The following is a 57,671-nucleotide window of genomic DNA, read 5'->3' on the forward strand; positions in this document are numbered from 1 at the left end:
GCATGTCCCGTAAAGGGACGCCCGCTGATAATGCCTCCATCGAATCGTTTCATTCCTCGCTAAAGTCTGAAACGTTCTATCTTAACAGCATTGATCGAACTACAACCAACATTGTAGAACGCACTGTCAAAGAATACATTTATTATTATAACAACATTCGTATTCAAACGAAACTAAACAACCAATCACCGATCAACTATCGGCAATTGGCTGTATAAAGGTGTTTTGATCCCTGTCTCAAAAACGGGGGTCAGTCCCNCACTGTCAAAGAATACATTTATTATTAAACAACATTCGTATTCAAACGAAACTAAACAACCAATCACCGATCAACTATCGGCAATTGGCTGTATAAAGGTGTTTTGATCCCTGTCTCAAAAACGGGGGTCAGTCCCGATGCCTGTGCTTTTTTATTTGCCTTCATGTGTAGACATTTTTTGAGATTGAAAGGTCTCAATGATTTGAATGGCGTCGATAATCTTTTCTTTAGCATAGTCTCCAATCAAACAAAAGGTTTCATCTTTACGTGCAGCATGGTTTGCCACTGTAAATGCCGCCTCGTCCAGCTGAGTTGTAATACCAAGATCGCGCATATTTTTAGGTAATCCGAGTGTTTGGTAGAGTTCAAGTAATTCCTCTACCTCGGACATTCGGTTTTCTGCGGCAAGCTGGACAAGGATGCCATAAGCCACTTTTTGTCCATGTAACACATGATGCGTTTCTTCAATAAATGTCAATCCATTATGAACGGCATGGGCTCCTGCCATTCTTCCATAACGCCCCCCATAGCCTCCGACTGTTCCGGCTAACATAATAATCGTATCTGTCACATCTGCAAATGCTTGTGAAAGCTGACCTGTTTTTAAGCTGTTGACCGCTTCTTCACTATGAGAAAGAAGAATGTCTCGTACATATACCGCCTGCTTTAGTGCAGCATGCACCATGAGCGGCAAGGCATTTTTTGTGTTACGAATAATCGCTTCCGCTTCATACCATTTTGCCAGCGTATCACCAATTCCGCTTTGAAGGTAGGGAAGAGGAGAGGAAAGCAAAAAAGTATGATCAATTACAGTGAGGTAGCTTGATCGTTTATGATAATCGACTCTCATGAAATTGCCCTTATCATCATAAATGACGCTGAGTGGTGTAGAGGCAGCACATGTGCCGGGAATCGTTGGTACCATGATAACTTCGATTTGAAGAGCATCTGCAACTGATTTTGCGGTATCTAAAATCGTACCGCCTCCGATACCGATAATCACATCTGACCCGTTAAGCTCTTCTGCGATCCATGTGACCGCATTGGGTGAACTGTATCCTTTGTGCTGAATGACAGGCCACTCGGGCGGCAGCTTTGTGTATTGTGAAAAAGCTTGGTATGAATCATATCCTGTCACCACAGCAGGTGACTGAAAAGCAGATACAAGGGAATCTAGTTCATGATATATTCCCTTTTGAGAAATAAATTGGTTAGGACCGCTTCTGACAATATCTTCTGGCTGGATCATGATCATTGCTCCTTTACTACATCATATCATTCATAAATCATCTCATTTAACAGAAAGTTCTGTCAAATAAATATGAGAAGAAAGGCCCTTCCGTTTTATGGAATTGAGCCGCCGACATTGCCTTTAGGTATGTATTTCCTGTATGATAAAGAATGGTATGTTTTGATTAAATTTAAGAGGTGTTTATATAGATGGAAAAACAATACCGCGTTTTACTTTACTATCAATATGTCCCCATTGAGGACCCAGAGACGTTTACAGCAGAGCATTTAGCATTCTGTAAGGAGCTTGGTTTGTTAGGCCGTATCCTTGTATCAGCAGAAGGCTTGAACGGAACGGTTTCTGGAACCATTGAGCAAACGGACAAGTACATGCAAGCGTTAAAAGAAGATCCGCGCTTTGCGTCTATGCCGATCAAAATTGACGAAGCAGATGGACATGCGTTTAAGAAAATGCACGTCCGCCACCGGAAGGAACTCGTGAACCTCAGCCTTGAGGATGACGTGAATCCGTTAGAATTAACGGGGAAACATCTTAGCCCGGTCGAATTTTACGAGCAAATGCAATCACCTGATACGGTTGTGATTGATGCACGTAATGATTACGAGTTTGATGTTGGTCACTTTAGAGGGGCAGTCCGTCCTGATATTGAGACATTCCGTGAATTACCTGAGTGGATTCGTGACAATAAAGAGATTCTTGAAGGGAAAAAAATCCTGACTTATTGCACAGGCGGTGTACGCTGTGAGAAATTCTCAGGCTGGTTAAAGCGTGAAGGCTTTGAAGATGTCTCTCAGCTTGACGGCGGAATTGTTACTTACGGAAAAGACCCAGAAGTGCAAGGGAAGCTATGGGACGGTCAATGCTATGTGTTTGATAATCGCTTAACAGTACCAGTGAATCAAACAGAGCATGTGGTTGTCGGAAAAGATTTCTTCACTGGTGAGCCTTGCGAGCGTTATGTGAACTGTGCGAACCCTGCATGTAACCGTAAGATGATTGCCACTGAAGAGAGTGAGCGTAAATATATGCGCAGCTGCAGTCATGAATGCCGCACAAGCGAACGGAACCTGTATGTGAAACAACACAATTTATCTGAAGAAGAAGTACAAGAAAGACTAGCTGTCATTGAAAAAGAACAAGCGATTTCACAAGGATAGAGGGAATCCCCTCTATCCTTTTTTTCTATACATGACGGGGATTAGAAGATAGAGGAAGTCATTTCCTCTATCTTTTTTGTTTTGTTTTTTTCAAAATAAGGGTAAAGGTAGTTATTCAGTCTAATAGATTGAACAGGTGAAAAAGCGCTTTCTTTTGAAATAAGCATGTTCGACTATTTCAGAAAATGAAGAATTGAGAGATAATATAACAGGCGAAAAAATGAACAAAGGTAAAAGTTCAATAGAAGAAATATTTGCCAGTGAAATGAAAAGTGAGCTGCTTTGAAAGAAAGACGCTTACTTGACACATGCTCTGTATTTTAATCGAAAGGTGTTATGAACATGAATCATTTGCATCGTAGGATGGGAACTTTCGCTTTAATGATGGTAGGTCTTGGCTCAATCATTGGTTCAGGATGGCTCTTCGGTGCTTGGCGTGCAGCTCAAATCGCCGGTCCTGCTGCTATTTTATCCTGGTTGATTGGGATGGTTGTGATTTTATTTATCGCTTTGTCTTATAGTGAACTCGGATCGATGTTTCCTGAGGCAGGCGGAATGGTCAAATATACGCAATATTCACACGGATCTTTTATTGGGTTTATTGCAGCTTGGGCGAACTGGATCGCCATTGTCTCCGTGATACCAGTTGAGGCGGTTGCTTCCGTCCAGTACATGAGCTCTTGGCCTTGGGAGTGGGCAAAGTGGACATCTCATTTGGTCACCAAAGGGGTATTGACGACAGAAGGTCTTATGGTTGCCAGTGTACTTCTTGTGATTTACTTTCTGCTTAATTATTGGACAGTTGGGTTATTTTCAAAAGCAAATACATTCATTACCGTGTTTAAAATTGTCATTCCAGGATTAACAATTGGTGCGCTCTTATTCGTAGGTTTTCATAGTGAGAATTTTACTTCTGGAACAAGTATTGCCCCTAACGGCTGGGCGAGTGTGCTGACAGCTGTTGCGACATCTGGGATTGTGTTTGCCTTCAATGGCTTCCAAAGCCCGATTAATATGGCCGGTGAGGCAAAAAATCCAGGCCGGTCGATTCCAATTGCCATTGTCGGATCGATTTTCATTGCAACTGTGATTTATGTCCTTTTACAAGTCGCCTTTATCGGTGCTGTTGATCCATCTATGATTGTGAACGGATGGGGTCATTTGAATTTCAACTCGCCATTTGCGGACCTTGCCATTGCGCTTGGGATTAACTGGCTTGTTCTGATTTTATATGCGGATGCGTTTGTGTCACCTTCTGGTACAGGAATTACGTATACCGCAACGACGTCTCGTATGATTTATGGAATGGAAAAAAACAAATACATGCCAAGTGTGCTTGGCCGTCTGCACCCTATTTACGGCGTGCCTCGTCCAGCAATGTTTTTTAACTTAGCCGTATCGTTTATCTTTCTGTTTTTATTTAGAGGCTGGGGTGTACTTGCAGAAATTATCTCTGTCGCTACACTCATTTCTTATTTGACTGGACCAGTGACCGTCATGACGCTGAGAAAGACAGGGACAGATTTATATCGTCCGCTTCGAATAAAAGGACTCAGCATCATTGCTCCTCTCGGTTTTGTCTTTGCCTCATTGACGCTGTATTGGGCAAGATGGCCGTTAACAGGTCAGGTGCTGTTCATTATTCTCATCGGTCTACCTATCTATTTTTACTATCAAGCAAAAGCGAAGTGGAAAGGCTTCGGCCGCAACTTTAAGGCGGGTGCTTGGATGGTGGTGTACCTGCTTGTCATGATGACGATTTCCTGCCTTGGCAGTGACAAATTCGGCGGTTATAACATCATTCATTATGGCTGGGACATGGCACTGATTACAGTGGTAGCTCTGCTATTTTATATGTGGGCACTCAAAAGTGGATATGAAACTGAGTTTTTAGAGGATGCGAAAAAAATCAATGATGAGCTGCGTGCTTCTCAGAAAGAAGCTGCAGCAACCAAAGAATAAAGAAACGGCTGCCTGAACACTCGGGGCAGCCGTTTTTATTTGGATGAAAGGTGCATCACATGCCGTTTCAGCCAAGTGGTGACGCCGCGCAAAACGGCTGCTGTGACAAGTGAAATGAGCACATATCTCCAAAGCTGGCCTAAGCCTTGTCCACTCAGCCAGAACACGATGCCTAAAATGATGAGGGTGAACATGAGCAAGAATAAAAATGATGCAGACCAGAAAAAAGCTTTCACAGAAGGTCACCTCCTCAGGAGTATTGTATGCAGGCTGATGCACGATCAGACCAGCAATGAAGAGGTTGACTATTGATGAGAACTATTGCTAAAGTCAGATAAAAATATCAAGTGATTTGACAATTGTGTTAAGATGAGAGCATATTTTGAGTAAAGTTGTTGGTCATAGACGGAGGTGTTTGGAAATGCAGATTCAAAAGGTTCTAAACAATAATGTCATTAGTGTCATAGATGAACATGGAAAAGAAATCGTTGTCATGGGCAGAGGCATCGCTTTCCAGCGACGTCCCGGGGACCCGGTGGACGAAGCGTTGATTGATAAAGTCTTCCGCCTGGAGGATCATTCCGTTCACGAGCGGATGAAAATGCTGCTTCAAGAGGTTCCGTATGATGTGGTCAAGGTGACCGAGGAAATGATCCAATATGCACATACAAAGCTGAACCGAAGATTAAACGAAAGTCTGCATGTATCGCTGGCAGACCATATTCATTACGCCATCGAACGGCTGAAGAAAAATCATCTGATTGAGAATTCGCTTATTTGGGAGATTAAACGCTTATACAAAGATGAATTTCTTGTGGCAAAGGACTGTCTTGAGATGATTGAAGAGCGTCTTCATATTGAATTGCCGGAGGATGAAGCAGGCTTTATTGCGATGCATATCATTAACGCAGAGCTCAATGAGGATATGAATACGACGGTCAATATCACAAAGGAAGTCAATGCCATTCTCACCATTGTGAAATATCATCTCAACATGGAATTTGATGAAGACTCGCTTAACTTTTACCGTTTTCTCACGCATTTGCGCTTTTTCGTCCAGCGTCTGATTAACGAAACACTGCTTGTCAGCGAAGATCAGGACTTATATCAGCTGATCAAAGTGAAATATCCGAAAGCATACGATTGCGCAAAGAAAATCGCAGAATATGTCTATCAAACCTATCACCGGGATCTCACATCAGAGGAGATGCTGTATCTATCCATTCATTTGAATCGACTGATCAAACGAGAAAAATAAAGATAGATTTTAAAAGAAAGCGTTGACATGAGAAAAGGTGAGTGGTACTATTTGCTCATAAACATAAAAGAATACGGTTTCACAATGATCGTCTTAGAGGATTGTGACTGTTCGGCAGGCAAAACCTAAACGTTCACTGAAAAAGCGCAACAGCAAGCTGCGACTATTTTTGGTGCCCGTTTAGGTTTTTATTTTGCCCAAAAACGTATTTTTTTGAAAAAAAGGGGGTTTTTGCATGAGTTATCGTCAATTAGCAGAAGACATTATTAAACACATTGGTACAGAGAAAAACGTCCATTCATTGGTGCATTGCGCCACAAGGCTTCGTTTCACCTTAAATGACAGATCAAAAGCAGATAAAGCGGCCATTGAAAAATTAAATGGCGTCGTTACTGTTATGGAAAGCGGCGGCCAATTTCAAGTGGTCATTGGCAATACCGTACCAGAGGTTTATCGAGAAATTGGAGAGTTTACGAATCTATTAGAGGATTCCGCTGCTTCATCTGCAAAATCAGGTGAAGAGAGCACAAGCCTTTTCGGGAAATTCGTCGACATTGTATCGGGGATTTTCACACCACTTCTCGGTGTCATGGCGGGTGCAGGTATTTTAAAAGGTCTATTAGGCATCTGTATCAACGCGAAATGGTTATCTCCTGAAGATACATCGTATCAAATTTTATTTGCTGCGTCAGACAGCTTGTTCTACTTCTTGCCATTATTGCTCGCATTCACTTCTGCTAGGAAGTTTAAAGCGAATCCGTTTGTCGCTGTGACGATAGCAGGTGCACTGATTTACCCAACCATTCAAGAATTGTCAAAAGGCGGCGGAGATGTGACATTCTTCGGGATTCCAGTCGTCTTAATGTCTTATACATCTACGGTCATCCCAATCATTTTGGCAGTGTTTGTCATGGGATATATCGAACGTTTCTTTAACAAAGTTATTCATGAAAGTGTCAAAAACTTTATTACTCCACTGATTTTGCTTGTCACGGTTGTTCCGCTGACACTCATCGTATTCGGACCATTTGGTGTGTATGCAGGGAATGGCATTGCAGCTGTTTTGCTGAAAGTATTCTCCTTTAGTCCTACACTTGCAGGTGCTTTAATTGCGATGGCTTGGCAGATTCTTGTCATCTTCGGTATCCACTGGGGACTTGTGCCAGTGATTTTAAATAATATCGCAGTCCATGGGAAAGATCATATCAAGCCGGCCACTGCGCCAGCTGTATTTTCACAAGCCGGTGCTTCCATCGGTGTTATGCTGAAAACAAAGAATAAAAAACTGAAATCACTGGCTGGATCAACAGCAGTTTCTGCTGTGTTTGGGATCACAGAGCCAGCTGTATACGGGGTCACACTTCGTTTGAAAAAACCATTTATTGCAGCCGTTATCTCTGCTGGGGTCGGCGGTGCGATTATCGGTTATTCACAAAGTATTGCAATTGCGTCAGGCCTTCCAAGTTTACTGACACTGCCGATTTTCTACGGTCAAGGATTTACAGGGTTCATCATCGGTATCTCGGTCTCGTTCGTCCTTTCGATCATCCTAACCTATTTGATTGGATTTAAAGATCCAGTAGATGAAGATGAAACGCCAGCAGCCGCTTCTGCACCGGTAATTGAAAACGAACATGGGGTCAAAGCAGCTCATGTGAAAAGTCCTTTAAAGGGCGAGGTCATCAAGCTGGAGGAAGTGCAGGATAAAGCATTCTCATCTGGTGCATTAGGAAAGGGCGCAGCCATCATTCCATCAGAAGGAAAGCTGTTTGCACCAGTATCAGGAGTTGTGACAACGGTGTTCCCAACTGGACATGCGTATGGTCTAACCTCAGAAAGCGGAGCAGAGGTACTCATTCACATCGGATTGGATACCGTACAATTAGGCGGAAAGCATTTTACCCCGAAGGTTGTTCAGGGGCAAACTATCACAGAAGGCGAACTGCTTGCTGAGTTTGACATAGAAGCCATCCAAGCTTCAGGCCTGTCAGTCACAACACCCGTTATTATTACCAATTCAGGTGAGTTTAGCGATATCATTGAAACAGAAGAGAAACAAATCACACCAGGCCAATCATTTTTACATCTAGTTTAATCAAAAGGAGGAAGAAATCATGAGATATTCAACACTAGCATCATTTCCAAAAGACTTTTTCTGGGGCGGATCTACTTCCGCCTATCAGGTAGAGGGTGCGTGGAACGAGGATGGCAAGGGGCCTTCTGTCATTGACATGAGAGCAAGTTATCCTGAAGGGACAACGGATTTTAAAGTGGCAAGCGATCACTATCACCGTTATAAAGAGGATGTGAAGATGTTTGCGGAAATGGGCTTGAAGGCTTATCGCTTTTCCATTGCGTGGACACGGATCATTCCAGATGGAGATGGGGAGATCAATCAAAAGGGGATTGAATTCTATCATTCACTCATCGATGAATTGCGCCGCTATGGCATTGAACCAATCGTGACAATGTATCATTTTGATCTGCCTCATGCGCTTCAAGTAAAGGGCGGGTGGTCTAACCGCGGGACAGTGGATGCGTTTGAACGCTATGCAGAGGTGCTATTCAAGGAGTATGGTCAGAAGGTAAACTATTGGCTGACCATTAATGAACAAAACATGATGATCTTACATGGATCAGCGCTAGGTACACTTGATCCAAATTTAGAAAATCCGAAAAAAGAACTGTATCAGCAGAATCATCATATGCTTGTTGCACAGGCAAAAGCCATGACGCTTTGTCATCAAATGCTGCCTGAAGCGAAAATTGGACCAGCGCCAAACATTGCGCTCATTTATCCGGCTTCTCCAAAGCCTGAAGATGTGCTTGCTGCGGCGAATTACAATGCGATCCGCAACTGGCTTTATCTTGATATGGCGGTGTTCGGCCGTTATAACAACCTGGCTTGGGCGTACATGAAAGAAAAAGACATTCTTCCTGTCATCGAAGAGGGAGATATGGATATTTTGAAAAGCGCGAAGCCAGACTTCATTGCCTTTAACTACTACACCTCACAAACAGTTGAAGCGAGTAAAGGAGATGGCAACGACGAATTTGCACGCGGCGGAGATCAGCATTTGAAATCAGGTGAAGATGGCGTCTACAAAGGCGGCAACAACCCATTCTTAAGTAAAAATGCGTTTGGCTGGGAGATTGACCCTGTCGGCTTCCGTTCAACGATGCGGGAGATTTATGACCGCTATCAGCTGCCGCTTATTATCACGGAAAATGGATTGGGTGCATTCGACAAGTTAGAAGAAGATGGATCAATTCAGGATGATTATCGAATTGATTATTTAGAAAAACATATCGAACAAATCAAGTGGGCGATCACAGACGGCGTCGAGGTATTCGGATACTGCCCGTGGTCAGCCATCGACTTAATCAGCACACACCAAGGATGCTCCAAGCGCTACGGGTTCATCTACGTCAATCGCGACGAATTTGACCTAAAAGACCTCAAAAGAATTCGCAAAAAGAGCTCTTATTGGTATGAAACCTTGATTCAGCAAAATGGAGACAACATCGGGAAATAACGATAAAAAAGCCAATCACCTTATGAGCGGGTGGTTGGCTTTTTTTCGTTCACTTTATTGGCAAGATCATATTGTTCGAGTTGTTCTAAAAGGATAGTCTGATCTTAACAGCCTAATAAACTGCTTTCTTTGCGTATTTCTTGCCTCCTCGGATGCTGTCCGAACCAGTCGGGGAAATCTTCCCCGAACTTCATAAGTTAACGAATTCTACCACAGAAATTTTCACCAAAACGAAGTTCTAAAAAATAAAAAAATGATTGCGGACACCGCAAACAAAAAAGGAATTTTCTTAAATCTATCTTAAATCCATTGATACACTCATTTTGATTTGATAACCTTTATTTGGGATTTAATACAAAAGGAGGAATGTGAACAAAATGTTCAAAAAAACACTTTTAACCCTAATTACCCTAGCTCTAGTCATATCAATATGGACTCCATTTTCATCGGAAGCATCAGCAGAAACACACTTTATCAATTCACAAGAATTAGAAACGTTAGTAACACCAACAGTTCTACAAAATGAACAAGCTACCAAAGAATTAGACGAACTTGAAATGAAAATGGGAGAATACATAGAAAACCTTCCATTTACAGAAAAAGAATTTGAAAACATGTCAGAGTCAGAACAATATAAAGTGATAGATCAATATTTCAACAATGAAGAATTTTTAGCTCTAGAAAACCGAATGAAACAACTTGATTCCAAAAGTAGTCAGAGTGAAATCACAACACAAGCACTACCAATATTTTTCGTACCAATCGCAATGACCGTAGGAAGAGTTGCTTTGTGGGCCATAAGATCAAAAGGCGCAAAAGTTGCACTGAAGTATTTGAAGAACAGAATAAAAGGTTTTGGGAAGAACTATCATATCGATTGGTATGTAAAAAATAGAAAAGGAAAAGTCGAGAGTCTCGTAAAAGTGTTCCATAAAAAAGGAAAAAAGAAAATACGAGTATTTGCAGTTGATAACGGAGTCATACCACTAAAACCAGGATCATCAAACTGGTACTGGCATTTTCATGTAGCTCCAAAAATTCAAATACACCATGCTCTTAGAGCATCAGTACCAAGTAAACACAAAGCTGTAAAAGGTAGAACAATACTCCACTAAAAAAGAAAAGCCCTTTTATAAGGGCTTTTCTTTTTTAGCATCGTAATCTTTAATAATTTCAATTGGATCAATTGCATCATCATCTTGTACATATTGCTCTACATAAGGAGTCATCAACTTCTCAAATTGATTTTCATCGTCTACTAAAGCAATACAAGTTTCATATCCTTCAAAATCAGATGGGTATAAATTTGCAACAGCACTACCAGTTTTTAAAGCCTGATCTATCGCATTTTTTAATTCCAATAAACCCTTCCTGTTTCCTAAAATCAATGCTTCTCTATGATGAGTTTCTTGAGCATATATATTACACATCTCTAAAACATCATCATCATCAACTTGAATAGACATACAAAAATCACCTCCGAAGTAAAATTTAGTTAATTATATAATTATTGATGCCAACATGCCAAGACCTCAAACGTCTCATTGGCTACTTAATCCTCATCCTGTTCCATTGCCGCAATTCATTTTTTAGTTTCTTGAGTTTTTCTTATGGCCTCTAACAGCTTTTTATCTCTTTCAAGCAGACGGCTTTGTATGTATTCTTGCTGTTTTTTCAACTTACTGGAGCTTACACATCTTACTCTCTACTATTATTATACCCCGAATTTAATGAAATTTATAGACTGTTTCTCGCCCATATCTAGCCGTATACTGTTATACGCAAGTCAAAAACGATGAGGGGTGTGGCTGTATGAATGACAAGCAAAAGGTGTTAGATCCCGGGCCATTTTTTCATGGGACCAAAGCGGAATTGAAGATTGGAGATCTGCTTGAACCGCTGCATTTATCCAATTATCAGGATAAAAAATCGAACCATATTTATTTCACCGGAACACTAAACGCGGCCAAATGGGGTGCTGAATTAGCTAGGTCTGATGCGAAAGAAAGAATTTATATTGTAGAACCGTTAGGCGAGTTTGAAAATGATCCAAATGTGACTGATAAAAGATTTCCCGGCAACCCAACACGTTCTTATCGATCGAAATCTCCGTTGAAAATAGTCGCAGAATTAGGTTCTTGGGAAAGACATTCCGATGAAGAAATCAATCATATGCTGAGCTCCTTAAAAAAATTAAGTGAAGAAGGAAAAAATGTCATCTACGATTAATGATATATATCTAAATAAAAAGGTCGCCTCATGAATTGGGCGGCCTTTTGTTTGATCTTATTGAAACAACGCATCCATCAGCTCATCAAATGTGTTGGCTTGCTTGAGGGCGCGAATGCGGTCTGGATTGTCTAGTAAATCGACGGCCTGTTCAAAGAATTGGTTCATGCAGGCAGCGTCATCCTTATGAATCGCTAATAAAAAGACAAGTGATACTTGGTCTCCCTGCCAGTCAATCGGCTGTTTTAAGTGTGCGATGGCTACAGAGGAGGTGCCTTCATTTGTGATGAGCGGGTGCGGCATTGCAATGCCGCTGCCAAGATAGGTAGACGACATTTGCTCCCGCTCAAGCACCGAGGGCCGAAAAGAAGACGATACTAGCTGATGCGCCTCTAAATGGCTGCATAATATATCTAATACCTCATCCTTGCTGCTTAGATCAGCATTCATGAAAGTCAATCGCTCTTGAAAAAACGCCATCAGCTCTTTTGAGGGTGCCCCGTGTCCATTTAATAAATGAATGACTTCATTTACACGCTGTATATCATGATGTTCAAAAAAGGCGCTGACCTGAATGACTGGTTTCCCCTTTGATGTGAGAGGCACGGTTGTGATGATGACGTCACACGGCAAAGAGGAGCTCATGAGATAATCCTGATAGGAATAGAGCTCAACAATGTCAAGCTCGTGCTGAAAGGCTGCCTTCAATTTAATTTCAAGCAGTCTGGCCGTCCCTAGTCCAGACCCGCACACGATAATCGCTTTCTTTTTTTGCGAGGTGTCGAGCTGACTTCTTTCAAATGAAGCAGCGATATGCAGGGCAACATATGCCGCTTCATCTTCATTTGGCGTCCGTACCAGCTGTAATGCATTCAGCCCGCTGACAGCCAAATCAAACGGGTAAGGATAGGACGTTTTGATCTCATGCAAAAGCGGATTTTGTAATGATACGCCATATTGGATGCGATTTAATAACGGCTTCATATGAAGCATCAAGTCTTGCTGTAGGATGCTGTCATCAGCAAAACGATGACCGCTTATTTTTTCAATGTGCTGTAAAAAGACTGTAACCGCCTGCTGAACTTCCACTGTCGTCTGATGCTGGGCGGCTTCTTTCCACGTTTGATTCGCCAATAGATGCATGACTAAGTAATCTGTTTCATCCTCTGATAAGGTCACACAAAAAGTGTCACTCACCTGCTGTATGATTTTTTGTGCAATTCTCATCAAAACGGGTGATCTTTGTGTGCGGGCGGTACTGGCGGATATCCGCTGGTTTTTTCGTGTTTGCTGAATCGCAATGGCTAAGTGAATGACTAAATTTTTTAAGGCAATATCTTTAATGAGCAATGACTCTTGATGCAGGTTCGTCAACACAATAGATCGAATGGTTTCAAGAGAAATATCAGGAAAATGGAGCTGCTCCCGCTCGGTGATATGAGAGAGTGCAGGCTCTTCCTCAAGAAGTAAGTCTGCATAGCACGTTCTTTTTTGCAGCTCATCTCCTTCAATCTTTAAGCCAAATCCAGGCTTTGATACAAGGGTCATGCCGTAACGGGCTAACAGCTCTCGTCCTTTTTTTAAATCGCTGCTGACCGTCATGCGGCTGATAAACAGTTCTTCAGCCAGCTGGTCAATTTTTAAGTAATCTGATTGAAGCAGCAGCTTTCTCATCATAAATCGTACACGCTCTTCTGGCATGACGGGGACAAGAGAGCGGGCAGGAAGCTTTTGCTGATGAAGCCAAAGTAAGAAAGCATCTTGGTCACTCGTTAAAAGAGTATATCCTTTCCCGCGAATCGTTTTAATCATGGCCCCAGTTTCCTTTAAATACTCATTTGCTTCCTTGATTAAATTGCGGATAGAGCGGTCAGATAAGCGAAAAGAGGCAGTGAGCTCCTCCAGCTTCACGAACCCCTTCGTTTCAAATAGCCGCTGAATCAGCTGATAGGTTCGAGGATCTGCCGTCATCATCATTGCGCGGCTCCTTGCGCCTGTAAGGCATCAGTTCCAAGAGCGATGGCGCCCATTAAACCAGATAATCCATCAAAGGATGGTTTTGTGATAATTTCATGTAAAGGCTTTGGCAGCTGCAAATAGCCGTGAAGCCGTTTGTCTGTTTCATCAAGAATAAGCGGCAGCATAGCGGGCTGTTTCATCACGCCTCCACCTAGAATGATGCGTTCTGGTGAAAGGGTGAGCAGCAGGTTAGCAGTCATTTGCCCGAGATAGTAAGCATGAAGTGACCAGGCTGGATGATCCTCTGGCAGCATTTGTGCCAGTGTATGATAGCGTCCTTCTATGGCAGGACCAGATGCCAGTCCCTCTAAACAGTCATGATGTATAGGGCAGCAGCCTCCGTAAGTGTCATGAGGATGCCGCTGAACAGTGATATGACCCATTTCTGGATGGAGCAATCCGTGAATCAGGCGATGTTCAATATAGGCACCGCCGCCTATTCCAGTCCCAACAGTAATATAGACCAAGGAGGCAGGCTTTTCTGCTTCAGTTGAAAAACGGGCTTCTCCGAGTGCTGCACAGTTCACATCGGTATCAAGCTTCATCGGGATCCCGAGGGCTTGTTTTAAGGTAGAGAGGAAAGGGAATTGGCGCCAGGCTGTTTTGGGTGTGTCTAAAATCGTCCCATAGCTTAGGCTTTGCTCTTTCACATCGACAGGCCCGAATGCCCCAATTCCAATGGCATCGACACGATGCTTTGTAAAGTAATCGATCACTTGCCGGCATGTTTCAACTGGATTCCCTGTTGCAAAGGAAGTCATGTGTTCAATCGTTCCGTCTGTTGTTCCGTAGCCGCAGACAAATTTCGTTCCGCCTGCTTCAATGCCTCCAATTCGCATGATCAATGCCCTCCATTAAAGAGGGGCGGAATCCAATGGATCCCGCCCCTACATGTTCATTTTTTCTTTACAATGTAGGTTTGTACCTGACAAGGTGTAAGCGGTTCAATGTGTAATGATCCATGTTGTGCTTTGAGTATATGTCCTTCAGGTGTTTCTCCTAAATTCGCTGTTTCTCCGTGTTGTAGAGATGAACTATTGATTGAAGCGGCTGTTTGACGCGTTAAATATGGATTGAAGAGACGAATGACAATGCCTGTTCCATGCTCTTCTTTTTTCAGAGCGCTTAGAATGGCTCCATCTGTCTCGATGTCAAGCAGGCTATAAGTAGATTGTAAGTCTTCTTTTTCATCTCGGAAAGAGAAAATTAAACGACCGTTTAAAAAGTCTGCCCGCTCGTAGCATTGAACAGGGGTGGTGTACCGTTTGGCAAGCTGTGCTAAGTGTCCCTCGCTGACTGCGTCCTTGCTATAGTGCATTCCAAATGAGAATGACAGTGCACCTTGCAGCTGAGCGTCAGGTGTATCAACAATTTTTTCCCCAGATGCGCGTCCTGGACGGTAAAGAAGGTTTTCTTTCCCCATTTTTCCGAAGCAGCGGAAGAGCGTATATGCAATCGTTGTATAGCCTTCTCCTGTGATCTGATATTCTCTCACGCAGTCGGTCAACAGAGCGGCACCATATGTTTCATCACGAAGTGCGACAAATGATTGCATCGGTTCAATGGTGATCGGTTTTTCTTCCCAATGTTCATTGTTCCACCATTCTAGCTCTTGCGTCAGCTCTGTTGGGCGTTCGATTGTACCAAACTGTTGATCGCTCAGTGATACGTTTGATGCGATGCCTGTATCAAAAAGAACGCGCAGGCGATGATCTAACGCATGGTTGTCTACATCTACATGAAAACGGATGACAGCATCGTCTTTGTTTAATGCTACCTTCGCTGTGATCGGAAGTGAAGTCGCAGCCAATTGCTTAGAGCGCTCCTCTAGGTCGTAAGGGACAGTGAGCTGAAGCTTGATGGTCAGCTCTTGCTGCAGGCCGCTTTTAGCCACTGAGATGTCTGCTGATGAAAGATCCTTGGATGACACATACAGGTCCTCACGAGGGGGTGAATAGTTGTAGGAATCCCCATCATCTCCGTTGTCTTCAAAGATCATTTGCTCAGAGAATGTCCGGCCAGTTTGTTTATCTGTGATGTCCAGTGATCCGTTGTCATTTGCCGCAATGCGGTAATACATATTTTCAATCACGCGTCCTTCAGTTTGTTCCCATGCCGATTCGCTTGATTCATCGAAGACCATGCTGACCTGTGTATAACCAACTGACGGTAAGTCGAGGGCTTCAATCAGCAGCACAGCTTTCCATACTTGCTTTGGCATGTACACTTCTTTACTTGGGTTAAGAGAAATTTGCTGTGCCAGCACATAATCTGTGACATCGGTTTTGCTTTTCACTGTGTACTGAAGCGTTCTTCCATTAGCATCCTTTAACGTAAATGGACGTTCCGTGATAAAGGTTTCGACTTCAATGACTTCAGAACGCTTTGAAGGCAGGGTATTGAACACGGTGAATGTGATTTCTTGCTCTGTTTGCAGTCGAATAGTGATGAGACGCATGTGCAAGTCCACAAGATTCTCAACGATTTCCTTTGCCTGTTTGTAGCGGAAGAAGACGTCTTGATTTGTCGTGTCGCTATTACAGCCGCCAATGCTGTCATGTGCTGCATTTTCAAACATGAGGTACCAAATATCTCGAACCGTATCATGCGGATAGTCGTGTCCGAGAGAATAGCTGATCGTTAGGATGGGCTCCATCACATTCACGAGATAGTTTTCAATTTGATTGTTTAAGATTTTTAAATCCGCTCGTGTTGAAAAAATAGATTTATGAATCCGCATATGCTTCGCATGAATGAGCTCTCCGTGTAATGTCTCAAAAGATGTCCGCTCTTTTTTCACGGCTGCAATATAATCTTCTAAACTGCTGATTTCATAGTGATGCTCGTCAAGTTCATTGGCCTTTTCTAATAAATCAGGCAGGTTTTTGCGAATCGGTGCTTGGTCAAAACCATTCGGGAAATAGACATTCTTTGTGGTTGCCTTTGCTTGCAGCGCACCGATTTTTTCAGATAAAAAGGCTTGTAAGTCATCATCCTTCTCAGGGATATTACCACCGTAGTAGTAGCCAAATGGCAGATTCACAGCAAAGACTTCACTGCCGTCAGCACCGCGCCAATTGAATTCAGTATGGTTCGTCATATGGTCAGAAACGCCGCGCCAAAATGCTGTATCGACAATACCGAAGCCGCGATAAATTTGAGGCATTTGTGCGGATTGACCGAAGGAGTCAGGGACATAGCCGACTTTCATCACGTGGCCGAACTGCTGACAGCGTTCAATCCCATATTGCAGGTTCCGCACAATCGATTCACCTGAAATGACGAGCTGGTCGGTTTGGGTATACCATGGGCCGATGATGAGACGTTTCGCTGTGACAAGCTTTTTGATTCGATTCTCATCCTCTGGCCGCCATTTCAGATAATCATCTAATAAGGAAGCCTGGGCATCGAGCATGAAGTAATGGAACCTTTCATCTGTTTCAAGGGTATCTAAGATGTCCATTACGCTTTTCATTAAGTAAATACGGGAGCGGGAGGTGGTGAAATACCATTCCCGGTCCCAGTGAGTATGTGGAATCACATGTACATTGACAGTCATTGATCAACGACACCTTTCTTCGTTCAAATTATCCTTCTAGCACAAGGTCAAAATCGTCTTCTTCTTTCTGCTTCTGATCATGTTCCGGCGTTTTTGGCTCTTTTTTCTCAGAGAAATTCACAAGTAGGTTGGCGCCAATACCGATGACGAGTGCGCCAGTTAGAGCTCCAATTAAATAAGCCCACCAGTTTCCGACTGAGAAGAAGCCGTATAGCCCGCCAATTGGCGGCATGATGTCATGAACTCCTAATAATGCAGCGACCCCGCTTCCAACAGCACATGCGACAACATTGAGCGGAATCAATTTCAAAGGATTGACGAGGGTAAAAGGGATCGCCCCTTCCGTAATACCGATAATGCCCATGACAAGGCCGCCACGTCCGGCTTCTCTAAAGGTTGGGGAGAAGTTGCGTTTTCGAATCAATGTCGCAAGCCCGTATCCAAGCGGTGGAATGACAATCGCAATATTGACGAGAATGGCAGGGAGGTAGACACCTGATAGAAAGAGGGCGTTACCAGCCATCCACGCTGATTTATTCACCGGTCCGCCAAGATCGAAGCCAATCATCGCACCTAAAATGAGAGCGAGTGCGAGTGTGCTTGTTCCATCAGCGACCATACCTTTGATCCATTCAATTAATGCCGTGTTCAAAGCGCCTAATGGGCCGCCCAGAAGAACTGACATAAGAAGTCCGGTTAAGCCAACGGTAATAAGCGGCAGGATGAGCAGAGGGACGAGCCCAGCTGCAGAGCCTTGAATTTGAATTTTTCTTTTTACAAAAAGAGCAACATATCCTGCGAAGAAGCCTGCAATGACGGCACCTATAAATCCGGCATTTGTTGAGCTGGCGAGAGCACCGCCGATAAAACCGGCTGCAAGACCTGATTTATCCGCAATGGAATAGGCGATAAATCCAGCGAGCAGAACGTTCATTAAGCCAATGCCTGTCCAGCCGACCTGCTCCATTAAATAGGCACCGTGCAGTATGCCGCCAGCATCCTTATAGGTGTTTAAATCTGAAACACCAAACCCTAACCCGACCAGTTTTGCTAAACCAACGATAAGTGAAGCACCGATGATTACAGGAAGAATATAAGAAATACCGGTCATGAGATGGCCTTCAATGACTTTTAATTTTGCTTTCATTTTCTTTGCTCCTTTCTATATGGCATTGCTCATGTTTATTGAGATTCAGACTTTTTCTTTTCAACAAGTGCTACAGCTTTAGTGATAATTTGCTCGGCATTTTTTAGGGCACGTCCGATTTCGACACGTACAGTGGGAATGCCTGAGAAGCGTTCCGCATCGTTGATATGCTGATTTGAGGCAATGATGCAGAGGTCTGCCTGCTGTGCTTCCTCTGCTGTAATGCCGTTCACCTGTCCCATAATCCCCTGCTGTTCGATTTTGATCTCGTGTCCGAGCTGTTTACCTGCATTTTCTAACGCTTTGGCTGCCATTGGAGTATGAGCTAACCCTGCTGGACATGAAGTGACACCGACAATTTTCATTGTGTAATCCCCTCTTTCAATTGTTGTTCAATGACTTCGTAATAGTAATCAGCTGTTTGACCTGGTTGAATCTTCTCGATAAAAGCAGGTTCCATTAGACTGGTCGCAATACCTGACAGTAATTTCAGATGTGTGACATTTGCTTCTTCTAATGGAACGAGCAGTGTAAATAAATAGCTTGTGGGCAAATCATCGAAGCTTCCCCATTCAATGGGTTGTTCAAGTTCTAAAAAAAGAAGTGAAGCCGTTTGTACAGCGGAGCTTTTTGTATGTGGAATGGCGAAGCCTTGCTGAAGTCCTGTTGAGACTTCGTCTTCGCGTGTCAACAAATCTGCTAATAGCCCCGCCTGATTGTTTGTAATCTGAAGGTCTTCAGCTTTCTCGGAAATGTATTGTAAAATCTCATTCTTTGATCGTCCGTTTACTTGTGTGAAAACATGATCTTTTTGGAACAAGCTGATCCCTTCTCTCTTATTTGTTAAGCGCTTACAAGTTGATTGTAATGTACTTTTCAGCATGGTTAAATAGCATCATTTTCCGTTTGAAATGGCAAAAAGTTTATGAAGCTATCCGTCTTGCTGACTGAATATCTCAAATCCTAGCTTAAAACGAGTTTAATTATGTAAAAAACAGATTCTACTATATGTATTTCTGTGATATTCTTCCAAGGTATCATAAAAGATAAGGGGGTCTTTTCATGTTCAAAAAGCAGGTCAAATCCTGTGTGATCGTACTCATGGCCATCATTCTATGTATGGCAGCACTACCTGGATACGAGGCAGCAGCTGCCAGTCATGGAACAAGTGTCAATGAAGCCATTGGGTTAAAAAATGGTGAAGTCATCTCAGGTACATTACAGAATGAAAAGGAAGAGTCATGGTATGAAATCACGCCATCTGCACAAGAGGTGGCAAAACATACACACATGCAAATTTCTGTGAAAAGTAAACAAGTACTGTCCGTATCGGTCTATCCAAGCAAGGACAGAGCGATGAAGGATGACACATATTCAAGATATCGCGTGGACACAGCGAGCGGAGAGACAGAGATCAACTTCCCGCATGCATGGTCAGGTCCCTATTATGTCAAAGTGCTCTATTTAGGGTCAGAGGAAGACAGCCGTGATGAGGAAGAGGATGCGGCATATACAATCGGATATAAAGGAGCTAATCTTCCGCCTTCTGAACCTGTTTTTCCTGAAGAAGATGAGCCTGAAATCATCATTATTGAGAAAAAGTACGGGCGTGAAATTCTTCAATCGATTCGTACAATCGAAGATAAACGATTCAATGAAACGGCAGAAGGTCAAAAGCTTTCGCGTCTGCTCCAAAAGACAAAGCCGTTTCTCAAATCAAAGCTCATCAAACATCAAAAAGAGCAGCAAAAGGTTTACAACCATCTGCTCACAATAAAAACACTGCTAAGTGACGTAGAGAAAAATGGTGCATTTAGTGGTCATATCGTAACAGAAAAAGAACAACAGGCGATCGGCTCCCTTTTTGATATGCTCAAAGAAGCAAGTCCGGCATATTTAAAAAAGGAATTAGAAGCTGTCAGTCAAAAAATTGGCATTGATCAGCTTGAAGGAAAATCAGCTGGTTATGTATTAGAGAAACAAAAGCTTGTAAAAGAAGAGAAGGTTAAAACGAATAAGATCATTTTTAAATTAAAGGATGGCCAAACACTTCAATCTGCGAAAAAGAAGATGAAAAGCTACGGCATCCAAGAAAACCGTGTGACATCACAGTCAGTTAGTCCTTTATTCAAAGGAATGTATGTCTATGATGTGCCAGCAGGGCTAGAATCAGCTGGAAAGACACTAAAAGCAGGCAAAGCGGTCATCAAAAGCACGGCAAGAAAGCTTTCCAGCATGCCGAATGTTGAATTTGCAGAGCCTGTTCAAACCTATCGTGCGCTAAGCAACGACGCCCAGTATGGTTATCAGTGGCCGCTGAAAAACAGTGCGCAAAACAGCGGGAAAAAAGGCGCTGACGTCAAATTTGAACAAATGAATACACTGATTGGCACAAGCAAAATGAAGCAAACATTAATTGCTGTTGTGGATACAGGTGTAGACAGCCGTTTGACAGATTTAAACGGGACTGTTCGTACAGACTTAGGTGCGAATCTCATTGGACGAAACAAAGATGCGATTGATGACAATGGACACGGTACGCATGTGGCAGGCATCATTGCCGCAAAATCCGATAATCATTACTCAATGGCAGGTCTCAATCAACATACGGGCATCATTCCGGTGAAGGTGCTGGATGCCTATGGCTTTGGCGATACAGAGCATATTGCACTTGGGATCAAGCATGCAGTGGACAAAGGCGCAAAGGTCATCAACATGAGCCTTGGCGGCTACTACAGCAGAGTGATTGAATATGCCATGAATTATGCTGCTCAAAGAAATGTACTAGTCGTCGTGGCAAGTGGAAATGATGGCGTACCAGAAATGGGCTACCCTGCGACGTCAAAATACGCAATGGCGGTTGGCGCAAGCAACCGTATGGATATTGCTGCTGAGTTCTCAAGCTATGGCAAAGGACTGAGCATGTCAGCACCAGGGTCGGATATTCCGAGCCTCATGCCTGATGGGAATGTCTCATACCTGAGCGGGACATCAATGGCGACACCATATGTGGCAGCAGCAGCAGGGTTACTGCTTTCTAAAAATCCATCCTTAAAGCCAAATCAAGTGAGAAATCTTTTGCAAAGTACAGCAGATGACATCTCATTTAAATCTATTGATGGAAAAGACGACGTTTTCTATGATGAAAACGAGGAGCCAATTGTTGATCCGAAAATCCCAGGAATTGATTGGATGACAGGACATGGCAGACTGAATGCATTTGCTGCATTAAGTGCTGTCGAATTGAATGCATCAGTGAACAAAGTGGAAGATCAGCATCAAAAGGTGACAGGTAAAGCAAAAGCCGGTGCTGCTATTTCTGTGTATAGAGGCAAAACGCTGCTTGGAAAAGGCACAGCAGGCAAAAAAGGAACCTTTAGTGTGAAGATTAAGCATCAGAACAAAAACAAGGTCCTTCACATTAAAATGTCAAAAGGAAAGGCCGCTACGACGCTCAAAACCGTCGTGAAAAAAGGCAAAGCACCAGCTAAGCCGAAAGTGAGCAAAGTAACCGTCAAAAGTAAAGCGGTCAAAGGGACTGCGGGTGCAGGTTTGACCATTAAAGTGAAAAACAAATCAAAGAAAGTCATCAAAACAGTCAAAACCAATAGCAAGGGCGCATTTACTGCCCAAATAAAACCACAAAAAGCCAAAACGGTTTTATATGTGACCGCATCAGATGTGAGAAAAAGAGAAAGCAAAGCGGTAAAAGTGGTTGTGAAAAAATAAAAAAAGGACTTCCCTTTTCAAAAAAAGGGAAGTTCTTTTGTTTTATACTGGAAAAATACCAATTCTTGTCGATAGTAATATAGTAGGAAAAAAAAGGAGGAATTATCGATGAAAAAAATCATGTTTGCTTTCGTTCTATCATTGCTTCTCGTATTCCCAAGCTTTGCACATGCTGAAGAAACAGGTGCAGTACCAGCATCAGTAGAAGTAACAAGTGTCACAGCAGCCGATAGTGGAATAGTGAATTACGGCTATGGCAGTAAATATCGCGTGGGTTCTTATTATCCAGCTACGTTTAAAGGGACACTAAAAGATGCAAGCGGAAACCTCATGCCTAATCAGCCGATCAAGCTTTATTTTGAAGCAGCCATCAAATCATATGCTCAAACAGCGACAGGCACAACAGATGAGAATGGACAGTTTTCGCTGACGTTTCAAGTTCCTGCAGGTGCAGGCTACCAATCATACAATAATGCAGGCTGGTCAACACATTACTACGATATCGTTCCAGTGACGTTCACGTCAAACGACATCAAACTATCTTCAAATGTCACAAGTGTGTACCATTTGGCGTATACATCACGTTACTAATTTTATAGAAAAAAAGGATGTCATCAGGTGACATCCTTCAGCGTGTAGACAAACCCTCGCATTCTGTTTCAGGTCTGCGCTCTGGTACTCACGAATGTCAAATTCGCTCCGTTCCAGTGCTCGTCCTTCTTAGACTGCAAAGGTTTTCTATCACGCTGAAAAAAAACAAAGGGCTAAAATGAAAATCATTTTAGCCCTTTGTTTTTTGTTAGCAAACCTGCTGGGCGGCAACCGAAAGAGTCGATAAACAAACACTCATTAGCCGTTCTTCCCAGATTCGATCGAGCGTTTAACTTTTAATCTTGAGCTTTGATAGATAAGAACTTTCACACTTGAACTTTGATCCTTGAACGTTCAGCTTTGAGCTTTTATCAAGGATCATCCTAAGATGATCATCAGATGAGGAGGGAATGACCTTTCCCTCGGAGGTGTTTAGTCCTATCGATTTTCGGCTCACTAACAAAATCAATTAATCGATCTGTATTTTCGTTAGTGTATTGCTTTCAGACAAGGAAAAATCAACTTCCATTTGAAAATCTTCAATTTCTTTCGAAAGCTGTTCAATTTTCACTCGAAGACGAAGCGGATCGATGATCACCGCCTCATTTTCAGCTAGAAAAGACTTCACGATCTCTTGGTTGGCGGCCGCTTGTGTCTTTCCATCTTTCCCAAACAAGGTCTCTAAATGCTGATCAAGTCTTATTTTCACATCTTCATTCGTTTGTTCAGCTTTGTCGACCAGCTCTTTGTACACCTGTTTCATTTTCCGTAAATAACGAATATCGTAGTCTATCGACGTCTTTCGTTCAATCGCCTCTGCCACCGTCATACGGACACCCGCCACATCAATCATTGTGGTCGCATTCGATACAACGATGGCTGATTTGATGGCATTCCGGCGTTTGATTAAAGCTCGAATCGATTGATCATCAGCCTTTGCCTTTTTTTCAATCTCTTCTTGATTCTGAAATCCATGCTGTATATGTTTGCCGATCATTAATCCACCAAGTACGGCTTCATCAACGGTTCGGTTGATTCTTTTATCTAACATTTTCAGTTCACTTAATGCTCTTGTAATGGTCATTTCCATATTCACGACAACTCCCTTGGTTCATCCTGAAAATCATAGATTCCTATCATATACCAAAGTGTGCTTCTTTTACTAGCGATATCCTTTTTTGTCAATGAAAAAACCTGATGCTTATACACCAGGTTTTTCTCGTTTTTTCTGAATCCAAGCTGTCACGTAATAGGCAGCATAGCAGAGCGCAATGAAAGGAATGCCGCAGATGAGGGCAATCCGCTGATTTGGATCAAAGGCAATGCCAATGACAGATGCAAGACATAGGAGGAAGGCTGCAATCGGAACTACTGGATAGAGCGGTGTTCGAAAGGATAAATCATGAAGCTGTCCGCCTTCCTGTAAAAATCTTTTCCGAAACATAAACTGTGAGGCAGCAATCCCCATCCATACAACCACAACGGCCAGTCCAGAGATTGACACTAGGACAAGGTATACCGTTTCTGGTGCGATCACGCTCGATAGCAAAGAAAGAATACCACCGATCATACTTAAAATGAGTGCATTCAAAGGAATGCCTTTTGACGTCAGCTTCGCCAGTTTTTTAGGAAGTGTCCGTTCCTCAGAAAGCGACCAAAGCATACGAGATGATGCGTATAATCCTGAGTTTGCGGCAGATAAGATCGCGGTCAGGATGACAAAATTCATGAAATCTGCGGCATAAGGAATCCCGATACGATCAAATACCACGACAAATGGGCTTTTGATCACCCCGGCTTCTTCTACTGGAATCAAGCCAGCCAACACAACGATCGTTCCAACGAAAAACAGGACGAGACGCAGGACGGTTGTGCGAATTGCTCTTGGAATGGTCTCGTCAGGATTGACGCTTTCACCCGCAGCAATCCCAATCAACTCTGTACCTGAAAAAGCAAAATTGACAGCAAGCATCGTCATTAAGATCGGTAAAAAGCCGTTTGGGAAAAGTCCGCCTTCCCCAGTGAAATTAGAAAAGAACGGAGCGGCCTCACCGCCCTTTAATGGGATCAAACCAAACATTGCAGCTCCGCCAAGAATAATAAAGAGAATAATAGCCATCACTTTAATACTGGAAAACCAAAACTCTGATTCTGCAAAAAACTTGACTGTAAATGCATTCAGTAAAAAGATGAGAAGAGCAAAAACGCCACTCCACATCCAAACCGAAGTGTCTGGAAACCAGCGCTGCATTAATAGTCCTGCCGCTGTAAATTCCGAACCGAGTGCCACTGTCCATGTCAGCCAGTATAGCCAAGCGACCGTATAGCCTGTACCAGGTCCAATGTATTTTGTTGCATACGTATGAAAAGCCCCTGTGACCGGCATTGCGACAGACAGCTCGCCTAAACAAAGCATCACGAGGTAGACAATTAACGCCCCGACAAGATAGGCAAGAATGGTCCCCGCAGGTCCGGCCTGATTGATGGTATACCCCGAGCTTAAAAAGAGCCCTGTTCCAATGACACCGCCTAGAGAAAGCATGAACAGGTGCCGGCTCGTCATTTTTCGTTGATATTGTTGTGACTGATCTTTTGCTTGTTCCATGTCTTCCCGCCCTTTTGCTTAAAAGTATGTGTGATGATTCATGGTGCTATGATGTGGTTCGTTTTAAGATGTCATTGATATCTTCTGGGGTCGTCCGGCAGCAGCCGCCGATGATATGCGCGCCGTCTTTGTACCATTGATGTGCACATTCCCCAAAAGTAAGATGTGACGTATCTCCGCTCCATACCTTTTCTTCAGGATCATATATTTCACCTGAGTTTGGATAAACCACAATCGGTTTGCTCGTTCCCTTTTTCATTTCTTGAATGAGAGAAGTAATAAATTGCGGCGGCGTACAGTTCACGCCGACAGCAGCGATTTGTTCATAAGGCTCAAGCGCCTGTACACAATCTCGTATGGAATCACCTTCACTAATGTGCAGGCCATCCTTTGCACTGAATGTAATCCAAGCAGATGTCCCGCTGAATTCATCTTGCAGCAGCTTTGCAATGGCAGTTGCTTCAATCAGACAAGGAATCGTTTCGCAGGCAAGAATATCTGCACCCGCTTCTACTAATGCCTGAATTCTTGGTCTGTGAAAATCAATGAGAGCCTGCTCTGAGAGTCCGTAATTTCCTTTATATTCTGAACCATCAGACAAATAAGCGCCGAATGGCCCCACAGATCCAGCGACAAATGGTTTTGTCCGTCCTTCACGACGCGCTTCATCCTGCCAAAAAAGATCGCGTGCCTCTTTCGCTAAAGTGACAGAGCATTTCATGAGTTCAATCGCTTCTTCTTTTGTATAGCCTTTTTCAGCAAAGCCTTCAATCGTTGTTTGGTAGCTGGCGGTTGTTGCGCAGTCAGCACCTGCTTGGAAGTAGTCCAAGTGTACTTGCTGAATCAATTGTGGCTGTTCAATAAGTATTTTGGCTGACCATAAACGATCGTTTAAGTTACAGCCCTTTCGTTCAAGCTCTGTTGCTAATGCACCGTCTAAAATCAAAGGTGCGTGAGCCTGTAAACGGCTTTGAATAGGATTCATGGAATCAAACAGCCTCCTTTTTAGATCGGAAATGATGGATATGATATGAGGCAGTAGTTTAAATGACTAAAGTGTTTTTGTCAAGGAGAGGAAAAAGCATCGTAGGGCGGAAAAACCCAGAAAACATGCGGGTTTTGATGCATAAAAATGCAGTCAAAATAATAGAAAACCAAGTCATTGACAGCCTCTAAAAAGAGATATATATTATGGAAAGATTGATTTCAGAAAGCTTCATCAAAAGGCACGCCGTCTTTTGATTTTTATGTTGTCCAACGACTGTCTTCTTTCGTGCAGAAAGAGGGTTTTTTATATGCTTAAAAAAGGAGGAAAGAAGAAATTGAAAAAATGTGTAAAAGATATAGCGATGATTCTAGTTGGTTCTTTTTTATTTGCCGCAGCAGTGAACATGTTTGTCATTCCGCTTGAATTTGGTGAAGGCGGTGTCACGGGGCTGTCCATCATTTTTTATTATTTGTTTGAAATAGCACCGTGGCTGACGAACCTTGTGTTGAATGCGATCTTATTACTTGTGGGATATAAATACTTGGACAAAAAGACCACGATTTATACGGTGGTTGCCGTTGCAAGTAACTCCCTATTTTTACACCTGACCACAACATGGGTCGTGAATGTACACGAATTGATCATTGGAGCGATTTTTGCAGGAATTATCATCGGAATTGGGATTGGTCTTGTGCTCAGAGCCGGTGGAACAACGGCGGGTTCTGCCATTCTCGGAAGAATTGCCAACAAGTATTTAGACTGGAACGTGAGCTATGCCATCTTGTTCTTTGATCTGATCGTTGTATTTGCTTCCTATTTTATTATTGGTGCGGAAAAATTAATGTTTACCATTGTGATGCTGTACGTGGCGACAAAGGTGATGGACTTTGTGATAGAAGGACTTAACACGAAAAAGGCAGTGACGATTATTTCTTCATGCAAAGATGATATTGCGGAAGAAATCAATCACACCCTGGACCGAGGCGTAACGATTTTAAACGGACGCGGTCATTATTCAAAGGAATCGAAGGAAATTCTGTACGCGGTCATTCAAAAGCAGGAGCTCATGCGCCTTAAGAAAATTATTAAGAAAATAGATCGAGACGCATTCGTTGTTGTCCATGACGTACGCGATGTGTTCGGAGAAGGATTTGTAAATATATAAAAATGAAAAGTAGACAAAGAGCTAAAAGACCCTAAAACGGGTCTTTTTTTATTCTCTATACCTCTTGTCACACAATACTATGTAATGTATAGTATAAAGAGTTAGGAGTTGTAAACATGAATGCACAATTAAAAAAAGGATTACTGGAATTTTGTGTACTGGCGGTATTAAAGAAAGGCGATTCCTATGGTTATCAAATCATTAAAGATATGTCCCATTGTATTGAGATTTCAGAATCGACATTGTATCCGATTTTAAAGCGTTTAGAGCAAAACAATTATGTGGAGACCTATTCCCAGGAACATAACAGTCGATTAAGAAAATACTACCGCATGACAGAAAGCGGGCGGGAGCATATGGCGCAGTTTTTAGAGGAATGGGATCAGGTGATGGCGATTTACGACTTTATTTCTGGAGGACAGGGCAATGAATAAAAAAGAATTTTTGAGCAGCCTAAAGAAGCATCTGCATCTTCTAGGCGACAAAGATAGTGATCGGTTTATCGAATACTACGATGAAATGATTGAGGATTATCAGGAAGATGGCTACAGTGAACAGGAAGCGGTTCATCAAGTCGGGCAGCCTGCTATGATCGCTGAAGGAATTATGAAGGAACAAGGAATCAAAACCGTTCAGGTGCCGACGTTTGGAGAAAAAGCCACAAGACTCTCCATTCTCATTTTAGGTTTTCCGTTATGGGGCAGTATTCTAGCAACAGTCTTCCTGCTGATTCTTTCTGTGTATATGGTGATTTGGTGCATTCCACTCGTGACAGGTGCGTTGACAATTACTGGTCTGCTCGGCGGTTTTTGGAGCATCATTGGTTCTCCATTTATTTTTCAGGACGGTTTGCATGTGGTGGTGACGCAGGTTGGTGTTGGTATTCTTCTATTAGGTGTCGGATTATTAAGCGGCATAGCCACGGCGTACTTGACAAAGCTATTTGTGCAAATGACTATTCAAACCACTAAGGCATTCATGGGAATGTTTAAAAAGAAGGTCGTGAGAGTATGAACTTGAATGATTTAAAAAAGCAATGCATCAAATGGGGGATCATCTTCACCGTTGCCGGAGGAATTGTCATGACAATTGGTTTTGGACTATCAGGCTTTGATTTAGATGCATATCACAACAATGACCAGAGTAACGTGTTCCGCACCATCAATTGGAGCAAGCCATAATAAATGAAAAAACCCGCTTATGCGGGTCTCAGCGTGTAGACAAACCCTGGCAAGATTGCCAATACATTTAAGGTGAACAAATCTGTGTTCATGATGGATCTTGTAAAGTGAAATTATAGAATATGAAGACAACAAAAAAGAGCTTGCATAAGCTCTTTTTTATTCTGCCTTGACTGAAGGCAGATAACCTGTCTTTTTTTGTTTGTTTACTTACTTTAGTATTGCTGGTGTTAGGATTAAATACCAAGAAGGGATAGTTGAATTTGACGACGAATTTATCAAAATAAAACACTTTGTGAATTCCAAGATAGGCAGTCATGAGAGGAGGGGAATAGTGATGAGTGAGGAATTGAATAGTGAACAGATACTATATCTTAAGAGCTACGAAAGAGAAAAGAGATTATTAGCCTTTAACAGTGTGCAGGCTGGGGAAGAGTTCGAAGGGAACTCTAGTTTAAATCTTGAATCACTAATAGGCAGATGGGTACTCATTGATTACATTGACAATGGTTTTGTCAATTCAGATACCCGGTGTGAATGTGGAAGACCATTAAGGTATCAGTACATTGTAAAACACAACCAGACTGGTAAAAGCAAAAGGCTAGGAATAAAACATTTTGAAGATCATATTGGATTGAAGAAAGCTGTTGTCAATCGAATTAAGAAAGAGTTTGCTTCCATACAAAAAGAGGTTGAAGAAATTTCTAATAGAAGAACACAATTAACTTGGTCCTTGGTGAATGAATTGGGTTATGTTCCAAGCATGAGTGAAGATATGAAGAAACAAGTCAAACTGGGTTTATCTCTTTCCAACAAGCAAATGAAAAAAATTAAACTGGAAATGGAACAGAAACATCAGTACAAAGAGAATGATCAATATAAAACTAATTTTGATCGAGATCTGTTCAGCTTTGATTCAGTCATTGAAACTGGTGAGCTAACGACAATCCAAAAGGAGAATATCCTGGCTTATATGGGAAAGGGAATAGAAAGTCCAAAAATCATTACTGACATGCTAATCGAGTATAACTTGATTAGTAATGAAAGATATTCTTCGGGTACACCCAAGGCTTATCCTTATGTATGCAAGTTCATGGGGAAAAAGGGTTTTTATTAAATTAAACGAGAAAAATGGTATTTAGGAAGTAGAATCGAAAATGAAAGAAGTGGTCGACAAACTAATCACTTGAAGTGTGAAAGAAGGTCAAGTACTAACATTATAATGTGTTACCGTTGAATGATCCCTCTGGTGTCTTTTTTTATTGTAAAAATGTTATTGAAATACAGGTCACTGTACAATACCTGAATTCAATTGAAACTAAACAGCCAGTCATCGAAAGATTTTCGACAACTGGCTGTTTTTATAAAGGTATATTTATCCCTTAGAGAGGATTTACTTTTTATCACTTAAGTGATTCAAACGTTTTCGAAGAACTAGGGATGAGACAGTGAAAACTGTGAATGCGCCAGCTGAACCAGCAGCAAACATCAGCACAAAGTTTTCGTTTGGGTCTTTGAATAACAAAGAGACCGAGAGAACTAAAGCCGCACCACTAATTCCTAATCCTAATATTGACATCGCTAATAATTTATTCATAGAAACACCCTCAGACTCACAATTTGAAACAAGCAACTACTGCACCCATCCCACCAGCTCCAAGAACTGCATATGCGCCAATACATGCTGCACATATTGGAGCAGTAACCGGCGTTGGAGCTGCACATGAACCAGCACAACCAACCGCAATTAAATAAGCCGCACCACTACCAATTCCAAGCACTGATGCAATGCAAGCTGCTTTTGCTTTTACGCCCTGTGTTTGAATTTCAGGAGGATTTTCTGCAAGTAATTCTTCATCTGACATATAAGATAGCTCAGTATCAACTGACTTTACAAGAGAACCATCCACATAAGTCTCAACCTTGAAATTACCCTTATCATTCTTTGTCACCAACATTTCATTTGCCTGTAAGACGGTATGATCCTCATCAATGAAAAGAGTGATATTACTAGGAAGGCTATAATCTCCATTTATAGGAACTGTAACAGCTGTAACTCCACCACCCACTTTATAAACACTGGATTTTTTCAATCCGTATGTATCTACAGGTGCTATAGCTTTAACTCCCCCGTTCTCTATAGTATCAAGCGCTATATTGACCATTTCAGCGGCAGCATCTCCCTTGATTGGAACAATTGAAGAATCACCTTCTTTCGCAGAAACCCCTGCAGTTGAAGAAAAACTAAAACAAATCAGGGAAAAAATCAATATTAATTGCAAGAATGATTTTTTCTTCTTAGACATAAAAATTGCCTCCTATTTAATATTTTTGTTGCATTTAACTATTTATATGTAAATATTACATTTACCTTCCTTATTTGGTATTTTTGCAAAAATGAGTAATAACGCCTAATTATTGTCCGTACAATCGACATTAATAATAGTATTTGCTTTTAAGAGAATAATTCTAAATCACTAGTAAAAGGTGTAGAGATCACAAAAATTATGTGGAATATAACTTGTAATGATTCAGAAGAGTTGTGGAAAGAGAAAAGGGCGCTGTAAAAAAAGACATATTTATGAAGTACTTAGACATGTTAGGGTGTATCGATAAATACCATGATATTTCTTTATAGAGAAGTAAAAGGAGACTTTTAAACTTCACAGCTGCAAAATGGAGATTAAAACTCGCTATATTCTTTCTTCAGACGCAATTTTAAATTGCGACCTAAATTAGGGAGCTAGCTATTGATTTGCCAGTAGAAACTCAGTATCCGTATATGATATGTGGTGTTTCGCATTCTTTGTCAGTTCTGCGCTCCGGTGCTCACGAATGTCAAATTCGCTCCGCTCCGATGCTCGTCCTTCCTAGACTTCAAAGGTTTTCTATCACGCTGAAAAGAAGACAAAGAGCTAAAATCAAGATCATTTTAGCCCTTTGTCAACAGTCTAAAAAACCCGCTTATGCGGGTCTTTTTTTCGCTCGGGCCACAAAGAAGAAATAACAGCAAAGTGCGCCTAGATCACAAAGCATGATGATCAGACCCATTGGAAAGGCTGTTTGGCTTCCGGCTAGTCCGACAAGAGGTGTCATGCAAGCGCCTAGCAGCATTTGCGCAACACCGATCAGTGCAGCTGCACTTCCTGCATGCGCTCCGTGATGCTGCATCGCAAGAGACGGCGCAGAGGTGCCGACAATTCCAACACTTGAAACAACAAAAAACAGCGGAATCAGAATGCCGTACAATCCTGCATCAATCGAGATCATCAAAAATAAAGTGACTCCGCCTAATGCAGCTGTCAGCAATCCAATGCGAAGGACTTTCTCTTCACCGATTTTCGCAGCGACTCGGGCAAATACTTGTCCAGCCGTGATGATTCCAAGACTATTTACCGCAAAGGCTGCACTAAATCCTTGTGGAGAAAGGTTGAAAATTTCCTGAAGCACAAACGGTGAACCAGAAATATAGGCGAACATCGCTGCGAATACAAGACCTTGTGAGAGAGCATATCCAACAAAGAGACGATCACTGGCTAAAATTTTCATCGCGCCTGCAATCTGTTGAAAGCCCCCGGTCTGTCTACGCTCTGCGGGTAAGCTTTCTTGCAGTGAAAAAATCGATCTCAGCAGCATCAATGCCCCGAGAATTCCGAGTAGTACAAATACACCCTGCCATGTTGTGAATCGTAAAATCTGTCCGCCCGCAATAGGTGCTGCTGCCGGAGCAACCCCGTTGACTAACATCAGCAGTGCAAAGAATTTCGTCATTTCTGATCCTTCATAATGATCTCGGACAATGGCTCGTGCAATGACAATGCCTGCAGAACCAGCAAGTCCTTGAATCAATCTAAGAAGAATGAACGTCCAAATCGATGTGACCACTGTACAAAGAAGGGATGCCGCAATAAAGATGGTCAAGCCAATCATCAGCGGCTTTCTTCTGCCAATGGTATCGCTGATCGGACCTGCAATCAGCTGGCCAAGCGCCAGTCCAATAAGACAAGCCATCAGACTTAATTGGGACAACGCCGTGCTCGCCTCAAAATCACGAGCAATATGAGGCAAAGCAGGTAAATACATATCCATTGCCAGCGGAGCAAGGGCTGTTAAAGATCCGAGCAATGCGGCAAGGAGAAATCGATTTTTTTTCGATTCTTGGGGATAAGATAAAGAACTCATATGATGACAACACTCCTCGTATACTTCCTCAACACAGCATAATGAATCAAGCGTTCCTTTTCAATGAAAAATTTTCAAAGATGATTCCGTGCAAAATGATTGATCTTTCGAATGAGACTCTTTACATTAAATGAGTAGAGAAAAGAGTAAGGTGATCGCATGCAGTGATTGCATGATGCGTATACCCACTAATAGAGAGCAGGAGGTGCTGACATGAAGCAGCAAGAGCTAATCATTCGTCAAGCAGTCAAAGAAGATCATGAGGCCATCACACGCGTGCTGATCAAATCCTATGCACAGTATGAGCCTCAATTTACAGAGGAAGGCTGGCAAAATTATTCTGCCGCGCTTGCAGCAGCTGTAGATAATCCGAACATGGAGCTGATGCTTGTGGCGGAGCTTGACGGCAAGGTCGTGGGGACGCTTCAAATGTTCCGGTCATCAGAGCAAGCGTATGACAAATCTGAAATGGGCATTACATCAGCCATCGTCCGGTTTTTAGGAGTAGATCCCGATGTGAGGGGAAAAGGGATTGCTGAGTCATTGTTGCGTAAAAGTATTGAACTGACGCAATCATGGGGCGAAAATGTCCTGTATCTTCATACATCTGATAAAATGCAGGCTTCCATTCGCCTATATGAAAGAATGGGCTTTGAGCGTGCGCTTGATAAAGAATTTGTGAACCAAAATGGGACACATGTCAAGAGCTATCAATATGTGATCAAGAAAGAACAGCCGGCAGGTTCATAGTATAACGTGTAATCAAGGAAGAGCTTACCTCCATGGACAGCTCTTCCTTTTTTCAATTTACGCCCACAGTGCCAGCGCCCAATAGGATACCACCCACGAGATGAAACCGAACATGACAAAGAATTTTAACATGCGCTCGTAAGGAGACAGCTTTCGTTCTTTCTTCGTTTTCACCAGCTGCCAATAAAGGACATAGCCGCAAATCATGAGGATGATTTGTCCAATTTGTGTAAAGTTTTCAAGAATCGTGATTCCGTTCATTTATTTCACCTCATCATAGGTCTTCCATAAGTAAATGAGGCGATCCTTTATTTCTTCAGAAAAAATCGGTGTATACTGGAAAGAAACGAGATGTTTAGAGGGAGTTGTGACATGTTGTTTTCGCTGCATGCGGATCGTTGGGATAAAGTCATCGAGAGAAAAATCAAATACGATCAAAAAGTTGTGGAACATACCTGTCAGCTGTTAGACACAAAGGAGCAGCAGGTTGTACTGTTTCACAAGATTGAAGACCCATTTACGATGAAGGCAGGTGCTGGTTTTTTGACCATTCCAAAAGGGAGCTATACGACCGCTTATTATTGGAAGGATCGTCCTTATAACATATATTTCTGGAGAGATGATCAAGGGAAGGAACTAGGATCTTATTTTAATATGGTGGGAGATACACAGTTCAACGGGCAGTTGGTCATGTTTGAAGACCTCATTATTGATCTTCTCGTTCTTCCGAATGGTGATGTCTTTGTGCTGGATGAAGATGAATTGCCGGAGAGTTTAGCGGATTTTGAACACGGTACAGTACGGCGGGCATTAGAGAGCGTGACGGCTTCGTTAGAAAGCATTCTCGGTCAAGTGAGGGCAGATGCCGAAGGGAAATATCATCACAGCTTGTTTGAGCCAATGTTGAAATAGAAAAAAACGATTCCTCGCTGAAAGGAATCGTTTTTTCTGTTAAACCTTAATACGGTTTAATCGTTTTTGTAAATTGGTTTTTGTTTTGGAGGCTTTTAGCTGTTTGACAGCGCTTTGAGCCGCTGCTTTTGTTTTCTTTGTTCGTTTGGCTTCCGCTTTTTTGACCTTTTGTTTAGCGTCCGTCACTTTCTTTTGATAAGCGACTTGTTTTTTGACCTTGTCGAGCCGGTTTTGCAGGCTTGTTTTTTCTTTGCCTTTATTTAGTTTTTTGATGGCCGTTTGAGCACTTTTTATAGCGCCCTGTGTTTTGTTTTTTTCGGCTGTTTTGACCTTTGCACGTGCCGAGCGGATATCAATGGCTGCTTGGACTTTCTTCACCCGTTCTGTGAGTGCTGTTTTTTGCTTGCTTGCAGTGAGCCGGCCAATTCTCGTTTTGGCTTGATTGACATCTGCCTGCTTTTTAGATGTTTCGGCTGTTTTGACAGCACTGGCCGCAGCCTTTAAAAAGGTGGATTGCGGCACATATTGCACGCGGCCATAGCCGAATTGCGGATCCTTCCCTTTTGCGCCAAGATCCACTGTATAGCTGCGCAATAAAGTGCGAAGCTGTGCATTTGTTTTCTTCGGATGAAGCTGCTTTAACAGGGCCAGCATTCCTGTGACATGCGGTGCAGCTTGTGATGTCCCCGTTGCATACCAATATTCATTTTTTAAATAAGTGCTGATAACGTTCTCGCCAGGGGCAGAAAATTCAATCCCTTTTCCTGTATTCGAGATAGACGCGAGTTTATCTTTGGAAGTTGTTGCAGAAACGGCAATGACACTATTGTAAGCAGCAGGGTAGCTAATATAATTCTTTTTCCCATCATTTCCGCTTGCAGCAACCACGAGCAGGCCCTTTTTATAGGCTTCATCTACTGCTGAACGCAAGATGGGGATATTGTCTTCAAAGCCTAAACTTAAATTAATAATGTCCATCTTGTTGGTAATCGCCCAATCGATGCCTCGAAGCAGACTATACAGGTCGCCTTCTCCCTTTTTATCTAACACTTTCACAGCATACAGCTTCACACCGGAAGCGACGCCGACTGTTCCATAATCGTTATTAAGCGCACCAATCGTGCCGGCGACATGTGTGCCATGTCCTTCATCATCTTTATAAGAGGATGTGTAGTTCACGAATGATTTACCGCCGGATACCTTTAAATCCTCGTGTGGGAAAATACCAGTATCTAAAACGGCTACTTTTACATTTTTACCAGTGACGCCTTCTTTTATTGCTTGCTTTATATTTAGTTTTTGCAGATTGTAAGATTTTTGTACCAATGCATCTTGATTAGTAGCAGCGGCTGTTTTCTTCACAGTAGAAGCCGCGAGTTTGACCTTTACGTTTTTTGAGACGTAAGCGATGTTTGGGTCTTTTTTGAGTGAGGTGACCGCTTGTTCATCTGCTGTCACAGCGACAGCGGGAAGATGTATGTACTGTGCGTTTACTTTCTCACTTTCCTCAATAGCTGTTTGTTTTCCTTTTTGATTTTTATAGACGATGATGACATCTGTTTCTTTTGGCGGTGCAGCTGCCTGCGAATGGAAGGGCAAAGCAGTTGTCAACGCAAGAAGAAACGCAATGACGATAAGTAATTTCTTTTTCAATGCGTGGCTCCTCTCATCCGATGACCTCGGTCTTTTTTTCTCTATTATATCGGAGAAAGCAGAGGGATGGGATAGTAGAATTGTCGTCTTGTTCAGAAAGTTATTTTTACAAGTAACCTGAAATTGAAATTCATAGAATTCTAGTAGACAATAGAGACATCATGATAAGAGAAAGAAGGACATGCTGATGAACGTAAAAGAGTATATGACGTATGATGCGACTGGCTTGGCAGCACTTGTGCGAAATAAGCAGGTAACGCCCGAGGAGCTTATGCAGGCGGCATTTGATAGATTGAATGAGGTCAATCCAGAACTAAACGCTGTGATACGGACGAGACAAGAACAAGTTTTAAAAGACATCAAGGAGTTACATGAGTATCAGCCATTTGCGGGCGTTCCGTTTGTGCTGAAAAATATATCACAAGGGATAAAAAATGAACCGCTGACAGCAGGAGCTTTGCTGTTAAAGGATGTAAAAGCAAATTCGGATTCGCACTTTGTTGATCGGTTGAAGCAGGCTGGTTTTCTCATGATCGGACATACAAATACACCGGAATTCGGTTTAAGAAATGTGACGGAGCCTGCGTTACATGGTCCAACGAGAAATCCTTGGAATACGGACTATTCTCCGGGCGGCTCAAGCGGCGGGACAGCAGCAGCTGTTGCAAGCGGCATTGTACCTGCTGGCGGAGCAAGTGATGGCGGTGGTTCCATCCGGATTCCAGCATCCTTTACCGGTTTGTTCGGCCTTAAGCCTACGCGGGGAAGAACGCCGGTAGGCCCAGGCGCAGGAAGGCAGTGGCAAGGGGCTTCCATTGACTTTACACTCACAAAAACAGTGCGGGACAGTGCAGCCCTTCTTGATCTTCTTCAAGTCATTCAGCCTGAAGCTGCTTTCCAAACCCCATTATACGATGGCAGTTACCAAGAGGATCTGGTGAAACGTACATCTTCTATGCGAATTGCTTACAGCGTAGAATCTCCAGTTGGTACGAAGGTCAGTGAGGAGGCGAAGCAGGCGGTTCAGCAAACAGTGAAATGGCTGAGTGAGCAAGGCCATCAAGTAGAAGAAGCCAAGCCGGAAATTGATGGGATTCATCTCATGCAGCAATATTACGTGATGAACAGCGGAGAAATGTCTGCGTTATTCACTTCCTTGGCTCGTTCGTTAGGGCGTCCAGTAAAGCCGGAGGAAACGGACATCGTGGCATGGGTGCTGGCGGAGGCTGGCAAGAATGTGACCGCTGCTGCTTATACAGAAAGTCTTGATGCGTGGGATCGGGCTGCTGCACAAATGGCGTCATTTCATCAAACCTACGATCTCTATGTGACACCAGCTACTGCCTATTCAGCTCCAAAGGTAGGTGAGCTTATGCATTCAGATCAGGAAACAGCCGCACTTTTACGTGTGTCATCTCTTTCCATGCAAGCACAGCAAGATCTTATTTATGACATGTTCCTTAAGAGCTTGACCTACACCCCATTTACACAGCTTGCCAACTTAACAGGTCAGCCATCAATGAGTGTTCCTGTTCATCTGACTAGCGCGGGCTTGCCTTTAGGGGTACAAGTGACAGCACCTAAAGGAAAAGAGGACTGGCTGCTCAGGCTTGCGGCAGAAATGGAGACATCTTCGATTTGGAAAGGAACTAGTCAATTAAATCGATAACGCATGATAAGCGACTTTGGTCTATGGAGGGAAAAGAGTGTCACACGTGAGTACGAAGGATAAAATCATTCAAACGGCAGCACTTCTTTTACGTAAACAGGGATACCATGCGACAGGATTGAATCAAATTATCAGAGAGAGCGGCACACCTAAAGGCTCTCTTTATTATTACTTTCCAAATGGAAAAGAAGAGCTGGCCATTGCATCTGTTGAATACATTAGTCAAAAGGTCATCAATCAAATTGAAGAAGGCTTTGCCTATTCGGATGACCCATATATCGCCATCGATCGTTTTATGACAAAGATCATTCGAGGATTTATGGAGAAAGAAAGTGAAAGAGGGATTCCAATTGTCTTGCTTGCGGCAGAGTCCAAGCCTGAAAACGCGCAGCTTCATGCTGCATGCAAACAAGAAATGATCCGCTGGCAGGAGCTTGTAAAAGAAAAGCTAATGAACAGCGGGTATGAAGAAAACAAAGCGGATGAGCTGGCTTCTCTCCTTCACTCAATGGTCATCGGGGGTTTATCGATGACCACTGCACTCAAACAAACGACCCCTTTAGAACACGTAAAAAGTTACCTTAGACACTTATTTATGCGAGAAGAGTAAAATCTCTCGCATATTGTCTATCTATTATATCAATTGGTCTATATAATATAGATAGTCAATTTGTCATGAGGAGTGATGGGATGTCGGAGCAACCGCAATCGATGAAGCAATCCGAAGGTACCTCTTTTTATACCGTGTCTGGTTCCGGAAAGCTGTATGGGCTGGAGAATCAGCTTGTTCATATGCTGGCAGAAGCAAATCAAACGAATCAGCTGTTTGAGCTTGCCTTAATCACAGGTGGGAAAGGAGCATATTTCCCGCTGCACTGTCATGAGCACTTATTTGAAACCATTTTTGTGCTGGAAGGAAAGCTTGAAGTGATGCTGGACGGTAAAAAATACATGGTCACAGCCTTTGATTATATTCATATCCCGCCCAAAACGATTCATGGCTACAGAATGCATAGTCATAAAACAAGATTTATTTCATATACGCTGGGCGGAAAAATGACAGATGTCTATCAGCAAATTGGGAAAAGGCTTTTTCAGAATGAATGGTCTATGACTCATCATGCTTTCGATGCAGCCAGTTTTCAGCAGGCTGAAAAAGAAAGCGATATCATCCTGATGCATGGAATCAGAGAACTGTCTAATACAACGAGGCCCTCCGTTTTATTTCATAGTCAGCTCCCTCACGAGGTACAGCCTTATGTATTAGAGGCTGGTGAAGGGAAGCAATACATCATTGATGGTCAGATTCATGAGCTGATTGCAACAGTAGAAACAACAGGAGGCGGATTCAGTCATTTTGTGGTTGAAGGAGCGAAGGAGAAATATTTCCCGCCGCATTATCATCAAGTTCATACAGAAGCAATCTATTGTGTTGAAGGGAAGATGAACCTTCATTTGAACGGAGAGGATATTTGCTTGATGCCGGGTGACTTTGCCTATATCCCGCCGGATACGATCCACTCTTATGAATTTGTGTCTCATTCAAATAAAATGTTGGTTTTGCTGCTTCCAGGAGAAATTGAGCAGGTGTATGAGCAGTTTGAAGAATCTCCAAGCCCAAGTATATGCCCCTATTTTATTCAAGAAGGGAATTTCATGTTCAATCGGGAGACTTCAACTCAATATGATTTGTTTTTTGTCGAAAAGGAATAAGTGTGTAACGCGTTACACGACATCATGAGTCTGTCGAAACAATCGACAGGCTTTTTTTGTTTTTTGCCTCCTCCACATAAATTTCTCATTTGATGAATGAACCATTCATTCAAGGTGAAGCTATGTAAAGATGACTTGAGCTAAAGGAGGAAATCCATGTGAGAGCTGTTACTTATCAAGGGAAAAATAGCATTGCAGTGAAGAAAGTAGATGCACCGTCGATTCAAGATCGGGAAGATGTGATCATACGTATTACATCAACAGCAATTTGTGGATCAGATTTACATTTGTATCAGGGGAATTTCCCCCTTCCAATCGGCTATGTGATTGGGCATGAACCAATGGGGATTGTGGAGGAAGTTGGCCCGGATGTCACAGCCGTAAAAAAGGGAGACCGTGTCGTCATTCCATTTACAGTTGCATGTGGTAAATGCCAATATTGCGATCATCACTTAGAAAGCCAATGTGACAACTCAAACCCGCACTACGATTCGGGTGGACTTTTTGGCTATAGTGAGAAATATGGGAATTACCCCGGAGGACAGGCAGAGTATTTACGCGTACCTTTTGGCAACTATACACCGTTTAAGATTCCAGAGGATTGTGAGCTGGAGGATGAACAATTGCTGTTCTTATCAGATGTCCTGCCAACCGCCTATTGGAGTGTAGAGCACGCAGGTGTGAAAAAAGGCGATACGGTCATTGTGCTAGGCTGCGGACCTGTTGGGTTAATGGCGCAGCAATTTGCTTGGCAAAAAGGAGCAGAACGTGTGATTGCCGTCGATTACATTGATTACCGCCTGCGGCATGCAAAACGAATGAGCGGCGTTGAGGTCTTTGACTTTACAGAAGATCCCGACATGGGAGAAACGTTAAAGGAGCTTACCAAGGGCGGGGCCGATGTTGTGATTGATTGTGTGGGAATGGACGGGAAGAAGTCGCCGCTTGAAAAAATTGAGCAAAAGCTCAAACTCCAAGGCGGAACGATTGGACCCATTCAAATTGCCACAAAAGCCGTTCGCAAATGTGGAACAGTGCAGATGACGGGTGTGTACGGCGGCCTGTACAACATGTTTCCATTAGGCGCTTTTTTCGCAAGAAACGTCACCCTGAAAATGGGCCAAGCCCCGGCGAGAGGATACATGTCAAAGCTCTATCAAAAAGTGACAAGCGGTGAAATTGATCCTAGAGCCATTATCACTCACAAATTACCATTAGATGAAGCAGCTCATGCGTACCACATCTTCAATGACAAACAAGATGATTGTATAAAGGTCGTTTTAAAGCCATAAAAAAGAAGGCTTAGGAGTATTCCTAAGCCTTTAATGTGTGCTCGTCCATCATTTTTTCGATTAATTCAAAAAATGTTTTTTTATCTTCCTCTGAAAGGTGGTTGAACAATTGATTCACAAGCAGCTGGCGATTGTCGATCATTTGTTTAGCAATTTGTTCACCCGATTCAGAGAGTTCAATCCACACAGTACGGCGGTCATTATTATTTCGAGAGCGGATGATCAGCCCTTCGTCTTCTAAGTGATTGAGAGCGGTTGTTGTTGCAGAGGGAGATAATGAAACTTCCTGCAGAATATTTTTCACAGTACATGATTGATGGCGGTAGATGATACGTAAAATAAACCCTTTAACATTCGTGACGTTTTTCGGAATATTTTCTTCATCTATTTGTTTCGTCGCCTTTAAATACTTTGTCAGTGCATGGTCTAACAAACTTGCCTCTAGCTCGAAATGTTGCATTCTCCATACCTCTTTTCCTATTGCATTCGCATTTCCGATCAATTACTAGGTCTATCTTATCATAATAATCAACATGATTTAAACCAAAATGGAAGACGGCTATAAAATTACCTATATTATCAATTAATATAAAGAACAATTCCAAAATGAAATGATTTTACTTTCAGCTGTTTTTATTTTAGAATGTGAATGAGATAAAATCTGCCAACCCAATTCGCTGGAAATTGGCTATTGGAAATCAAACGTTTGGAGATGAAGATATTGAATACTTTACAGGCATTACTAAACGACAGAATGGAACGCTCTTCACAAATTGAGGCGGTAACTGGCGGAGGGGTGTCTTATACATTTGAAGAATATGCAAAACGCATCGACCAGCTTGCTCATTACTTAAATCAAAAAGGAATTCGAAAAGGTGACCGCGTTTGCTTTATTTGTCAAAACCATCATCACTTTTCAACGATTATGCTGGCAGCCATTAAAGCAGGTGCAGTCGCAGTTCCGCTTAGCTGGCAGCTTACTTCATTTGAGCTGGAGGGTATTTTGAAAAAAGCAGAGCCAAAGGCTTTATTTTTTGACCGAGAATTCCGTGAGATTATTTCTGCGGTGAATGTGTCTTTAGACAACTGTCTCATGGTGGAATCTGGTGTAAATGCGAAAACAACGCAGCTGTTTGAAGACATATTGGCTTCAAATGATGGCAGTGATCTTGCGGAAGAGGTATCAGAAGAGGATCTAGCGATGATCTTATTTACCTCTGGGACAACGGGGAATCCAAAAGGCTGTATGGTCGGACATGGACGAATCTATCAATTTTTAACAAGACGCGGGAATCGAGGATTTGACTTGAAAGGGAAACGGTACTTGGCGAGTCACCCTCTCTATCATATGAGTTCAATTAATCATCTGATCGCTGCAGCCATTGAAGGGTATACACTTGTTTTCTTACATGATGCAACGCCGAAGCGCATTTTAGAAACGATCGAAAAAGAAAGAATAACGTTCATGATGGCTTTCCCATCAGCTTATACGTACATGCTGGAAGAAATGAAGCGCGGTTCGTATGACCTTTCATCGTTTGAAATTGCGATTTCTGGCGGTACGAAGGTGCCGGTCCGTTTGATTAAGGACTACAAAGAAGCAGGCATTCAGATGATGCATGGCTACGGAAGCACGGAAGCATGGGTTGTCAGTGCGTGGCATCCTGCGATGGGCGAGGATAAAATGGGCTCTGCTGGTAAAGTGGATCCAGATGTAGAAGTGAAAATCGTTCATCCTGAGACTGAGGAAACACTGCCAGCTGGAGAAATTGGCGAAGTTGTCATGAGAAGCCCATTTTATTTCTTAGGCTATTATCATCAGCCTGACGCTACTGCGAAGGTACTCAAAGATGGCTGGTTCCATATGGGAGATGCAGGCTATCTAGATGAAGATGGTTTTCTATTTATCACAGGCAGATACAAAGATGTGATTTTATACGGCGGAGACAATATCTATCCTGACCAAGTAGAAGAAGTCATTGAACAAATACCAGGTGTGATTGAATCAGCTGTCATCGGGGTGCCAGACGAATTATATGGTGAAGTGCCAAGTGCGTATATCGTAAAAGACGAATCCGCCGATTTCTGCGAAGAAGATGTGGTGAACTATTGTCAGGAACGTTTGGCAGATTACAAAGTGCCATCCATTCATTTCATCAGTGATCTGCCAAAAAACAAGCTTGGTAAAATTATGAAGAAAGATTTACGTGAATTGGTTGTGAATGCTTAGTACCTATTCTGCTATAATGAAATTTGAATGATTTTTTGTTTTTCTAACGTTTTGGAGGGAAAGGGTTTGCGACATATTCTTCGTAAGAAACACGTTCACGATTTGTTGGAACAGAGCAGACAGCAAAAGGTAAAGAAAACACTGGGCGGGCTAGATCTCACGCTTCTTGGTATAGGGGCAGTGATTGGCACAGGGGTTATGGTGTTAACTGGTATAACAGCGGCTAAGGATGCAGGACCGGCTGTTATTTTCTCCTTTGCGATTGCAGCCATTGTGTGCAGTTTGGCAGCACTTTGTTATGCAGAAATGGCTTCAGCGCTTCCTGTATTCGGCAGTGCGTACATTTATTCATATACGACCATGGGCGAGCTTGTAGGCCATTTGATGGGCTGGACCTTATTGTCTGTTTATATGCTGACTGCTTCAGCTGTCGCCAGCGGCTGGTCGAGTTATTTCAACAGCTTGCTTGAGGGATTTGGAATTTCGATTCCGCATCAATTCTTAGCGGGGCCGGAGCAAGGCGGATATATGAATCTGCCGGCGATTATCATTGCTCTACTGATTGCGTGGATCTTATCTAGAGGAACGAAGGAAAGTAAAAAATTTAATAATATCATGGTGTTTGTGAAACTCGGTATTATTGTTCTTTTCATTGTAGTAGGCGGCTTTTATGTACAGCCATCCAATTGGCAGCCGTTTATGCCGTTTGGCGCAGAAGGTGTCATTGCCGGTGCTGCTGCTGTATTTTTTGCCTTTTTAGGGTTTGATGCAATTTCTGCTTCAGCAGAAGAGGTGAAAAATCCGCAGCGGAACCTGCCAATTGGGATCATAGGTTCATTACTTATTTGTACGATCATTTACATTGTCGTTTGTTTGGTCATGACAGGCATGGTGCACTATACACAGCTGAATGTCACAGAGGCTATGTCATATGTCCTGCAAAGTGTACATCAAAATAGCGTGGCTGGTATTATTTCTGTTGGTGCGGTCATTGGATTGATGGCTGTGATTTTCGCCAATAATTATGCAGCAACTCGAATTGCCTATGCGATGGGCCGAGACGGACTTTTGCCTAAAGTGTTTTCAAAAACAAACAAAAGCGATACGCCTGTTGCTAGCATATGGATGATTGGCGGAATGACAGCTGTTATTTCAGGCTTTATTGATTTGAAGGATCTGTCCAACTTAGCGAATATCGGTGCGTTATTAACGTTTGCCATGGTCAGTTTATCTGTGCTTATTTTGAGAAAAACACATCAGCAGCTTGAGAGGGGCTTCAGGGTTCCTTTTGTGCCGGTTTTGCCGATTATATCAATGGGCTGCTGCTTGTTCCTTATGCTCAATTTACCAGGCCGGACATGGCTTTACTTTGGGGTTTGGCTGTTAATCGGTGTCGTCATGTACGCAGCGTATTCAAACAAACATAGTGAATTAGCGAAATCTTCATGAGAAAAAGGTGCAAATCCGTTGACGATTTGTGCCTTTTTTCATACGATTTGGGATAAGCTATAAAAGAGATAATGGACGGAACAAGAGGAGGATGAGGGATATGATTAGTGTTAGTCCTTATATTGTTGTAGAAGATGTGAAAGAATCTCTTCAATATTATCAAGGGATTTTTGGTGGGGATATTCAGATCTTAAATGAACATCAAGACCGTGTCCTGCATGCTGAATTGCATCTTGGGGAATCACTGCTTCATTTTTCAGATACATTTGGACGCACGCCAAAGCCAGAGAATCTCAGATTGATCATGCAGTTTGACAATGAAGAAGAACTAAAGGCTGTCTATGAAGCGCTGGAAGCTGATGGAGATGTACTGGTCGAATTACAGGATACCTTCTTTGGCGCACTTCACGGACAAGTACAGGACCGGAAAAATGGGTTGATCTGGGTTCTGAATTATATGAAATAGACGAAGACCTTCACGAGTGTGAAGTTTCAGCGTGTAGACAAACCCTCGCATTCGGTGTCAGGTCTGCGCTCCGGTGCTCACGAATGTCAAATTCGCTCCGCTCCGATGCTCGTCCTTCCTAGACTTCAAAGGTTTTCTATCACGCTGAAAGGAAGACAAAGGGCTAAAATCAAGATCATTTTAGCCCTTTGTCAACAATCTGTACCTTCACGAGTGTGAAGGTTTTTTTGTGAGTGTTTTTATTTTCTGAAAAATGGAAAATATGCTATGTTGGAAGAATAAAAGGACAAGGAGAAGGGTGGCAAAGGAATGGAACAAATTGAGTTTCAATCAATCCAAACAAATGGTGTAACACTTCATACAGCAATGGCTGGACCAGAAAATGGCCCGCTGCTTGTGCTGCTCCACGGGTTTCCTGAGTTTTGGTACGGCTGGAAAAATCAAATCATCCCCTTGGCTGAGGCAGGCTATCGTGTTGTTGTTCCTGATCAAAGAGGCTACCATCTAAGTGACAAGCCAGAAGGAGTCGAATCCTACGTATTAGATAAACTGAGAGATGATATTGTGGGTTTGATTAAGACGCTGAGCCCGAACCAAAAGGCGATTGTCGGCGGACATGACTGGGGCGGAGCTGTTGCTTGGCATTTGGCTTCAACCCGTTCTCAATATGTCGAGAAATTAATCATTGTCAATATGCCGCATCCGCGGGTGATGATGAAGGTTCTTCCTTTTTATCCGCCGCAGTGGAAGAAAAGCTCCTATATCGCTTTTTTTCAGCTTCCGAATGCTCCAGAGGCAGCACTTCAAGAAAATCATTTTCAAAAGCTGGATGAAGCCATTGGGCTGACGGCAAGACCACATTTGTTCACGAAGGAAGATGTCTCAAGCTACAAGCTCGCTTGGACACAGCCAGGCGCCTTGACCTCAATGCTGAATTGGTATCGAGCCATCAAAAAAGGCGGCTTTGAAAAGCCAATTTCCAAACGAATTCTCGTTCCTGTTCGCATGATCTGGGGGATGGAGGACAAATTTTTAAGCAGAAAGCTGGCGAAGGAAACGATAAAGATCTGTCCAAATGGCCAGCTGATCTTTGTCGATGATGCCTCTCATTGGATCAATCATGAGAAACCAGAGGTTGTCAACAAACTCATACTTGAATTTTTGACATAAAGAAAAAAGCTCTGATCAGTTGACCAGAGCTTTTTTGATTTATCCGATTTGATTCTTTTTCAATGCAGCAGGTTCGTCGTCCCAGCATTCAATTTTCTCATTGTTTGGAACGGCATTTTTATAGAAAACAGGATCTTTGCCTTCTTTTTTCTGTCTCGTGTAGTCCTTCAGTGCTGCGAAGGCGACCTTAGACAGCATGGTAATGGCGATGAGGTTGACGATGACCATGAGTCCCATGAAGAGATCGGCTAGACCCCAAACGAGAGGAACAGTGGCAACCGCACCGAACAGAACCATTCCAATAACGGCAATTCGATAGATGTTAAGCCAAATTTTGTTCGCTCCAAGGAATTCAATGTTCGTTTCCCCATAGTAATAGTTACCGATCAATGTACTAAACGCGAATAGGAAAATCATGATGGCAAGGAAGCCAGAGGCCCATGGTCCAATATGCTGACTAAGAGAAGCCTGTGTTAATTCAATTCCTTGCAGGTTTGTTGTTTTATACGCATCAGAAAACAGAACAAGGAAGGCTGTGCTTGTACAAATAATTAACGTATCTGTTAACACGCCGAATGCTTGGATTAATCCTTGTTTAACAGGGTGGCTTGTGACAGCCGTTGCTGCTGCGTTAGGTGCACTACCCATACCGGCTTCATTTGAGAAGAGACCGCGTTTAATCCCTTGTAATAAGGCACCGCCTAGCGTACCGCCAGCAAACTGTTCAAACCCGAAGGCGTGTTTCACAATCGTGCTGATGACACCAGGAAGTTCCGTGATATTTGTGACAATAACAAAGAACGCAATTCCGATGTAAGCAACCGCAAGCACAACGACAATGTATTCAGAAGCCTTTGCGATCGCTTGGATTCCTTTGAAAATGATCGCTGCAAAAATGACAGCCATCACAATACCGACGGTTAAACGGTCTAAACCGAAGGAGTTTTTAAAAGCGACAGTGATCGTATTTGATTGAACCGCATTAAAGACGATTCCAAAAGAAATCGTAATCAGGATCGCAAATAAAATCCCCATCCAGCGCTTGTTTAACCCTTTTTCCATGTAATAAGCAGGTCCACCGCGGAAACCTGTTTTGTCTTTTACTTTATATACTTGAGCTAGTGTACTTTCAACGAAACTTGAAGCAGATCCGATAATGGCTACGATCCACATCCAAAAGATGGCACCAGGGCCGCCAATGGCAATAGCGATAGCAATCCCTGTAATATTCCCTGTCCCTACGCGTGCTGCCATACTGATGGCAAATGCTTGGAACGGTGATATTCCCTCTTTTTCTTTTCTTCCTTCCTTCAGGACACGCAGCATTTCTTTGATCATTCTCACTTGCAGGAAGCGTGTTCTATATGTGAAGTACACCCCAACACCAAGTAACAGAGCAATCACAATATAAGTCCAAATAAAATCATTTGTATGTGTTAAATAAGATAGCAAAGCTTTTTCGTTCATAACATCACCTCTTCGAATTCATCACTGTTCTTTTTAAAAAATACTGAGATCCCACTCTTTGGCGAGCTTTTTCAGCATCATGACACCGGTAATACTATTTCCGCAATCGTCAATGGCGGGACCGTAAATGCCAATTCCACAGCCTGTCTGAAACGGGAACTCTCTTCTTGCGCTTGGCGGAACGCAAGCCATAATTCCTCCAGACACACCACTTTTGGCTGGAACGCCTACAAAAGCAGCAAAATTCCCAGACGCATTATACATGCCGCATGTCAGCATCAATGCCTTTGTTAGTCTGGCGATATCCTTTGGGATGACTTGGACTTGTTTAAAGGGATGGTAGCCATCACTTGATATAATCAGTCCAATCAAGGCGATGTCCTCTGTTGTGACCTCGATGGAACATTGCTTTAAATACACTTCTAACGTGTCCTCGACATCCGATTCTAAATAATTGGTTTCCTTTAAATAATAAGCAAGTGCCCGATTTCGATGTGCAGTTGCCCATTCTGATTGATAAACCTCTTCATTAACAGAAGGACGCTTACCTATTAAGTTTTCGATTAAATCGAAAATATATGCTAGCTTTTCTGTAGAAGTCTTTCCGGGAAGGATGGAGGATACGGTAATAGCTCCAGCATTAATCATTGGATTAAAGGGCTTCCCTGGTTTATGCATCTCAAGACGGTAGATGGAATTAAATGCATCACCAGTTGGCTCTACATCTACCCGATCCAAGACGTAAGGTACGCCTCTTCCTAAACAGGCAGCTATAAAGCTGATGACTTTTGAGATACTTTGCAGGGTAAAGGGAACGTCCCAATCACCATATCGTACAGATGATCCATCTGGGCCTATCACGCTGATACCAAGTTGAGAGGAATTCACTTTTCCAAGTGCTGGAATGTAGCCAGCATTCTGCCCGTTTGTGTAATACGGACGTATTTCTTCTGCCCATTGATCAACAGAAGACTGGCATGCGTGTTGTGTATTTTTAGAAATTGCTGTTTTCATACGATTCCTCCAATCAAAAATCAAAAAGTACCCTATTGAATTGGCGGATGACAAAAAATGCGATCAAATAGGCACGAAAACATGTTACACATCTTCAAAGAACTTGTCATGCGCTGCTTGCACCACTCCTTTACACCTAAATATATGTACAAATGAAGGCATTGTCGGCGGAAAAACAAAAAGGGTTTTTAGTGAAAATTCAGAAAACGCTTACATATAGTTTCACTAAAATTGTTCATTCAATTTATCTTGGAAACTACACAATCTGACGTAAATCTACAGAAAAACTTACAAATAAAAATCAGTCTGTCGATAATTGTCTAAACAATTCCTATTATTGTCGTCAATGATCAAAACAGTGAATAGCTGAAAGGTCACCTTGCTGTCCCGGAGAATAGTCATAAAAACGGATTTTGAGGATAAAAGGAGCAGTGAAAATTATTTTTTTGTACATTGTGGAGAAAAGAGTCTCCTTGTATACTGTGGCTATGCAAACAGGGGAAGGGATGTCAGTCATTTGAGTTTAAATCAGCTTGTCAAAAAGGACGCATTCATTTTAATTTTTATGATAGTCATTGTGCCGCTTGCAGGAGAGCTGAAGTTTTATCCTGTGAATGAGACGTTTCGCATCAGCTTTGGCGCACCTGCGTTTTTCTTTTGCTTATTACTCTTAAGAAAATCTAGACCGCTATTGCCGGGATTTTTAACAGGCGCAGCCATTGTGCTTTTTCGGGTAGGTTTAGATTTGATTCAGCAGAATGCTGATCTGGCTTCATCATTTTATCAGCAATTCCCAAGCTTCTTTTTCTATTTCACTTATGCTTTCCTGTTTTTTGCCGTCCGTACGGGACGCTTTAAACAGCGCTCTATTTTCATTGGGATCATCGGTCTGATGATCGAATTAGTTGCTGATTTTGTCGAGCTGTTTGTACAATTTCTAGTGTTTGATACAACGATGACCTTATCAAAGCTGAGCGATATGTTCCTCATTGCGTTTGCTCACAGCTTTGTGGTGATCAGTTTTTTTAATATGATGAAGCTGTATGAGGCTCAATCAAGAGAAAAGCAGATCATGAAACAAAATGAGCATATGATGATGGTCATTTCGAATTTATATGAAGAAACGGTGCATTTAAAGAAAACGTTAAAACATACAGAGCATATTACACAGGAATCATACCGGCTTTATCGTCTGCTGCATGAACACGAAGCAGGGAAAAAAGTGAGTCAGGAGCTGTTAAAGCTCGCAGGAGAAATTCATGAAGTGAAAAAGGACAATCAGCGTATTTATGCTGGGCTTTCAAAGCTGATTTCGAAGGAAAATATGCAAGACTATATGAAGGCGGAAGAGCTCGTCCAAATTGTCATCCGCATTCAAGAGAAGTATGCTTTATCTCTTGGGAAAAACATCTCCTTTACATCTGATATAAGGGGCATTCATCTGCATGATTATCATGTGTTTATTTTCTTATCGCTGATTAATAATTTAATGGCCAATGCAGTCGAAGCAATAAAAGATACCGGGATGATCTCACTCGAATTGAAAGGAAGTCATGATAAAATAGAGATTCGGATTGAAGATGACGGACCAGGGATTCCTAAAAAAATGAGAGAGATTGTGTTTGATCCAGGGTATACCTCCAAATTTGATGCATTTGGAACACCGTCTACAGGGATTGGCTTATCCTATGTGAGAGAGCTGGTTCAAGAGCTTGGCGGTCAGATTCAAATCGAACCAAAAGAAACAAAAGGTACAGCTTTTCTGCTTGTCCTTCCTATACAAAATTTAATACAGAGAGGGTGAGTGTATGCGATTTTTCATTGCAGATGATGATCGTGCAATACGCTCGATTTTAGGTCAAATCATAGAGGATGAGGATTTGGGAGAGGTCGTAGATGAAGCGGGTGACGGAGTTGGATTAGAGGCTCATTCCCTGAACCTCAAGAAAGTAGACATCCTTTTGATTGATCTTTTAATGCCTGCTAGAGATGGCATTCAAACCATCCGCCATATCCACCCTGAATTCAAAGGTAAGGTCATTATGATTTCCCAAGTAGAGGCGAAAGAGATGATGGCAGAAGCATATGAACTAGGGATTGAATATTATATCCATAAGCCTGTCAATCGCATTGAAATCGTCAGTGTGATTCGAAAAGTCATGGAGCGTATCAAGCTGGAAAAATCGATTTACGATATACAAGCCTCTCTTCGCCACGTGCTGCCATTAGAGCCTGTCATTTCTCAAGGTGCGGGCGCTGGGGCGAAGAGAAGAACGATGAAAGAGGCTGGGGAATTCCTCTTATCTGAGCTGGGAATTGTCGGTGAGAGCGGCTCTAAGGATTTACTGGAGATACTCATCTACTTACATGAAACACAGTCAGCTAATTCTCATGAGGTCAATTTCCCGCCACTAAAGCAGCTGTTTATCAAAACAGCAGAAAGAAAACTGGATCATGGTGCAACCGATGTAGAGGTGATGCGGGAAGTGAAAGCGGCGGAGCAGCGGATTAGACGAGCTATTCATCATTCCTTGAATCATTTTGCCTCACTAGGATTAACAGATTTCTCAAATCCTAAGTTTGAGCACTACGCGTCGAAGTTTTTCGATTTTACCGATGTCAGTCAAAGAATGAAAGAAATGCAGAAGACATCTTCTCCCTCAGGATCGACAGGCAGAGTCAATACGAAGAAATTCGTTCAAATCTTTTATTTTGAGGCAAAGCAGTTATTCGAAGGAATGAGCTGAGGAAAATCTGTTGGTATGATTGGAGAAAATAAACAGAGAAAGTCTGTCTTTCCTATGATCTATCGTGATCTTCAGGTGATTTTATAATTTAACTGATCATTCAGATTTTTCTTTTTTCTTGAAAATAAAACCCTCCTGTGCAATCGTTTGTTAAAATAGTGAGGTTAGACTAGAATGTCGGAGGTTTTATTTTGGGAAAAATTAAACGAAATGCGCTCTGCCCATGCGGAAGCGGAAAAAAATATAAACATTGCTGTGGTCAAAAATCAGGCGGAGAACAAACGTCTGAGCTTGTGTTTAAGGAAGCTGTACAAGTTCAAAAGGATTTAATGAATTATGCTTTTTCTAAACATCAGAGAGCGATCAATCAATTCATTAATGAGTTTTCTTTCCTTGCAGATATGGATAAAGAAACGCAACAAATCTCAGTTTTCCATTTGAGTGTATGGGGCATCTTCTTCCGTCCATTAACTGATCAGAAAGAGACCATTTTCCAAGAGTTCCTGACAAAGAAAGCAGAAGATATTACACGTCCGAAAACAAGACAAGTGGTCCAATCTTGGACAGACATGGAGCCATCTTTGCTTTTATTAAATGAAAAAACGGACGAGTCTCTTTACTTTGAGAATATGGTAACAGCGGAGAAGGTTGAAGTAGATGTAAAACCTGATCAAACGGTACTGCCTGAAAAGGGAAGTCTCGTGCTTGGTTTTCCTGTTCAATTTGAAGAAAAGGCAGAGTTTTTCATTCAATATACGATGTTTGCGAAAGAGTTTACAGATACTCTTCTTCTTCAAGTTCGCCAGCTTGTTGACGCATATGAAGCAAATGGAGGGGCGCGCAGCACATTTATGAGAGAATCATTCCCTGATGTGCTGAAGTGTATGTTTGCGAAGCAAGAAGTAGAAGAATCAGAAACACCTGCTCAAACAGAAGGCGATGCAGGTCTATCAGCAGATCGTATGGACTGGGCAAGTGACGTCCAGCTGGAAACTGCTAAGCTGATTGAAGACGGAATGAAGGAGCACGGTGATCAAAGCCTGACAGATGGTGCTTTAACGGTTTGGAAAGCCTACTGTGATCAGAAATCACCTGTGATCCGTAAAGCAGCGTCATTTGCTGCCGGAATCGAATACTACATTCATTCACTTGCAAGCGATGCCCCGCTTTCTCAAGCACAAGTAGCGAAAAAGTATGGCATTAGTGCGTCGACTGTATCGAGCCGTTTTAAAGATATCGAAAAAGCGGTGAAAGAAGAGCAAGAGGCGACAATATAATCTAAAAAAGACGCGGCTCCTTCAGAGGCCAGCGTCTTTTTTTAGATTATCTCGTTTTAATAAAACCGCTCATGTACTGCTCTGTATTATAATCATTGAGGTCAATTTTCCATTGACCATCCCCATTACGTTTCATTTTCACTTCATATTCAGCTGGGCTGGAAACGGGAGGAAGTTTTTCGAATTCAGATGCGTACATGTTTAAGCTTTTTTTATACAATTCTTCTTTAGAACGGATTTTCCCGTTGTAAAACTCGTCTCTTTGCTTGTCTAGCTTGTCTTTTAAGTTAGAAGCATCAATGCCTGTTACTTGAGCGACAACCTTTGCTTCGTCATCAGAGATGGTTTTCACACTTGTTTCTACTTTCGCTTTATCCTTCATGGTGTTTTGAATGCGTTTGTACATCGACAGAATATCTCGGTCACTCACTTCATTTCCGTATATTCCTGCACTTCTTTTGAAGTCTTTTACAAACATCTCATGGTATTTATTGACGACATCCGATTGGTTGTCACCCGTTAAATCTGCGAATTCATCGTTCTTTTTATCAAAAACAATAATATCGGTATAAGCGGATAACGCTTTTGCTGGGTTATCCAGCTTTTTTGCTGAATCGAGTATTTTGTTTCCATCTAGGTCGATTTGGATGGAATCACTGTTTTTCTTGATACTGTCCTGATAGACGAACTGATATTTTTTCCCTTTGTCTACTAGGAAATAAAGAGCTCCTGAAAGTGACTTGCCTTTGTTCAATGAACCAAGGTCAAGACGATCTTTGCTGCCGTAGAATTTTAAATCAGATACTTTGGCGTCGTCCTGATAAAGGGAGAAGTCAGAGTTATATAATGAAAGGGCTTTGTCACCTTTGTTTGTGATCGTCAGATTGACTTTTAGCACCAATTCATTATCTCTCAAGGTAGTTGTTGAGTCTTCTGGTAACGTATATTCGTAGCTATTGACTTTTACCTCTGCTGTTTTCGTTGACTTTTGATCAGCGTCGGTTGATTTGGCTGAGCTCTGGCAGGCTGCAGAGATGATCATCACGAATGAAATCATGAGGAGTGCACTTATTTTTTTAAGATTCACAGTTGAAGCTCCTTTGCTTTTCTTTCGTCATTTCATTCCCGCTATCTGACTAAGAAAAAAGAAACAGATAGATTGGTATATTCGGGTGTTAAAGGGGAAAATATCCTAATGACGATTTGCACTATTCATTCTATCGAAATTCATTCATGATGAGGAATAGGTTTTAGTCCCTATTTTTGATAGTTTTTAACACAATCACCTATAAAATAAGGAATTAAATAAGCATAATATACTAGTTAATAAGTATTAATTTATAGATTTATTTTAGGTTTTAAATGTTTTTTGTATAAAAATCTTGAAGTGAAGGCAGTTTTTATTTCACGAGGCGGTGCCGGATGGCGAAGACGACAGCCTGTGTACGGTCTTGTGCATTGAGCTTTTGTAAAATACGGTGCACATGCGTTTTTACCGTACTTTTGCTGATAAATAATTGATCAGCAATGTCTTCATTCTTTAAGCCATAGGCCATTTGCTGTAATACATCGCGTTCACGTTCTGTGAATGATTCGTGAAGCAGATGAGTGTGATGTGTATCATTTGCCTGCTGAAGAGCTCGTGCCATCATGTGCTCAGAGGCTGCCGTTCGAAATACAGATTCACCAGCAAAGGCGGTGCGGATGGCCTCAATTAATTCCTCGGGCATTGTATCCTTCAGCAAATAACCGACTGCCCCTGCACGAATTCCGTCAAAGACGTATTCTTCCGTATCAAAGGTCGTGAGAATCACAACTTTTACATCTGGATGCTTTTTTAAAATGTGCTCTGTTGCTGTGATGCCATCCATTCCAGGCATTTGTACATCCATCAGCAGTACGTCTGGTGTGTTGATCGAGCAAAGCTCAACCGCCTCCTGACCGTCTGACGCCTCCCATATGACGTCAATATCCTCTTGAGCGCTTGCAATATAACGAAATCCTTGGCGGATCAGCGGCTGATCATCAATAATGCCAATCTTAATAGGGTTTGTCATGTCTCGGAGTCCTCCTTGATAGGAATGTGAACATGGATACAAAAGCCGTGCGGCTCGCGTATGGACGTCTTGAGGGAACCGCCTGCTGCGTCACACCGTGCCTTCATGCCTGACAGTCCAAAGCCAAATGAAATATCTTTTTCGCTGGTCAAATATCCATCGTCTTCAATGTTCATCATCAGCTCATGCTGGTCGTTAGATAGTGTAATGGTCATTGCGGTGGCCTTGGCATGGCGAATTGTATTGGTGATGGCTTCTTGTAAAATGCGGTAAAGCAGTTCAGATACGGAGAGCGGCCATTTTTTATACGTAAGCTGCTCTGTATGAAAGTGAATGTCAAGCTCACCCGATATCTCTCCTTGCTTGATGAGGCTGCGAAGTCCGGCAAGTCCGAGACCTGCATCATCTGACGCCATATGATGAACCACAGAACGAACTTCGGTGAGACAATTTTTAGAAATATGGATCAGCTCCTGAAACGTCTGCGTCATCTGCTCTGGTTCTTCCTGCTTTAAACGGTAGGGCAAAGACTGCAGCTGGACAATCATCGAGGTTAATTGGTGACCGATACTGTCATGCAGGTCACGTGCAATTCTGCTTCGCTCCTCGAGCACTGCAAATTGGAGTGACTGAACGGTCGCTTCTTCAAGCTCCATATGCGCCTTTTTCAATTGTTCATGGGCTTCTGATAATTCCTTGTGAACCAATTGCAGTTCTCCGAAGTGTTCTTCCTTTAATTCCTGTTCACGCCGACGCATTCTAGAAATCAAAACAAGTGTATACACAAGCAGCTGGAATAGCGGGAGAGTGATCACCATGTTCCAAGAAAAATCGTTTATATAATAGCTGATCCCACTGGTGAAAAAGATGATAGCAAATAGATAGGGATGATGCGCCTCTGAAAAACGAAAAGCGATAAAGCCGATCATAAAAAAGGTCAGTCCAATACTGTCTTGAATCTGACCTGTCACCAGCCACAAAAGATGTGTCAAAATCCACATCAAGAGGAGCATAGAAAATTGCTTTTTAGGTGACAGCTTGCTTTTTGGAAAAAGACAAAGGAGAAACACCAAATAGACGAAGGTGCGAAACACCAATTCGCCTAATGAAAGGGGCTCATACATTTGAATATACATATAGGTCAATACAAGGCCTAATACAAATTTCCGCCTTATTTGACCTAAAAGCTTGAGTGGCTGCTGAAGGTTCATATCAAAAACTCCTGTCTGTCAGTTAATAGCAGCAGATGCCTTGATGTTCATATATCTTTTTAAAAGAATAAAACGTAAGCCGATCATACTGCCGATTGGAAGGAATGTCAGGCCATTTGCGAAAATGATCAGGGAATGACCGCCATCCTGTACAATTGAACCTACTGTCATCCGGATAAGGATGATTCCGATGAAAAAAAGTGTTCCATAAAGTGAGCTGGCGGCGGTGATACGCCCCGACTGTTGATCATATGTTACTTTGTATAGTTTACCTCTCCATAGCCCGATTGCAAAACCTGCGAGTGCAAAGACAATCATTGCAAGCAGGCTCATCGCCGTGATTTCAATATGCTGGGTAAAGGAATAAGAGAGTGTGCCTAATAAAATGAGCGGTCCTATGAGAAGCCTGATGGGGCGGATTTCTTTTTCCTTGCCTGTTCTTAAAAGCAGAATAATCATAATGATGACAATTTGAATGGTCATGACAAGATCTCCTTTTCGTTTTAGTCTATCTTCATCATACGCATCTTCTATTTTCGCCGCGTCCACCTGCAGGTTGATTTTAGAGAGCGGTATACTTGAATGTTGGAAATGATTCGTGGGAAAATAAGGATGATTATGTAGATAAGGGAGATGAGCTTTTGAAAAAGGTAACGCTTGGACGAACTGATTTGCAGGTAAATCCGATAGGGCTTGGTACGAATGCAGTAGGCGGGCATAATTTATTCCCGAATCTTAGTGAGGATGCTGGACGGGAGCTTGTGGAGACGGCTCTTGATCAAGGTGTCAATTTCTTAGATTCTGCTTTTATTTATGGGCTGGGCCGTTCAGAGGAATTAATCGGTGAGATCATTGCCAAAAGAGGCGGCAGAGAAAAGCTTGTCCTTGCGACAAAAGGAGCTCATAAGGAAGTAAATGGCCAAATTGAACTTGATAACAGCCGTGATTTCTTAAGAGGGCAGGTCGAAAATAGCCTGAAACGACTGCAAACTGATTATATTGACTTGTACTATATGCATTTCCCGGATGGACGCACGCCGCTCGAAGAAGTAGCAGGCACATTAAAGGAATTGAAGGATGAAGGGAAAATCAGGGCAATCGGTGCATCAAACCTTGATTTTGAACAGCTTCAAGCCTTTAACCGAGATGGCTACTTAGACGTGCTTCAATCGGAGTATTCTCTGCTGAAACGTCAGGCAGAGCAGGATCTTCTTCCATACTGCGTCGAGCATGGGATATCTTTTATTCCTTATTTCCCATTGGCATCAGGCTTGTTGACCGGGAAATTTACAAAAGATGCGACATTTGATGATATTCGAGCAAAGGATCCGCTTTTCCAAGGCGATGCATTCCTTTCAAATCTCGAAAAAGTAGACAAGCTGAAAGCCATTGCTCAATCAAAGAATGCAGAAACAGCACACGTCGCACTCGCTTGGCTCTTAGCGCAGGATGGCATTGATGCTATTATTCCAGGGGCAAAACGAGCAGACCAAGTGCTGCAAAACCTAAAAACAAACGATGTTCAACTAACAGAAGAGGAAATCAATCAAATCGATAAGATCTTCTCGTAACACTAAAAAAAGGTGCAGCTATGCACCTTTTTTTTATGACATGGTGAGAGGGATTTTGATGACGAGCCGCAAATTTGGAGAACGGTAAGTGAAATCAAGTGTACCGTCTGCCTTTTCTACAAGCTGTTGAATGATATACGTCCCCATGCCTTGATGATCGCCGCCTTTTGTCGAACGGCCAAAAGTTTTGAATAAATGATCTAA

54 protein-coding genes (1 of these 54 running past the window's edge) are annotated in these 57,671 nt (G+C 42.4%); 29 read left to right on the forward strand and 25 right to left on the reverse strand.

The window, feature by feature from the left end:
• Window positions 1–218: IS3 family transposase (locus ASE42_RS18415; protein WP_156403006.1), on the forward strand; the 218-nt coding region annotated here is incomplete at its 5' end.
• 192 nt (window positions 219–410) lie between these two features.
• On the opposite strand, the gene ASE42_RS00005 is transcribed toward ASE42_RS18415, so the two are convergent.
• Complete coding sequence (locus ASE42_RS00005) at window positions 411–1,508, reverse strand: iron-containing alcohol dehydrogenase family protein (RefSeq protein ID WP_080708034.1); 1,098 nt, start codon at window positions 1,506–1,508, stop codon at window positions 411–413.
• A 191-nt stretch (window positions 1,509–1,699) separates the two neighbouring features.
• Here ASE42_RS00005 and ASE42_RS00010 point away from each other — a divergent pair, with 191 nt between their 5' ends.
• Both ASE42_RS00010 and ASE42_RS00015 read left to right on the forward strand, forming a co-directional pair.
• Entirely contained in the window at window positions 1,700–2,668 is a 969-nt protein-coding gene (locus ASE42_RS00010; protein ID WP_056764923.1) for a rhodanese-related sulfurtransferase, read from the forward strand.
• A 342-nt stretch (window positions 2,669–3,010) separates the two neighbouring features.
• Complete coding sequence (locus tag ASE42_RS00015) at window positions 3,011–4,630, forward strand: APC family permease (RefSeq protein ID WP_034283122.1); 1,620 nt, start codon at window positions 3,011–3,013, stop codon at window positions 4,628–4,630.
• Window positions 4,631–4,665: 35 nt separating this feature from the next.
• On the opposite strand, the gene ASE42_RS00020 is transcribed toward ASE42_RS00015, so the two are convergent.
• Window positions 4,666–4,866: a hypothetical protein gene (locus tag ASE42_RS00020; protein ID WP_024424410.1), complete on the reverse strand. Its 201-nt coding sequence runs from the start codon at window positions 4,864–4,866 to the stop codon at window positions 4,666–4,668.
• Between the two features lie 185 nt (window positions 4,867–5,051).
• Between ASE42_RS00020 and licT the strand changes: the two genes are divergently transcribed.
• The 4 genes from licT to ASE42_RS00040 all read left to right on the forward strand — a co-directional run bounded on the left by licT (window position 5,052) and on the right by ASE42_RS00040 (window position 10,539).
• Complete coding sequence (licT, locus tag ASE42_RS00025; protein ID WP_056764926.1) at window positions 5,052–5,888, forward strand: BglG family transcription antiterminator LicT; 837 nt, start codon at window positions 5,052–5,054, stop codon at window positions 5,886–5,888.
• A 235-nt stretch (window positions 5,889–6,123) separates the two neighbouring features.
• On the forward strand, window positions 6,124–7,983 hold the full coding sequence (locus ASE42_RS00030; protein ID WP_056764929.1) for a beta-glucoside-specific PTS transporter subunit IIABC: 1,860 nt from the start codon (window positions 6,124–6,126) through the stop codon (window positions 7,981–7,983).
• 19 nt (window positions 7,984–8,002) lie between these two features.
• Window positions 8,003–9,424, forward strand: coding sequence for a glycoside hydrolase family 1 protein (locus tag ASE42_RS00035; RefSeq protein WP_024424407.1), 1,422 nt, complete (start codon window positions 8,003–8,005; stop codon window positions 9,422–9,424).
• Between the two features lie 377 nt (window positions 9,425–9,801).
• Window positions 9,802–10,539 (forward strand): hypothetical protein, encoded by a 738-nt coding sequence (locus tag ASE42_RS00040; RefSeq protein WP_024424406.1) that lies wholly within the window; start codon window positions 9,802–9,804, stop codon window positions 10,537–10,539.
• A 15-nt stretch (window positions 10,540–10,554) separates the two neighbouring features.
• Here ASE42_RS00040 and ASE42_RS00045 read toward each other — a convergent pair whose 3' ends face one another.
• Window positions 10,555–10,890, reverse strand: coding sequence for a hypothetical protein (locus ASE42_RS00045; protein ID WP_024424405.1), 336 nt, complete (start codon window positions 10,888–10,890; stop codon window positions 10,555–10,557).
• Between the two features lie 346 nt (window positions 10,891–11,236).
• Between ASE42_RS00045 and arr the strand changes: the two genes are divergently transcribed.
• A complete protein-coding gene (arr, locus tag ASE42_RS00050) occupies window positions 11,237–11,653 on the forward strand; it encodes an NAD(+)--rifampin ADP-ribosyltransferase (RefSeq protein ID WP_024424404.1) in 417 nt (138 codons plus the stop codon).
• Between the two features lie 57 nt (window positions 11,654–11,710).
• Here the strand turns inward: arr and ASE42_RS00055 are convergent, their stop codons facing one another.
• Genes ASE42_RS00055 through ASE42_RS00080 form a run of 6 tightly spaced genes read right to left on the reverse strand, consistent with a single transcriptional unit; the run spans window position 11,711 to window position 19,261 of the window.
• Window positions 11,711–13,630, reverse strand: coding sequence for a BglG family transcription antiterminator (locus tag ASE42_RS00055; protein ID WP_056764932.1), 1,920 nt, complete (start codon window positions 13,628–13,630; stop codon window positions 11,711–11,713).
• On the reverse strand, window positions 13,627–14,511 hold the full coding sequence (locus ASE42_RS00060) for an ROK family protein (protein ID WP_024424403.1): 885 nt from the start codon (window positions 14,509–14,511) through the stop codon (window positions 13,627–13,629). Before ASE42_RS00060 ends, ASE42_RS00055 begins: the two co-directional genes overlap by 4 nt.
• 56 nt (window positions 14,512–14,567) lie before the next feature.
• Window positions 14,568–17,231 carry a mannosylglycerate hydrolase gene (mngB, locus tag ASE42_RS00065; protein ID WP_056764935.1) on the reverse strand — a complete coding sequence of 888 codons (2,664 nt, stop codon included), beginning with the start codon at window positions 17,229–17,231 and terminating at the stop codon, window positions 14,568–14,570.
• Window positions 17,232–17,259: 28 nt separating this feature from the next.
• Window positions 17,260–18,378, reverse strand: coding sequence for a PTS fructose transporter subunit IIC (locus tag ASE42_RS00070; protein WP_024424401.1), 1,119 nt, complete (start codon window positions 18,376–18,378; stop codon window positions 17,260–17,262).
• 35 nt (window positions 18,379–18,413) lie between these two features.
• A complete protein-coding gene (locus tag ASE42_RS00075) occupies window positions 18,414–18,743 on the reverse strand; it encodes a PTS fructose transporter subunit IIB (RefSeq protein ID WP_024424400.1) in 330 nt (109 codons plus the stop codon).
• Window positions 18,740–19,261, reverse strand: a complete 522-nt coding sequence (locus ASE42_RS00080) for a PTS sugar transporter subunit IIA (RefSeq protein WP_226340863.1) — start codon at window positions 19,259–19,261, stop codon at window positions 18,740–18,742. Before ASE42_RS00080 ends, ASE42_RS00075 begins: the two co-directional genes overlap by 4 nt.
• A gap of 179 nt (window positions 19,262–19,440) precedes the next feature.
• Between ASE42_RS00080 and ASE42_RS00085 the strand changes: the two genes are divergently transcribed.
• Together ASE42_RS00085 and ASE42_RS00090 are read left to right on the forward strand one after the other, a co-directional pair.
• Window positions 19,441–22,107 (forward strand): S8 family peptidase, encoded by a 2,667-nt coding sequence (locus ASE42_RS00085; protein ID WP_056764938.1) that lies wholly within the window; start codon window positions 19,441–19,443, stop codon window positions 22,105–22,107.
• A gap of 108 nt (window positions 22,108–22,215) precedes the next feature.
• Entirely contained in the window at window positions 22,216–22,698 is a 483-nt protein-coding gene (locus ASE42_RS00090) for an Ig-like domain-containing protein (RefSeq protein ID WP_024427435.1), read from the forward strand.
• A gap of 469 nt (window positions 22,699–23,167) precedes the next feature.
• Here the strand turns inward: ASE42_RS00090 and ASE42_RS00095 are convergent, their stop codons facing one another.
• The 3 genes from ASE42_RS00095 to mmuM all read right to left on the reverse strand — a co-directional run bounded on the left by ASE42_RS00095 (window position 23,168) and on the right by mmuM (window position 26,288).
• Entirely contained in the window at window positions 23,168–23,788 is a 621-nt protein-coding gene (locus tag ASE42_RS00095; protein ID WP_056764940.1) for a hypothetical protein, read from the reverse strand.
• A gap of 111 nt (window positions 23,789–23,899) precedes the next feature.
• Window positions 23,900–25,303 (reverse strand): S-methylmethionine permease, encoded by a 1,404-nt coding sequence (gene mmuP, locus ASE42_RS00100; protein ID WP_024427433.1) that lies wholly within the window; start codon window positions 25,301–25,303, stop codon window positions 23,900–23,902.
• A gap of 46 nt (window positions 25,304–25,349) precedes the next feature.
• Window positions 25,350–26,288 carry a homocysteine S-methyltransferase gene (gene mmuM / locus ASE42_RS00105; protein ID WP_056764942.1) on the reverse strand — a complete coding sequence of 313 codons (939 nt, stop codon included), beginning with the start codon at window positions 26,286–26,288 and terminating at the stop codon, window positions 25,350–25,352.
• Window positions 26,289–26,625: 337 nt separating this feature from the next.
• Here mmuM and ASE42_RS00110 point away from each other — a divergent pair, with 337 nt between their 5' ends.
• The 5 genes from ASE42_RS00110 (at window position 26,626) to ASE42_RS00125 (ending at window position 29,754) form a co-directional block, all read left to right on the forward strand.
• The gene (locus ASE42_RS00110) at window positions 26,626–27,456 is read left to right on the forward strand and encodes a YitT family protein (RefSeq protein WP_024424393.1); all 831 of its coding nucleotides are present in this window, start codon (window positions 26,626–26,628) and stop codon (window positions 27,454–27,456) included.
• A 116-nt stretch (window positions 27,457–27,572) separates the two neighbouring features.
• Window positions 27,573–27,890: a PadR family transcriptional regulator gene (locus tag ASE42_RS00115; RefSeq protein WP_024424392.1), complete on the forward strand. Its 318-nt coding sequence runs from the start codon at window positions 27,573–27,575 to the stop codon at window positions 27,888–27,890.
• Window positions 27,883–28,470: a DUF1700 domain-containing protein gene (locus ASE42_RS00120; RefSeq protein WP_056764944.1), complete on the forward strand. Its 588-nt coding sequence runs from the start codon at window positions 27,883–27,885 to the stop codon at window positions 28,468–28,470. The genes ASE42_RS00115 and ASE42_RS00120 overlap by 8 nt, the downstream gene beginning before the upstream one ends.
• Window positions 28,467–28,637, forward strand: coding sequence for a hypothetical protein (locus tag ASE42_RS18995; RefSeq protein ID WP_162860208.1), 171 nt, complete (start codon window positions 28,467–28,469; stop codon window positions 28,635–28,637). Before ASE42_RS00120 ends, ASE42_RS18995 begins: the two co-directional genes overlap by 4 nt.
• A gap of 337 nt (window positions 28,638–28,974) precedes the next feature.
• On the forward strand, window positions 28,975–29,754 hold the full coding sequence (locus ASE42_RS00125) for a hypothetical protein (protein WP_056764947.1): 780 nt from the start codon (window positions 28,975–28,977) through the stop codon (window positions 29,752–29,754).
• Between the two features lie 276 nt (window positions 29,755–30,030).
• On the opposite strand, the gene ASE42_RS00130 is transcribed toward ASE42_RS00125, so the two are convergent.
• The 3 genes from ASE42_RS00130 to ASE42_RS00140 all read right to left on the reverse strand — a co-directional run bounded on the left by ASE42_RS00130 (window position 30,031) and on the right by ASE42_RS00140 (window position 32,819).
• Window positions 30,031–30,234, reverse strand: coding sequence for a hypothetical protein (locus ASE42_RS00130; protein ID WP_034283153.1), 204 nt, complete (start codon window positions 30,232–30,234; stop codon window positions 30,031–30,033).
• Between the two features lie 16 nt (window positions 30,235–30,250).
• Window positions 30,251–30,943, reverse strand: a complete 693-nt coding sequence (locus tag ASE42_RS19000; RefSeq protein ID WP_197172481.1) for a hypothetical protein — start codon at window positions 30,941–30,943, stop codon at window positions 30,251–30,253.
• A gap of 658 nt (window positions 30,944–31,601) precedes the next feature.
• Window positions 31,602–32,819 carry a multidrug effflux MFS transporter gene (locus tag ASE42_RS00140; RefSeq protein WP_056764950.1) on the reverse strand — a complete coding sequence of 406 codons (1,218 nt, stop codon included), beginning with the start codon at window positions 32,817–32,819 and terminating at the stop codon, window positions 31,602–31,604.
• 213 nt (window positions 32,820–33,032) lie between these two features.
• Between ASE42_RS00140 and ASE42_RS00145 the strand changes: the two genes are divergently transcribed.
• Window positions 33,033–33,569: a GNAT family N-acetyltransferase gene (locus tag ASE42_RS00145; protein ID WP_056764953.1), complete on the forward strand. Its 537-nt coding sequence runs from the start codon at window positions 33,033–33,035 to the stop codon at window positions 33,567–33,569.
• Between the two features lie 57 nt (window positions 33,570–33,626).
• Here ASE42_RS00145 and ASE42_RS00150 read toward each other — a convergent pair whose 3' ends face one another.
• Window positions 33,627–33,830: a hypothetical protein gene (locus tag ASE42_RS00150; protein WP_044333490.1), complete on the reverse strand. Its 204-nt coding sequence runs from the start codon at window positions 33,828–33,830 to the stop codon at window positions 33,627–33,629.
• 111 nt (window positions 33,831–33,941) lie between these two features.
• Here ASE42_RS00150 and ASE42_RS00155 point away from each other — a divergent pair, with 111 nt between their 5' ends.
• A complete protein-coding gene (locus ASE42_RS00155; protein WP_171463906.1) occupies window positions 33,942–34,481 on the forward strand; it encodes a DUF402 domain-containing protein in 540 nt (179 codons plus the stop codon).
• Between the two features lie 39 nt (window positions 34,482–34,520).
• Here the strand turns inward: ASE42_RS00155 and ASE42_RS00160 are convergent, their stop codons facing one another.
• Window positions 34,521–36,134 (reverse strand): S8 family peptidase, encoded by a 1,614-nt coding sequence (locus tag ASE42_RS00160; protein WP_056764956.1) that lies wholly within the window; start codon window positions 36,132–36,134, stop codon window positions 34,521–34,523.
• 187 nt (window positions 36,135–36,321) lie between these two features.
• Here ASE42_RS00160 and ASE42_RS00165 point away from each other — a divergent pair, with 187 nt between their 5' ends.
• The 4 genes from ASE42_RS00165 (at window position 36,322) to ASE42_RS00180 (ending at window position 40,808) form a co-directional block, all read left to right on the forward strand.
• Window positions 36,322–37,803, forward strand: a complete 1,482-nt coding sequence (locus ASE42_RS00165) for an amidase (protein WP_024427425.1) — start codon at window positions 36,322–36,324, stop codon at window positions 37,801–37,803.
• Window positions 37,804–37,840: 37 nt separating this feature from the next.
• The gene (locus ASE42_RS00170) at window positions 37,841–38,413 is read left to right on the forward strand and encodes a TetR/AcrR family transcriptional regulator (protein WP_024424384.1); all 573 of its coding nucleotides are present in this window, start codon (window positions 37,841–37,843) and stop codon (window positions 38,411–38,413) included.
• Window positions 38,414–38,493: 80 nt separating this feature from the next.
• On the forward strand, window positions 38,494–39,516 hold the full coding sequence (locus tag ASE42_RS00175) for a quercetin 2,3-dioxygenase (RefSeq protein WP_056764959.1): 1,023 nt from the start codon (window positions 38,494–38,496) through the stop codon (window positions 39,514–39,516).
• Between the two features lie 158 nt (window positions 39,517–39,674).
• On the forward strand, window positions 39,675–40,808 hold the full coding sequence (locus ASE42_RS00180; RefSeq protein WP_024424382.1) for a zinc-dependent alcohol dehydrogenase: 1,134 nt from the start codon (window positions 39,675–39,677) through the stop codon (window positions 40,806–40,808).
• Window positions 40,809–40,830: 22 nt separating this feature from the next.
• Here the strand turns inward: ASE42_RS00180 and ASE42_RS00185 are convergent, their stop codons facing one another.
• Window positions 40,831–41,268 (reverse strand): MarR family winged helix-turn-helix transcriptional regulator, encoded by a 438-nt coding sequence (locus ASE42_RS00185; protein ID WP_012008812.1) that lies wholly within the window; start codon window positions 41,266–41,268, stop codon window positions 40,831–40,833.
• Between the two features lie 261 nt (window positions 41,269–41,529).
• On the opposite strand from ASE42_RS00185, the gene ASE42_RS00190 reads away from it, so the two are divergent.
• From ASE42_RS00190 to ASE42_RS00205, 4 genes are all read left to right on the forward strand, one after another.
• The gene (locus tag ASE42_RS00190) at window positions 41,530–43,038 is read left to right on the forward strand and encodes a class I adenylate-forming enzyme family protein (protein ID WP_056764962.1); all 1,509 of its coding nucleotides are present in this window, start codon (window positions 41,530–41,532) and stop codon (window positions 43,036–43,038) included.
• A 66-nt stretch (window positions 43,039–43,104) separates the two neighbouring features.
• The gene (locus ASE42_RS00195) at window positions 43,105–44,487 is read left to right on the forward strand and encodes an amino acid permease (RefSeq protein ID WP_024424380.1); all 1,383 of its coding nucleotides are present in this window, start codon (window positions 43,105–43,107) and stop codon (window positions 44,485–44,487) included.
• 100 nt (window positions 44,488–44,587) lie between these two features.
• Window positions 44,588–44,953 carry a VOC family protein gene (locus ASE42_RS00200; protein ID WP_025092526.1) on the forward strand — a complete coding sequence of 122 codons (366 nt, stop codon included), beginning with the start codon at window positions 44,588–44,590 and terminating at the stop codon, window positions 44,951–44,953.
• Between the two features lie 309 nt (window positions 44,954–45,262).
• Window positions 45,263–46,123 (forward strand): alpha/beta fold hydrolase, encoded by an 861-nt coding sequence (locus ASE42_RS00205; protein ID WP_024427419.1) that lies wholly within the window; start codon window positions 45,263–45,265, stop codon window positions 46,121–46,123.
• A 39-nt stretch (window positions 46,124–46,162) separates the two neighbouring features.
• Here ASE42_RS00205 and ASE42_RS00210 read toward each other — a convergent pair whose 3' ends face one another.
• Window positions 46,163–47,590, reverse strand: a complete 1,428-nt coding sequence (locus ASE42_RS00210; protein ID WP_024427211.1) for an alanine/glycine:cation symporter family protein — start codon at window positions 47,588–47,590, stop codon at window positions 46,163–46,165.
• Window positions 47,591–47,623: 33 nt separating this feature from the next.
• Window positions 47,624–48,604: a glutaminase gene (locus ASE42_RS00215; protein ID WP_024427212.1), complete on the reverse strand. Its 981-nt coding sequence runs from the start codon at window positions 48,602–48,604 to the stop codon at window positions 47,624–47,626.
• Window positions 48,605–49,121: 517 nt separating this feature from the next.
• Here ASE42_RS00215 and ASE42_RS00220 point away from each other — a divergent pair.
• The 3 genes from ASE42_RS00220 to ASE42_RS00230 all read left to right on the forward strand — a co-directional run bounded on the left by ASE42_RS00220 (window position 49,122) and on the right by ASE42_RS00230 (window position 52,628).
• Complete coding sequence (locus ASE42_RS00220; protein ID WP_056764965.1) at window positions 49,122–50,408, forward strand: sensor histidine kinase; 1,287 nt, start codon at window positions 49,122–49,124, stop codon at window positions 50,406–50,408.
• 4 nt (window positions 50,409–50,412) lie between these two features.
• Window positions 50,413–51,351 carry a response regulator gene (locus tag ASE42_RS00225; RefSeq protein WP_025092765.1) on the forward strand — a complete coding sequence of 313 codons (939 nt, stop codon included), beginning with the start codon at window positions 50,413–50,415 and terminating at the stop codon, window positions 51,349–51,351.
• A gap of 191 nt (window positions 51,352–51,542) precedes the next feature.
• Window positions 51,543–52,628 carry an SEC-C metal-binding domain-containing protein gene (locus ASE42_RS00230; RefSeq protein WP_056764969.1) on the forward strand — a complete coding sequence of 362 codons (1,086 nt, stop codon included), beginning with the start codon at window positions 51,543–51,545 and terminating at the stop codon, window positions 52,626–52,628.
• 46 nt (window positions 52,629–52,674) lie between these two features.
• Here the strand turns inward: ASE42_RS00230 and ASE42_RS00235 are convergent, their stop codons facing one another.
• The 4 genes from ASE42_RS00235 to ASE42_RS00250 form a co-directional block, all read right to left on the reverse strand.
• Window positions 52,675–53,715: a DUF4352 domain-containing protein gene (locus ASE42_RS00235; protein WP_056764972.1), complete on the reverse strand. Its 1,041-nt coding sequence runs from the start codon at window positions 53,713–53,715 to the stop codon at window positions 52,675–52,677.
• Window positions 53,716–54,028: 313 nt separating this feature from the next.
• Window positions 54,029–54,685 (reverse strand): response regulator, encoded by a 657-nt coding sequence (locus ASE42_RS00240; protein WP_044333593.1) that lies wholly within the window; start codon window positions 54,683–54,685, stop codon window positions 54,029–54,031.
• On the reverse strand, window positions 54,682–55,896 hold the full coding sequence (locus tag ASE42_RS00245) for a sensor histidine kinase (protein ID WP_024427218.1): 1,215 nt from the start codon (window positions 55,894–55,896) through the stop codon (window positions 54,682–54,684). The genes ASE42_RS00240 and ASE42_RS00245 overlap by 4 nt, the downstream gene beginning before the upstream one ends.
• Window positions 55,897–55,914: 18 nt before the next feature.
• Entirely contained in the window at window positions 55,915–56,379 is a 465-nt protein-coding gene (locus tag ASE42_RS00250) for a DUF1453 domain-containing protein (protein WP_224427073.1), read from the reverse strand.
• A gap of 158 nt (window positions 56,380–56,537) precedes the next feature.
• On the opposite strand from ASE42_RS00250, the gene ASE42_RS00255 reads away from it, so the two are divergent.
• Window positions 56,538–57,467: an aldo/keto reductase gene (locus ASE42_RS00255; RefSeq protein WP_034283198.1), complete on the forward strand. Its 930-nt coding sequence runs from the start codon at window positions 56,538–56,540 to the stop codon at window positions 57,465–57,467.
• 33 nt (window positions 57,468–57,500) lie between these two features.
• Here ASE42_RS00255 and ASE42_RS00260 read toward each other — a convergent pair whose 3' ends face one another.
• Window positions 57,501–57,671, reverse strand: partial view of a sensor histidine kinase gene (locus ASE42_RS00260; RefSeq protein ID WP_056764975.1) — the 3' end only. The gene runs 795 nt beyond the window's last position; the window shows 171 of its 966 coding nt (coding positions 796–966); the start codon falls outside the window, past its right edge; its stop codon occupies window positions 57,501–57,503.

The sequence above is a fragment of the Bacillus sp. Root920 genome (genome assembly GCF_001429445.1).
Taxonomy (GTDB): Bacteria; Bacillota; Bacilli; order Bacillales; family Bacillaceae; genus Bacillus; species Bacillus safensis.

Excerpts from the sequence above, each read along its gene's own strand:
- ASE42_RS00005 (WP_080708034.1), bottom strand. The coding sequence starts at position 1,508 with ATGATCCAGCCAGAAGATATTGTCAGAAGCGGTCCTAACCAATTTATT.
- ASE42_RS00010 (WP_056764923.1), top strand. The coding sequence starts at position 1,700 with ATGGAAAAACAATACCGCGTTTTACTTTACTATCAATATGTCCCCATT.
- ASE42_RS00015 (WP_034283122.1), top strand. The coding sequence starts at position 3,011 with ATGAATCATTTGCATCGTAGGATGGGAACTTTCGCTTTAATGATGGTA.
- licT (WP_056764926.1), top strand. The coding sequence starts at position 5,052 with ATGCAGATTCAAAAGGTTCTAAACAATAATGTCATTAGTGTCATAGAT.
- ASE42_RS00030 (WP_056764929.1), top strand. The coding sequence starts at position 6,124 with ATGAGTTATCGTCAATTAGCAGAAGACATTATTAAACACATTGGTACA.
- ASE42_RS00035 (WP_024424407.1), top strand. The coding sequence starts at position 8,003 with ATGAGATATTCAACACTAGCATCATTTCCAAAAGACTTTTTCTGGGGC.
- ASE42_RS00040 (WP_024424406.1), top strand. The coding sequence starts at position 9,802 with ATGTTCAAAAAAACACTTTTAACCCTAATTACCCTAGCTCTAGTCATA.
- ASE42_RS00045 (WP_024424405.1), bottom strand. The coding sequence starts at position 10,890 with ATGTCTATTCAAGTTGATGATGATGATGTTTTAGAGATGTGTAATATA.
- arr (WP_024424404.1), top strand. The coding sequence starts at position 11,237 with ATGAATGACAAGCAAAAGGTGTTAGATCCCGGGCCATTTTTTCATGGG.
- ASE42_RS00055 (WP_056764932.1), bottom strand. The coding sequence starts at position 13,630 with ATGATGATGACGGCAGATCCTCGAACCTATCAGCTGATTCAGCGGCTA.
- ASE42_RS00060 (WP_024424403.1), bottom strand. The coding sequence starts at position 14,511 with ATGCGAATTGGAGGCATTGAAGCAGGCGGAACGAAATTTGTCTGCGGC.
- mngB (WP_056764935.1), bottom strand. The coding sequence starts at position 17,231 with ATGACTGTCAATGTACATGTGATTCCACATACTCACTGGGACCGGGAA.
- ASE42_RS00070 (WP_024424401.1), bottom strand. The coding sequence starts at position 18,378 with ATGAAAGCAAAATTAAAAGTCATTGAAGGCCATCTCATGACCGGTATT.
- ASE42_RS00075 (WP_024424400.1), bottom strand. The coding sequence starts at position 18,743 with ATGAAAATTGTCGGTGTCACTTCATGTCCAGCAGGGTTAGCTCATACT.
- ASE42_RS00080 (WP_226340863.1), bottom strand. The coding sequence starts at position 19,261 with ATGCTGAAAAGTACATTACAATCAACTTGTAAGCGCTTAACAAATAAG.
- ASE42_RS00085 (WP_056764938.1), top strand. The coding sequence starts at position 19,441 with ATGTTCAAAAAGCAGGTCAAATCCTGTGTGATCGTACTCATGGCCATC.
- ASE42_RS00090 (WP_024427435.1), top strand. The coding sequence starts at position 22,216 with ATGAAAAAAATCATGTTTGCTTTCGTTCTATCATTGCTTCTCGTATTC.
- ASE42_RS00095 (WP_056764940.1), bottom strand. The coding sequence starts at position 23,788 with ATGGAAATGACCATTACAAGAGCATTAAGTGAACTGAAAATGTTAGAT.
- mmuP (WP_024427433.1), bottom strand. The coding sequence starts at position 25,303 with ATGGAACAAGCAAAAGATCAGTCACAACAATATCAACGAAAAATGACG.
- mmuM (WP_056764942.1), bottom strand. The coding sequence starts at position 26,288 with ATGAATCCTATTCAAAGCCGTTTACAGGCTCACGCACCTTTGATTTTA.
- ASE42_RS00115 (WP_024424392.1), top strand. The coding sequence starts at position 27,573 with ATGAATGCACAATTAAAAAAAGGATTACTGGAATTTTGTGTACTGGCG.
- ASE42_RS00120 (WP_056764944.1), top strand. The coding sequence starts at position 27,883 with ATGAATAAAAAAGAATTTTTGAGCAGCCTAAAGAAGCATCTGCATCTT.
- ASE42_RS18995 (WP_162860208.1), top strand. The coding sequence starts at position 28,467 with ATGAACTTGAATGATTTAAAAAAGCAATGCATCAAATGGGGGATCATC.
- ASE42_RS00125 (WP_056764947.1), top strand. The coding sequence starts at position 28,975 with ATGAGTGAGGAATTGAATAGTGAACAGATACTATATCTTAAGAGCTAC.
- ASE42_RS00130 (WP_034283153.1), bottom strand. The coding sequence starts at position 30,234 with ATGAATAAATTATTAGCGATGTCAATATTAGGATTAGGAATTAGTGGT.
- ASE42_RS19000 (WP_197172481.1), bottom strand. The coding sequence starts at position 30,943 with ATGTCTAAGAAGAAAAAATCATTCTTGCAATTAATATTGATTTTTTCC.
- ASE42_RS00140 (WP_056764950.1), bottom strand. The coding sequence starts at position 32,819 with ATGAGTTCTTTATCTTATCCCCAAGAATCGAAAAAAAATCGATTTCTC.
- ASE42_RS00145 (WP_056764953.1), top strand. The coding sequence starts at position 33,033 with ATGAAGCAGCAAGAGCTAATCATTCGTCAAGCAGTCAAAGAAGATCAT.
- ASE42_RS00150 (WP_044333490.1), bottom strand. The coding sequence starts at position 33,830 with ATGAACGGAATCACGATTCTTGAAAACTTTACACAAATTGGACAAATC.
- ASE42_RS00155 (WP_171463906.1), top strand. The coding sequence starts at position 33,942 with ATGTTGTTTTCGCTGCATGCGGATCGTTGGGATAAAGTCATCGAGAGA.
- ASE42_RS00165 (WP_024427425.1), top strand. The coding sequence starts at position 36,322 with ATGAACGTAAAAGAGTATATGACGTATGATGCGACTGGCTTGGCAGCA.
- ASE42_RS00175 (WP_056764959.1), top strand. The coding sequence starts at position 38,494 with ATGTCGGAGCAACCGCAATCGATGAAGCAATCCGAAGGTACCTCTTTT.
- ASE42_RS00185 (WP_012008812.1), bottom strand. The coding sequence starts at position 41,268 with ATGCAACATTTCGAGCTAGAGGCAAGTTTGTTAGACCATGCACTGACA.
- ASE42_RS00200 (WP_025092526.1), top strand. The coding sequence starts at position 44,588 with ATGATTAGTGTTAGTCCTTATATTGTTGTAGAAGATGTGAAAGAATCT.
- ASE42_RS00205 (WP_024427419.1), top strand. The coding sequence starts at position 45,263 with ATGGAACAAATTGAGTTTCAATCAATCCAAACAAATGGTGTAACACTT.
- ASE42_RS00210 (WP_024427211.1), bottom strand. The coding sequence starts at position 47,590 with ATGAACGAAAAAGCTTTGCTATCTTATTTAACACATACAAATGATTTT.
- ASE42_RS00215 (WP_024427212.1), bottom strand. The coding sequence starts at position 48,604 with ATGAAAACAGCAATTTCTAAAAATACACAACACGCATGCCAGTCTTCT.
- ASE42_RS00225 (WP_025092765.1), top strand. The coding sequence starts at position 50,413 with ATGCGATTTTTCATTGCAGATGATGATCGTGCAATACGCTCGATTTTA.
- ASE42_RS00240 (WP_044333593.1), bottom strand. The coding sequence starts at position 54,685 with ATGACAAACCCTATTAAGATTGGCATTATTGATGATCAGCCGCTGATC.
- ASE42_RS00245 (WP_024427218.1), bottom strand. The coding sequence starts at position 55,896 with ATGAACCTTCAGCAGCCACTCAAGCTTTTAGGTCAAATAAGGCGGAAA.
- ASE42_RS00250 (WP_224427073.1), bottom strand. The coding sequence starts at position 56,379 with ATGACCATTCAAATTGTCATCATTATGATTATTCTGCTTTTAAGAACA.